General features: G+C 42.6%; 60 protein-coding genes and 1 other annotated feature (1 of these 61 running past the window's edge). Of the genes, 53 read left to right on the top strand and 7 right to left on the bottom strand.

The window, feature by feature from the left end; all coding sequences use genetic code 11:
* Positions 1 to 164: 164 nt before the first annotated feature.
* A complete protein-coding gene (locus AC0VX1_RS17825; protein ID WP_475468153.1) occupies positions 165 to 1916 on the top strand; it encodes a peptidoglycan D,D-transpeptidase FtsI family protein in 1752 nt (583 codons plus the stop codon).
* An 88-nt stretch (positions 1917 to 2004) separates the two neighbouring features.
* Positions 2005 to 2712, top strand: a complete 708-nt coding sequence (locus AC0VX1_RS17820; RefSeq protein ID WP_475468152.1) for a YrrS family protein — start codon at positions 2005 to 2007, stop codon at positions 2710 to 2712.
* A gap of 70 nt (positions 2713 to 2782) precedes the next feature.
* Here AC0VX1_RS17820 and AC0VX1_RS17815 read toward each other — a convergent pair whose 3' ends face one another.
* Entirely contained in the window at positions 2783 to 2995 is a 213-nt protein-coding gene (locus AC0VX1_RS17815) for a DUF2536 family protein (protein WP_048682770.1), read from the bottom strand.
* A gap of 154 nt (positions 2996 to 3149) precedes the next feature.
* Here AC0VX1_RS17815 and AC0VX1_RS17810 point away from each other — a divergent pair, with 154 nt between their 5' ends.
* The 8 genes from AC0VX1_RS17810 to AC0VX1_RS17775 all read left to right on the top strand — a co-directional run bounded on the left by AC0VX1_RS17810 (position 3150) and on the right by AC0VX1_RS17775 (position 11540).
* Positions 3150 to 3788, top strand: a complete 639-nt coding sequence (locus tag AC0VX1_RS17810) for a class I SAM-dependent DNA methyltransferase (protein ID WP_413009799.1) — start codon at positions 3150 to 3152, stop codon at positions 3786 to 3788.
* A 16-nt stretch (positions 3789 to 3804) separates the two neighbouring features.
* Complete coding sequence (mtnN, locus tag AC0VX1_RS17805; protein WP_034308609.1) at positions 3805 to 4500, top strand: 5'-methylthioadenosine/S-adenosylhomocysteine nucleosidase; 696 nt, start codon at positions 3805 to 3807, stop codon at positions 4498 to 4500.
* Positions 4501 to 4594: 94 nt separating this feature from the next.
* Positions 4595 to 5518, top strand: a complete 924-nt coding sequence (locus tag AC0VX1_RS17800; protein WP_413021972.1) for a PLP-dependent cysteine synthase family protein — start codon at positions 4595 to 4597, stop codon at positions 5516 to 5518.
* A gap of 1 nt (position 5519) precedes the next feature.
* The gene (locus tag AC0VX1_RS17795; RefSeq protein WP_475468149.1) at positions 5520 to 6656 is read left to right on the top strand and encodes a bifunctional cystathionine gamma-lyase/homocysteine desulfhydrase; all 1137 of its coding nucleotides are present in this window, start codon (positions 5520 to 5522) and stop codon (positions 6654 to 6656) included.
* A gap of 116 nt (positions 6657 to 6772) precedes the next feature.
* On the top strand, positions 6773 to 7039 hold the full coding sequence (locus tag AC0VX1_RS17790) for a YrhC family protein (RefSeq protein ID WP_475468147.1): 267 nt from the start codon (positions 6773 to 6775) through the stop codon (positions 7037 to 7039).
* A 486-nt stretch (positions 7040 to 7525) separates the two neighbouring features.
* Positions 7526 to 7666, top strand: coding sequence for a YrzI family small protein (locus tag AC0VX1_RS17785; RefSeq protein WP_076365157.1), 141 nt, complete (start codon positions 7526 to 7528; stop codon positions 7664 to 7666).
* Positions 7667 to 8374: 708 nt separating this feature from the next.
* Entirely contained in the window at positions 8375 to 9097 is a 723-nt protein-coding gene (gene sigK, locus AC0VX1_RS17780; protein ID WP_034308596.1) for an RNA polymerase sporulation sigma factor SigK, read from the top strand.
* Positions 9098 to 9749: 652 nt separating this feature from the next.
* On the top strand, positions 9750 to 11540 hold the full coding sequence (locus AC0VX1_RS17775) for a M3 family oligoendopeptidase (protein ID WP_475468144.1): 1791 nt from the start codon (positions 9750 to 9752) through the stop codon (positions 11538 to 11540).
* A gap of 66 nt (positions 11541 to 11606) precedes the next feature.
* Here AC0VX1_RS17775 and pssA read toward each other — a convergent pair whose 3' ends face one another.
* A complete protein-coding gene (gene pssA / locus AC0VX1_RS17770) occupies positions 11607 to 12146 on the bottom strand; it encodes a CDP-diacylglycerol--serine O-phosphatidyltransferase (RefSeq protein WP_034308587.1) in 540 nt (179 codons plus the stop codon).
* Between the two features lie 145 nt (positions 12147 to 12291).
* Here pssA and AC0VX1_RS17765 point away from each other — a divergent pair, with 145 nt between their 5' ends.
* Positions 12292 to 13077 (top strand): phosphatidylserine decarboxylase, encoded by a 786-nt coding sequence (locus AC0VX1_RS17765; RefSeq protein ID WP_475468142.1) that lies wholly within the window; start codon positions 12292 to 12294, stop codon positions 13075 to 13077.
* 53 nt (positions 13078 to 13130) lie between these two features.
* Here the strand turns inward: AC0VX1_RS17765 and AC0VX1_RS17760 are convergent, their stop codons facing one another.
* On the bottom strand, positions 13131 to 13271 hold the full coding sequence (locus AC0VX1_RS17760) for a sporulation histidine kinase inhibitor Sda (RefSeq protein WP_034311351.1): 141 nt from the start codon (positions 13269 to 13271) through the stop codon (positions 13131 to 13133).
* Between the two features lie 465 nt (positions 13272 to 13736).
* Here AC0VX1_RS17760 and AC0VX1_RS17755 point away from each other — a divergent pair, with 465 nt between their 5' ends.
* Genes AC0VX1_RS17755 through AC0VX1_RS17720 form a run of 8 tightly spaced genes read left to right on the top strand, consistent with a single transcriptional unit; the run spans position 13737 to position 18750 of the window.
* The gene (locus AC0VX1_RS17755) at positions 13737 to 14258 is read left to right on the top strand and encodes a YqeG family HAD IIIA-type phosphatase (RefSeq protein ID WP_034308582.1); all 522 of its coding nucleotides are present in this window, start codon (positions 13737 to 13739) and stop codon (positions 14256 to 14258) included.
* Positions 14255 to 15364 (top strand): ribosome biogenesis GTPase YqeH, encoded by a 1110-nt coding sequence (yqeH, locus tag AC0VX1_RS17750; RefSeq protein WP_222619913.1) that lies wholly within the window; start codon positions 14255 to 14257, stop codon positions 15362 to 15364. Before AC0VX1_RS17755 ends, yqeH begins: the two co-directional genes overlap by 4 nt.
* A gap of 20 nt (positions 15365 to 15384) precedes the next feature.
* Entirely contained in the window at positions 15385 to 16227 is an 843-nt protein-coding gene (gene aroE / locus AC0VX1_RS17745; protein ID WP_475468139.1) for a shikimate dehydrogenase, read from the top strand.
* Positions 16221 to 16511, top strand: coding sequence for a ribosome assembly RNA-binding protein YhbY (gene yhbY / locus AC0VX1_RS17740; protein WP_034308574.1), 291 nt, complete (start codon positions 16221 to 16223; stop codon positions 16509 to 16511). The genes aroE and yhbY overlap by 7 nt, the downstream gene beginning before the upstream one ends.
* Before the next feature lie 11 nt (positions 16512 to 16522).
* Positions 16523 to 17092, top strand: coding sequence for a nicotinate-nucleotide adenylyltransferase (locus tag AC0VX1_RS17735; RefSeq protein ID WP_034308571.1), 570 nt, complete (start codon positions 16523 to 16525; stop codon positions 17090 to 17092).
* A complete protein-coding gene (yqeK, locus tag AC0VX1_RS17730) occupies positions 17082 to 17654 on the top strand; it encodes a bis(5'-nucleosyl)-tetraphosphatase (symmetrical) YqeK (protein WP_034308570.1) in 573 nt (190 codons plus the stop codon). Before AC0VX1_RS17735 ends, yqeK begins: the two co-directional genes overlap by 11 nt.
* Complete coding sequence (gene rsfS, locus AC0VX1_RS17725; RefSeq protein ID WP_413001079.1) at positions 17654 to 18010, top strand: ribosome silencing factor; 357 nt, start codon at positions 17654 to 17656, stop codon at positions 18008 to 18010. Before yqeK ends, rsfS begins: the two co-directional genes overlap by 1 nt.
* Positions 18007 to 18750, top strand: a complete 744-nt coding sequence (locus tag AC0VX1_RS17720) for a class I SAM-dependent DNA methyltransferase (protein ID WP_475468135.1) — start codon at positions 18007 to 18009, stop codon at positions 18748 to 18750. Before rsfS ends, AC0VX1_RS17720 begins: the two co-directional genes overlap by 4 nt.
* A gap of 97 nt (positions 18751 to 18847) precedes the next feature.
* Here AC0VX1_RS17720 and comER read toward each other — a convergent pair whose 3' ends face one another.
* On the bottom strand, positions 18848 to 19678 hold the full coding sequence (gene comER / locus AC0VX1_RS17715; RefSeq protein ID WP_475468133.1) for a late competence protein ComER: 831 nt from the start codon (positions 19676 to 19678) through the stop codon (positions 18848 to 18850).
* A gap of 110 nt (positions 19679 to 19788) precedes the next feature.
* Here comER and AC0VX1_RS17710 point away from each other — a divergent pair, with 110 nt between their 5' ends.
* The 3 genes from AC0VX1_RS17710 to AC0VX1_RS17700 all read left to right on the top strand — a co-directional run bounded on the left by AC0VX1_RS17710 (position 19789) and on the right by AC0VX1_RS17700 (position 23378).
* Complete coding sequence (locus AC0VX1_RS17710; protein ID WP_475468131.1) at positions 19789 to 20424, top strand: helix-hairpin-helix domain-containing protein; 636 nt, start codon at positions 19789 to 19791, stop codon at positions 20422 to 20424.
* 68 nt (positions 20425 to 20492) lie between these two features.
* Positions 20493 to 21053 (top strand): ComE operon protein 2, encoded by a 561-nt coding sequence (locus AC0VX1_RS17705; protein ID WP_095678550.1) that lies wholly within the window; start codon positions 20493 to 20495, stop codon positions 21051 to 21053.
* An 18-nt stretch (positions 21054 to 21071) separates the two neighbouring features.
* Positions 21072 to 23378, top strand: a complete 2307-nt coding sequence (locus AC0VX1_RS17700; protein WP_475468129.1) for a DNA internalization-related competence protein ComEC/Rec2 — start codon at positions 21072 to 21074, stop codon at positions 23376 to 23378.
* A 76-nt stretch (positions 23379 to 23454) separates the two neighbouring features.
* Here the strand turns inward: AC0VX1_RS17700 and AC0VX1_RS17695 are convergent, their stop codons facing one another.
* Positions 23455 to 23589, bottom strand: coding sequence for a YqzM family protein (locus tag AC0VX1_RS17695; RefSeq protein WP_034308559.1), 135 nt, complete (start codon positions 23587 to 23589; stop codon positions 23455 to 23457).
* Positions 23590 to 23928: 339 nt separating this feature from the next.
* On the opposite strand from AC0VX1_RS17695, the gene holA reads away from it, so the two are divergent.
* Positions 23929 to 24942: a DNA polymerase III subunit delta gene (gene holA / locus AC0VX1_RS17690; protein ID WP_034308556.1), complete on the top strand. Its 1014-nt coding sequence runs from the start codon at positions 23929 to 23931 to the stop codon at positions 24940 to 24942.
* A 91-nt stretch (positions 24943 to 25033) separates the two neighbouring features.
* Here the strand turns inward: holA and rpsT are convergent, their stop codons facing one another.
* Complete coding sequence (gene rpsT / locus AC0VX1_RS17685) at positions 25034 to 25300, bottom strand: 30S ribosomal protein S20 (RefSeq protein WP_034308554.1); 267 nt, start codon at positions 25298 to 25300, stop codon at positions 25034 to 25036.
* A 274-nt stretch (positions 25301 to 25574) separates the two neighbouring features.
* On the opposite strand from rpsT, the gene gpr reads away from it, so the two are divergent.
* From gpr to deoC, 13 genes are all read left to right on the top strand, one after another.
* On the top strand, positions 25575 to 26693 hold the full coding sequence (gene gpr, locus AC0VX1_RS17680; RefSeq protein WP_413009786.1) for a GPR endopeptidase: 1119 nt from the start codon (positions 25575 to 25577) through the stop codon (positions 26691 to 26693).
* Between the two features lie 86 nt (positions 26694 to 26779).
* Positions 26780 to 27979: a stage II sporulation protein P gene (spoIIP, locus tag AC0VX1_RS17675; RefSeq protein WP_413009785.1), complete on the top strand. Its 1200-nt coding sequence runs from the start codon at positions 26780 to 26782 to the stop codon at positions 27977 to 27979.
* Between the two features lie 21 nt (positions 27980 to 28000).
* Entirely contained in the window at positions 28001 to 28324 is a 324-nt protein-coding gene (locus tag AC0VX1_RS17670) for a YqxA family protein (protein ID WP_053535740.1), read from the top strand.
* 176 nt (positions 28325 to 28500) lie between these two features.
* A complete protein-coding gene (gene lepA, locus AC0VX1_RS17665; protein WP_413009784.1) occupies positions 28501 to 30336 on the top strand; it encodes a translation elongation factor 4 in 1836 nt (611 codons plus the stop codon).
* An 89-nt stretch (positions 30337 to 30425) separates the two neighbouring features.
* Positions 30426 to 31577, top strand: coding sequence for a radical SAM family heme chaperone HemW (hemW, locus tag AC0VX1_RS17660; protein WP_475468123.1), 1152 nt, complete (start codon positions 30426 to 30428; stop codon positions 31575 to 31577).
* Positions 31578 to 31701: 124 nt separating this feature from the next.
* Complete coding sequence (hrcA, locus tag AC0VX1_RS17655) at positions 31702 to 32730, top strand: heat-inducible transcriptional repressor HrcA (RefSeq protein ID WP_048682856.1); 1029 nt, start codon at positions 31702 to 31704, stop codon at positions 32728 to 32730.
* Positions 32731 to 32829: 99 nt separating this feature from the next.
* The gene (gene grpE / locus AC0VX1_RS17650; RefSeq protein ID WP_063575648.1) at positions 32830 to 33423 is read left to right on the top strand and encodes a nucleotide exchange factor GrpE; all 594 of its coding nucleotides are present in this window, start codon (positions 32830 to 32832) and stop codon (positions 33421 to 33423) included.
* Between the two features lie 37 nt (positions 33424 to 33460).
* Entirely contained in the window at positions 33461 to 35293 is a 1833-nt protein-coding gene (gene dnaK, locus AC0VX1_RS17645; RefSeq protein WP_475468120.1) for a molecular chaperone DnaK, read from the top strand.
* A 287-nt stretch (positions 35294 to 35580) separates the two neighbouring features.
* Positions 35581 to 36696: a molecular chaperone DnaJ gene (gene dnaJ, locus AC0VX1_RS17640; RefSeq protein ID WP_057278850.1), complete on the top strand. Its 1116-nt coding sequence runs from the start codon at positions 35581 to 35583 to the stop codon at positions 36694 to 36696.
* Positions 36697 to 36733: 37 nt separating this feature from the next.
* Entirely contained in the window at positions 36734 to 37675 is a 942-nt protein-coding gene (prmA, locus tag AC0VX1_RS17635; RefSeq protein ID WP_098185694.1) for a 50S ribosomal protein L11 methyltransferase, read from the top strand.
* Between the two features lie 138 nt (positions 37676 to 37813).
* Complete coding sequence (locus tag AC0VX1_RS17630; RefSeq protein ID WP_475468117.1) at positions 37814 to 38566, top strand: 16S rRNA (uracil(1498)-N(3))-methyltransferase; 753 nt, start codon at positions 37814 to 37816, stop codon at positions 38564 to 38566.
* A 6-nt stretch (positions 38567 to 38572) separates the two neighbouring features.
* Complete coding sequence (gene mtaB, locus AC0VX1_RS17625) at positions 38573 to 39910, top strand: tRNA (N(6)-L-threonylcarbamoyladenosine(37)-C(2))-methylthiotransferase MtaB (protein ID WP_034308527.1); 1338 nt, start codon at positions 38573 to 38575, stop codon at positions 39908 to 39910.
* 428 nt (positions 39911 to 40338) lie between these two features.
* Entirely contained in the window at positions 40339 to 41010 is a 672-nt protein-coding gene (deoC, locus tag AC0VX1_RS17620) for a deoxyribose-phosphate aldolase (RefSeq protein WP_034308525.1), read from the top strand.
* A 542-nt stretch (positions 41011 to 41552) separates the two neighbouring features.
* Here the strand turns inward: deoC and AC0VX1_RS17615 are convergent.
* A complete protein-coding gene (locus tag AC0VX1_RS17615) occupies positions 41553 to 42485 on the bottom strand; it encodes a Na/Pi symporter (RefSeq protein ID WP_413009778.1) in 933 nt (310 codons plus the stop codon).
* A gap of 236 nt (positions 42486 to 42721) precedes the next feature.
* Here AC0VX1_RS17615 and rpsU point away from each other — a divergent pair, with 236 nt between their 5' ends.
* The 17 genes from rpsU to glyS all read left to right on the top strand — a co-directional run.
* The gene (gene rpsU / locus AC0VX1_RS17610; protein ID WP_028391853.1) at positions 42722 to 42895 is read left to right on the top strand and encodes a 30S ribosomal protein S21; all 174 of its coding nucleotides are present in this window, start codon (positions 42722 to 42724) and stop codon (positions 42893 to 42895) included.
* Positions 42896 to 42909: 14 nt separating this feature from the next.
* Complete coding sequence (locus AC0VX1_RS17605) at positions 42910 to 43353, top strand: GatB/YqeY domain-containing protein (protein WP_034308521.1); 444 nt, start codon at positions 42910 to 42912, stop codon at positions 43351 to 43353.
* A 345-nt stretch (positions 43354 to 43698) separates the two neighbouring features.
* A complete protein-coding gene (locus AC0VX1_RS17600) occupies positions 43699 to 44973 on the top strand; it encodes an NfeD family protein (RefSeq protein ID WP_475471819.1) in 1275 nt (424 codons plus the stop codon).
* A 56-nt stretch (positions 44974 to 45029) separates the two neighbouring features.
* The gene (gene floA / locus AC0VX1_RS17595) at positions 45030 to 46013 is read left to right on the top strand and encodes a flotillin-like protein FloA (protein ID WP_370023731.1); all 984 of its coding nucleotides are present in this window, start codon (positions 45030 to 45032) and stop codon (positions 46011 to 46013) included.
* Positions 46014 to 46034: 21 nt separating this feature from the next.
* Positions 46035 to 46529, top strand: coding sequence for a hypothetical protein (locus tag AC0VX1_RS17590; RefSeq protein WP_057278841.1), 495 nt, complete (start codon positions 46035 to 46037; stop codon positions 46527 to 46529).
* Positions 46530 to 46657: 128 nt separating this feature from the next.
* Entirely contained in the window at positions 46658 to 46942 is a 285-nt protein-coding gene (gene yqfC / locus AC0VX1_RS17585; protein ID WP_034308511.1) for a sporulation protein YqfC, read from the top strand.
* A 15-nt stretch (positions 46943 to 46957) separates the two neighbouring features.
* The gene (gene yqfD, locus AC0VX1_RS17580; protein ID WP_034308509.1) at positions 46958 to 48145 is read left to right on the top strand and encodes a sporulation protein YqfD; all 1188 of its coding nucleotides are present in this window, start codon (positions 46958 to 46960) and stop codon (positions 48143 to 48145) included.
* A 3-nt stretch (positions 48146 to 48148) separates the two neighbouring features.
* Positions 48149 to 49111, top strand: coding sequence for a PhoH family protein (locus AC0VX1_RS17575; protein ID WP_413001057.1), 963 nt, complete (start codon positions 48149 to 48151; stop codon positions 49109 to 49111).
* A gap of 189 nt (positions 49112 to 49300) precedes the next feature.
* The gene (locus AC0VX1_RS17570; RefSeq protein ID WP_475468113.1) at positions 49301 to 51466 is read left to right on the top strand and encodes an HD family phosphohydrolase; all 2166 of its coding nucleotides are present in this window, start codon (positions 49301 to 49303) and stop codon (positions 51464 to 51466) included.
* On the top strand, positions 51463 to 51939 hold the full coding sequence (gene ybeY / locus AC0VX1_RS17565; protein WP_034308501.1) for an rRNA maturation RNase YbeY: 477 nt from the start codon (positions 51463 to 51465) through the stop codon (positions 51937 to 51939). Before AC0VX1_RS17570 ends, ybeY begins: the two co-directional genes overlap by 4 nt.
* Positions 51917 to 52294 carry a diacylglycerol kinase family protein gene (locus AC0VX1_RS17560; protein WP_252277993.1) on the top strand — a complete coding sequence of 126 codons (378 nt, stop codon included), beginning with the start codon at positions 51917 to 51919 and terminating at the stop codon, positions 52292 to 52294. The genes ybeY and AC0VX1_RS17560 overlap by 23 nt, the downstream gene beginning before the upstream one ends.
* Positions 52295 to 52333: 39 nt before the next feature.
* A complete protein-coding gene (locus tag AC0VX1_RS17555) occupies positions 52334 to 52732 on the top strand; it encodes a cytidine deaminase (protein WP_048685709.1) in 399 nt (132 codons plus the stop codon).
* Entirely contained in the window at positions 52725 to 53654 is a 930-nt protein-coding gene (era, locus tag AC0VX1_RS17550; RefSeq protein WP_034308493.1) for a GTPase Era, read from the top strand. Before AC0VX1_RS17555 ends, era begins: the two co-directional genes overlap by 8 nt.
* A gap of 99 nt (positions 53655 to 53753) precedes the next feature.
* The gene (locus AC0VX1_RS17545; RefSeq protein ID WP_065310843.1) at positions 53754 to 53897 is read left to right on the top strand and encodes a YqzL family protein; all 144 of its coding nucleotides are present in this window, start codon (positions 53754 to 53756) and stop codon (positions 53895 to 53897) included.
* Between the two features lie 33 nt (positions 53898 to 53930).
* A complete protein-coding gene (recO, locus tag AC0VX1_RS17540) occupies positions 53931 to 54683 on the top strand; it encodes a DNA repair protein RecO (protein ID WP_475468108.1) in 753 nt (250 codons plus the stop codon).
* Positions 54684 to 54741: 58 nt separating this feature from the next.
* Positions 54742 to 54918 (top strand) — a binding site (T-box leader).
* A 95-nt stretch (positions 54919 to 55013) separates the two neighbouring features.
* Complete coding sequence (gene glyQ, locus AC0VX1_RS17535) at positions 55014 to 55910, top strand: glycine--tRNA ligase subunit alpha (protein WP_034308488.1); 897 nt, start codon at positions 55014 to 55016, stop codon at positions 55908 to 55910.
* Positions 55897 to 57671, top strand: partial view of a glycine--tRNA ligase subunit beta gene (glyS, locus tag AC0VX1_RS17530; RefSeq protein ID WP_475468106.1) — the 5' portion only. Its footprint extends 295 nt past the window's final position; 1775 of the gene's 2070 nt are visible here — the first part of the coding sequence; its start codon is at positions 55897 to 55899; its stop codon lies off the right edge, out of view. Before glyQ ends, glyS begins: the two co-directional genes overlap by 14 nt.

Raw genomic sequence — 57671 nt, 5'->3', positions numbered from 1 at the left:
CTCCCGCAGGAGTCTCGCACTTCCGCTCCAATCAACCTTAAATAGTTTCGTTTAAAAACAACAATCTTTACGAAAAGAGCCTTATGGAAAAGTGCCGCGTTAAATTTGTTCATAATTGTTTAAAAATTCGCACCTCGTCAACAATGGTTATCGAGGTGTATTTTATGAAAAAGAAACGAATGAGGTTGCTGGCACTTTTTTTGACCACTTTCATGCTGATGCTCATAGGCAGGCTTGCCTACATCCAACTTGTATCGACAGAATCTTTTTCAAAGCATGATGTGAACCTGTTGGAAGCAAGCGTGAATCAGCGTTCACAAATATTAAAGATTGATGATGGACGCGGAAAGTTCTATGACAGAAATGGAGAACCGCTGGCACATGAAGAAATCCCGACGCTCGTCCTTTTTCCCTTTCTAAAAAAAATGACATGGCCCATAGATGAAGTGGCCTCGATAATAGGGAAATCGGAAGCGGAGTTAAAACGGGCTATAGAAGAAGCAGATGAACCATTCGTATTTGGCGGGGATGAACCGATAGAGTTGACGTCCAGCCAGTCGAAGGCAATCAATGAATTGAAGATTCCCGGGGTCTTTGCCGTGAATGAGAAATTATATCATGATCAAACGCCTGCAGCACAATTGATCGGAACGACGAATATATCTGATGCGGAAAAGAAAAAACGTTATCCGGACATGAATTTATCTCCTGAAACGAAAATAGGCAATACGGGACTGCAAAGGACCTTCGATGAGTTCTTGCTTTCCGCTGGGGAATCGAAGCTCATTTTTCACGTGGACGCCAGCGGAGGACCGATGTTCGGTGTCGATGTTAAATATGTGGAACCAGCAAATCCGCTTTACCCGGTGAAGGTCATGACGACGATCGATAAAGAAATTCAGGAGAAAGCGGAGAAGCTCGTCGATGAACGCGGGATAAAAAAAGGCGGTCTCGTCCTGATCGATATCGAAAAAAGTGAAATCGTCGCCATGGTATCACGTCCGGCGCTTAATATAAAAGATCCAAATGGCGAAGGGGCCGTCAATATGATGCTGACTCAAAAAACGCCGGGTTCCGTCTTTAAAACGGTCACGGCAGCAGCGGCCATCGATTATGAAGCGGCCAGTCCCACCAGGACATTTAATTGTAATTTGACGATAGACGGCAAAACGGATAAACAGAGGGAACTGGGCGTACTTAATTTTGAAAATAGCTTTGCCCAAAGCTGTAATAGGACGTTTGCCGAATTGTCCCAGGAAATAGCGGAGAAGGATCCGGACTTTTTGGACAAATATGCAAAAATGTTAGGGCTGGTTGGTGAAACGGGCTGGCAAGGGGACGTATATCACACGGAAGTCACTCAGCTGCATCATGAACAAACAGGAAAGGTCTGGCATGATGACGATTTAAAAAAAGATCCCAAAATGGTTGCCAAAACGGCAATTGGCCAGCAGGATGTCCAAACGACGCCGCTCGCGATCGCGAATATGATGGCAACGATTGCCCGCGGCGGCAAGAAGGAACAGGTCAAAGCCGTTTCCAAGGTCGAATTTAACAATAGTACGACCGTAGTCGACTTTCCCAATCAAAGCATTGGCGGCGAGAAACTGTCACCCTATACAGCGATGAAGATGCAGCATCTTCTTAGGAAGGTCGTGACGGAAGAGAAAGGGACGGGCGCCTTCTTGAGAGATTTGCCTGTGGAGGTCGCCGGCAAGTCCGGGACAGCTCAGACCAATATCGAAAAAGGGGAGCTCAATAAATGGTTTGCAGGCTACTTTCCATATAAAGATCCCAAATATGCTCTTGTTACCGTAAGTTTTGAAACGAAGGAAAACAGTTCCAGCATGACGCCTCTTTTTTCAGATATTGTAAAAGTCCTGTACTCGAAGGACCAGGACAATAGCGAGAATTGACGAAAAGTGTAGGAAACCCTTCCCTTCTATCTCTGGCTAAATCATGTTAAAATGAGGCAGTAAGAAATGGTAAGGGGAGGAATGGACCTTGGGCTCACGTTTCAATCAGAGAGATCAAAAAAGAAAAGTAAATAAAATATATAATATTGCAATCACCATCGTTTCCATTTTAATCGTCATTGTCGCAATCTCGATTTTCTTAAGTGATGATGGCACCGAAACAAAAAAAGCCACGACTGAACCAAAGCAAGTCGCCGAGACAGAAAAAGGGAAAGTAGTGGACAAACCTTCTGGCAAAGAGGAAGAAACGGATTCAGAGAAGGAAGACCCAGTAGGTGATAGTGAAGCAACAGAAGAGGATGCGGAAAAAGAAGATAGTAAAGCAACAGAGGAAGATGCAGAAGAGAAGGCTGAAGATGATGCAGATCCAGAAAAAGCAGGAGATGCCGAACTTGTGGAAGTGGAAGGCAGCGGCGATGGCAATGTTGCGTCTACATATACAAGTGAGAGTTGGAAACCAGTAGGAACGGAGCAATCCGGGGAGCACACTACCAGCTTCGAAAAGAGCTCGGTCGATTGGAATGAAATGAGTAAAGCGATAGCAAGCGGAGCTGGAATCGATGAAGGCAACATGAAGCTATGGTGGCTGCAAAACGGCGGTTCGTCGACCACGGCAATCGGTACGGTTTCTGAAGGGGACAACCCTAAAACCTTCCGGGTTTATATTGAATGGGTGGACGGATCAGGTTGGAAACCTGTAAAAGTCGAAGAGCTGAAGACAAACGATAAAAGATAATGTTCAGAAAAAATGTATATACGAAAAACCCCCGAAAGGTATTCCGCTTTTCGGGGGTTTTTCATGGTGATCATTTTTTAGCTTTAAAGTGGACGACTGCACTATAAAAACGTCTGCCTTCTTCACTTACATACATTTGGTGTGACACGGATTCCACCTGAAGCATGATCGCTTTATTGATTTCAATTTGTGATTGGATTTTTTCTTCAAGATTCTTGATGCTTTCTGCCTCGAAAAATTCTATTTTATCTTCGAATAAGTTTAAGTCGAGTTGAAAACTCATGACTATTCCCCTCCAACATTCAGATACTGTTAGTTTAACACCATTTTGTCCGAATCTGAACCTAATGAATTTGCCTAAAAACAAGAACGGTTTCTCTGTTTATTTCATAGTATGCTTATAGGTTTTATTATCTTATTATAAAAGGTGATTAAAAATGGGCAGAGAATTTATCGATTTATTTGAAGAATGGTCGAAATCGTATGATGATACGGTTGGTGGACACGATATTGAGTATCAAGAGGTTTTTAAACATTATGATGGCATATTGGACAGCGTCACCAATCGGGCTTTTGGTCATGTGCTGGAGTTCGGGGTGGGTACCGGGAATTTGACGGAAAGACTTTTGAAGAAGGGCCTAAAGGTATCGGGAATAGAACCTTCTCCTGCGATGAGGGAAATAGCGGTAAGCAAGCTGAGCGGAAAAACAGAAATTGTAGATGGTGATTTTATCGATTTTCCGAAGCCGGAACAGGTTGATTCGATCGTGAGTACGTACGCGTTTCATCATTTAACCGATGAAGAAAAAGAAAAAGCGATAGCCAACTATGGAAAGTTACTGAATACTGGTGGTAAAATAGTGTTTGCTGATACAATGTATCAATCAAAGGAAGCTCATGAACGAGCGATTCAAAATGCAAGGCAGGCAGGCTTTCATAATTTGGCGAACGATTTGCAAACGGAATATTATACTACGATTCCTTTTTTGGAAAAAGTGCTTGAAGCAAATGGATATAAAGTGAACTTCGAGCGCTGCAATCAATTCGTCTGGATCATGGAGGCGGAAAAATTATAGGAAGAGGTTTTTACTAATGAAGGTAGCCATAATCGGAGCAATGGAAGAAGAAGTTACGATTTTACGTGATAAATTGGAAGGGTTGGAGCAGGTGACCATTGCCGGTTCCGAGTTCAATACAGGCACACTGAATGGTATCGAGGTCATTTTACTTAAATCGGGTATCGGTAAAGTGAATGCGGCAATGTCCACTGCAATCCTGTTAGAAAAATTCAAACCGGATGCGGTCATCAATACTGGCTCTGCCGGCGGTTATCATCCAGATCTGAATGTAGGGGATGTGGTCATATCCACGGAAGTGCGGCACCATGATGTCGATGTGACGATTTTTGGATATGAATACGGTCAAGTACCTCAGCTGCCTGCAGCTTTTACACCGGATGAAAAGCTTTTTGCAATCGCAGAAGAAGCAGCAAAAGAAATCGAGGATATACAAGTGGCGAAAGGGTTGATCGTGACGGGGGATTCTTTCATGAATGATCCTGACAGGGTTGAATTCGTCAGAGGGAAATTCTCTGATTTATACGCGGTGGAAATGGAAGCGGCAGCCATTGCACAGGTAGCCTTCCAATTCAAAACACCGTTTGTCATCATTCGTTCCCTTTCGGATATCGCAGGTAAGGAGTCCAATATTTCCTTTGATAAATTCCTGGAAACTGCGGCTCTTCATTCAGCGGCACTGATTTTGAAAATGGTTGAAAAAATGAAATGAATGGTAAGTGATCAGCGGAAGCTTTTCTGCTGATCATTCTTTATTGCATAATCCTTATTAAATTGGTAGGATAACTATGAAAGGATGTCCGGATATGAAAGTCTTTAAAAATATTCATGAGCTGATAGGGGAAACGCCGATGATGGAAATCACCCATTTCCCGCTTCCGGATGAAGTCCGTATCTTTGCCAAACTGGAATACTTCAATCCGGGAGGCAGTGTGAAGGATCGGCTTGGTCAAGAACTGTTAGCCAAAGCGCTGCAGACAGGGAAGGTGAAAAAGGGCGGGACGATCATCGAACCGACTGCCGGGAATACCGGGATTGGCTTGGCGTTGGCTGCGATAAACAGTGGGGTGGACGTTATCTTTTGCGTTCCGGAGAAATTCAGTACCGAGAAACAGGAATTGATGCGTGCCCTTGGAGCGAATGTGATCCAAACCCCGACAGAGGAAGGGATGACAGGAGCAATCGCCAAGGCTGAGGCGCTGCTGGCTGAAATTCCGGGATCATATTGTCCCCAGCAGTTCGCCAACCCTTCCAATCCTGATGCCTATTATAAAACGCTGGGACCTGAAATATGGGAACAGATGAAAGGCGATGTGGATGTGTTTGTTGCCGGTGCCGGGACGGGCGGGACATTCATGGGAACATCGCGATATTTGAAAGAAAAGAACGCTGCTGTCAAAACGGTCATTGTCGAACCAGAAGGATCGATTTTAAACGGCGGAAAAGCCGGACCCCATAAAACAGAGGGGATCGGGATGGAATTTCTACCGGCCTATATGGATGAAACGTATTTTGACGCAATCCATACGATAAGCGATCGTGACGCTTTCGATATGGTGAAGGAATTGGCGATTAAAGAAGGCCTTCTTGTCGGCAGTTCTTCCGGTGCGGCATTTGCAGCGGCCATGAAAGAAGCGGCCAAGGCTTCCCGGGGGGCGAATATCGTCGTCATATTTCCGGATTCAAGTGAACGATACTTAAGCAAAAAAATTTATCAGGGAGGAATGTAAAATGAGAAAAAAAACACAATTGATCCACGGCGGCATTTTTGGTGATGAACAAACAGGAGCGGTTTCGGTGCCGATTTATCAAGTGAGCACCTATAAACAGGATGGTCCGGGGAATCATCGGGGCTATGAATACTCCCGTACAGGCAACCCGACCCGCCATGCCCTCGAAGAATTGATCAAGGATCTTGAGGAAGGAAAAAGAGGTTTCGCCTTCGGATCAGGAATGGCAGCGATGACTGCGGTTATGATGATGTTCAGTCATGGTGATCATGTATTGATGACAGATGATGTTTATGGAGGTTCTTTCCGGGTCATCACTAAAGTGCTTAATCGCTTTGGGGTGGAAGCTACGTTCATCAATACGAGTGACATACACTCGATCGAAAAAGAGATAAAGGACAATACGAAAGCACTGTTCATTGAAACTCCGACGAATCCATTATTGAAGATCACCGATTTGGAAGAAGTATCAAAAATAGCAAAAGAAAACGGCATCCTCACCATTGTGGACAATACCTTCAGTACGCCTTACTGGCAAAATCCGCTTTCACTTGGAGCCGATATCGTGCTTCATAGTGCAACGAAGTATCTGGGGGGACACAGCGATGTTGTAGCGGGTCTTGTCGTGGTGAATGATGAAAAGATTGGCAATGACCTTCATTTCATCCAAAACTCCACAGGAGGCGTGCTAGGGCCCCAAGATTCATGGTTGCTGATGCGAGGCATTAAAACGCTGGGAATCAGGATGGAAGAACATGAAAAAAACACATCTCAAATCGTTCGTTTCCTATCCGGGCATGAAGGCGTTTCGAAAATCTATTACCCAGGTCTTGAAAACCACCCAAATCATGATATTGCCAAAAAACAATCGCGTGGATTCGGCGGTATGGTTTCATTTGATGTCGGCAGTGCGGAAAAGGCCGAGTCCGTTTTGAACAAAGTGAGATACTTTACACTTGCGGAAAGTCTAGGGGCAGTGGAGAGCTTGATTTCCATTCCGGCTTTGATGACGCATGCTTCCATTCCGGCTGAGCGTCGTGCAGAACTTGGGATAACGGATGGGTTGATTCGTATTTCGGTAGGTCTGGAAGATGTTGAAGACTTATTGGAAGACTTGGAACAAGCGCTGCAAGGATAATCGTTTAGGGACCCGAAATTCATAGCTGACTGCCATTATTTACACCCTGTCATTTGGAATAAATATGGTAGAATGAGATATCGATATCTTATTAGCTTGAAAGAAGGTGGAATGGCATGAAAAACCGCAAAAAACAAACGACGGCAATGCTGCGTTCGAAAATGGTCGATTTTAAACAATTTGCGATCACTTTGTTATGTGTGGGTTCGTTCTTCTATATAGGAACCATCCTTCCCACTGGCGACAAAGCGATGATTGACACATATGTCTATATGGGAGCGACAATCATGTTCCTGGGCATATCCATAGTATTTTTCTCATTATCAAAAAAATATAAGAAGATCTTGGCCGAAATGGATGACCAGGACACTTTACAACAATAGAAGCAAACCTGATTCTTTAAAGAATCAGGTTTTTTTATTTTTCAATTGTTGTAGCCCATTAAGGGGCAGATTTATCATACGACTTACCTCCTTAAGGCAATAATGACTATTGAAAATGGGTAAAAAGATCGAAATTTTCAAATAAATAGGCAAAAGCCGTTTACAATTTTCGAATTTGTGGATATACTTACCAAGTAATAAAAAATATTCCAAAGGAGGTCGAAGAAAATGACATTGTATCTACATGGAGTCGTCGCAATCAGCCGGTCCGTTTCAAATGACAATCACATAACATTCGACCTGTGCCAAGCGGAATATTTCTAAAGCAATTTGGCTTTATTAATCATTCAGACATAGCGGCCGCAGGGAGAAGTGTTTTATCCTGCGGTCTTTTTATATTCTCTAAAAAAGCCCGCAGGAGGACGTAACTTTCTGCGGCCTTTTTATGCCTTTTTGTTGGGCCGCTCCCCTAAAGGAGGTGATATTATGACACTGAATATGCTTTTTTTCACAATCACGATTAAAATGAAAAAAATGACTGCCGAGGAATGTTTGCAACAGGAGAGAATTCACAAGATTCGAGAAGAACATCTAGATAAAGCGTTGAAGCATCGTCCTTTTTTCTAAAAACATATGAGGTAGGTATTCCGTTCATAAAAAAATTAAAGAAAGGTGGAGGTTAATATGTTGAACTTGTTTTACGTAAAAGGAGAGAAGCGTTGCTATTGGCAGGAGAAGGATACCGGCTAACGTATTTGCCGGTGCATGGCCAGCATTGTCATGGTTTGTATGTATAGGAACAGCGGAAAATGGCATTGGAAACGTGATGAATTGAAGAGATGTTGATCAAGATGGTCATGACGCTGATCAACTGGGAACGCCAACGTTAGATATGAATAGGTAAAATGGGAAAACTCGGCCTTAGGGCCGAGTTTTTTTCTTTGCCTGAATCAGCAGCACGGACCTGACCCACCATAACCAAATCCACATCCCGGCAACCACCAAAACCCGAAAATGAGCAATAAAATCAGGAGGACAATAAACAGGCCATAACCAAAGCCGTAACCGGACCCGGACCCTGAATAACAAGGCGCAGGAGCCGGATAACCATAGCTGCATCCGTATGGTCCATAGTTATATCCCATCGCAAAAACCCCCTTTCCCTAAAAAATTCCCTATCATTATATGAACATTTGCCTTCGTTCGTTTGGGAATTCATCCAGGCTGGTTTGAACATTTAACACTTTCACGATTTCTTTTAGCGGGACAGGCACGAACAAGCCCACTGTTGCATAGGTATGAATAGGGAAGCCAAAGAAACGGGGGATGAAGCCAATGCCCGGAATACTTACAGTTGTCGGTTATATTATCAAAGAATTTTACTTATTCGTTTCCTATGTGAAAAACAATGCTTTTCCCCAGCCCTTGTCATCTCAGGATGAAAAGAAATATCTGAAGCTTATGAGTGAGGGGGACGGTGATGCCCGTAATATCCTGATCGAGCATAATCTCAGGCTTGTTGCCCATATCGTCAAGAAATTCGAGAATACGGGCGAAGATACAGAGGATTTGATTTCGATTGGGACCATTGGTTTGATAAAGGCCATTGAGAGTTATTCGGATGGGAAGGGTACGAAGCTGGCCACATATGCGGCGCGATGCATTGAGAATGAGATCTTGATGCATTTACGAGCGACAAAGAAAACAAAGAAAGATATTTCCCTGCATGATCCGATCGGTCAGGATAAAGAAGGAAATGAAATCAGTTTAATCGATGTACTGAAATCGGAATCGGAAGATGTCATCGATACGATTCAGCTCAATATGGAAATTGAAAAAGTGAAAAAGTATATTGATATTTTGGATGAACGCGAAAAGGAAGTCATTGTAGGCAGGTTTGGACTGGATTTGAAAAAGGAGAAAACCCAGAGGGAAATCGCTAAAGAGCTTGGCATTTCCCGCAGTTATGTATCAAGGATCGAAAAACGTGCTTTGATGAAGATGTTCCATGAATTTTACAGGGCAGAAAAAGAGAAGGAAAAGAAAGCTAAAGGATAGGAATGGTAAACAAAGAGAGTGCGGGGAAATTCCCCGCACTCTTTTTTTAATATTTATTTCTGATCAAATCTGTAAATGCATGATAAATCTCGATTCCCTGAAAAAGGAACAGACGTGAAGCGGTTAAAGAAAAGACCCCTACCATTATTAGTCGAAACCACATATGAATCACTCCTCCATTTTATTTTTTATAAAATGTCAGAGCGTGAGGCTACGTAATTCGCCTGATAAAAAACGGGACTGAGATATCGCCGTCGAAGATTCGAGGGAAAATAAAGAAAGCCCAAAATGGTGAATTCGAAAATGAGTATTACAATAAGTGACTGCCATGAACTAAAGGACGGCACGAAAGGCTGTTTCTTGTCGGCCTTATCCCAATGGTGAACATCGGTATGTTCTTCAATGGTTAGCTGCTGTGCATGATGGTGGAACTGTATGGGCAGTGTCCAAAGGAGCAGGATGATGGCAGACATGTGAATAAAGAATTTCATATGAATCAACCACCCCTTTCCCAAGATTATATTCATCATAACATGCTTTTAATCTGGGATATAGAAAAATGTTCTGAAAAATACTGAAAATTCCTTTTAATTAGAAAAATATTGAATGAACCTCTATAATGGGGTTAGTGATAAAAAGGGGGCAATTTAGTATGGGATATTCTATGACATGGGATTTGGATATCTTTTTTAAAGGGGGAAGCTCTTCTAAGGAGTTCCTGATTTTTTTAGATGAATTCAACGAAGAGGTAAAAGAATTAGACAGGCTTGTAAGCAATATCAATCCGGTAGGAAATGATGAATTCAGTTTAATCCAGGCATTTGATCTTTTTAAAAATACAAATATGAAATCTTCGCAGGCAGGTGCTTTCATTGGATGCCTGGAAGCTCAAAATGCGCAGGATAAGAAGGCTGGTCAGCTGCGGATCAAACAAATGAAGATAGTCGCTTCACTAAAAATGGTGTTAAGCAAGCTGGATGAAAAGTTGATGCAGCTTGATGATGCATTTTTCATGAAAATCCTCGAAAAAGAACCATTGAATGAATTGAAATTCGTATTGAATGAACGTCGGGAAAAGGCAAAGGAAAAGCTTTCCGTGAAGGAAGAATCATTAATCACCCAATTGGCCATGGACGGTTTTGAAGGTTGGAGCCAAATGTATGATACGATCGTCGGTTCAATGACCATCCCTTACAAGGGTGAAAAGCTTTCTGTAGGCCAAGCGGCGAATAAATTTTCTGATCCTGATGAAAGGACCCGGAAAGAATTATTTACAGCGTGGGAACAGGCTTGGGAGGAAAAAAGTGACCTGTTTGCCCGGACTTTGAACCACTTGGCTGGCTTCCGTCTCAGTGTGAATGAAAAAAGGGGCTGGGATGATATTTTGAAAGAGCCTCTTGAAATAGGAAGGATGAAAAAAGAAACCCTCGAAAGCATGTGGAATGTAATTGCAGATCATAAAGAGCCGCTTGTGAGATTTTTAAAAAGGAAAGCGGAGTTACTGGATTTGGATAAATTAAGTTGGGCGGATTTGGATGCACCGCTCGCTGTTACGGCAGAATCCAAAGTAATGGATTATCAAGAAGGTACAGACTTCATCATCCAGCAATTCGCTAAATTCGGCTCTCAATTAGCGAACTTCACCCAAAAAGCTTTTGAAGACAGCTGGATTGAAGCTGAGGACAGACCAGGTAAGAGACCAGGCGGTTTTTGCACCGGCTTTCCATTGAATAAGCAGTCAAGAATTTTCATGACGTATTCGGGCACACCGTCCAATGTATCGACATTGGCTCATGAATTGGGACATGCATTCCATTCTTATGCGATGAGGGATATCCATCCATTGAATCGGTCATATGCAATGAATGTGGCGGAAACCGCTTCCACTTTTGCTGAAATGGTCGTAGCGGATGCAGCTGTTAAGGAAGCAGACAGTGAGGAAGAAAAGCTGGTGCTTTTAGAAGATAAAATTCAGCGTTCCGTGGCATTATTGATGAATATCCACGCGCGTTACTTATTCGAAACTAGGTTTTATGACGAGAGGAAGCAAGGATATGTCAGTGCCGAACGGTTGAATGAACTGATGGTCGATGCACAAAAAGAAGCTTATGGCGATGCTTTAAGTGATTATAATCCAACTTTCTGGGCTTCAAAGCTCCATTTTTATATTACAGGTGTACCATTTTATAATTTTCCGTACACATTCGGTTACTTATTCTCATTAGGCATATACGCGAATGCTCTGAAAGAACCTGAAGGATTCGAAGAAAAATATATCGCTCTATTAAAGGATACCGGTTCCATGAAGGTCGAGGATTTGGCGGAGAAACATTTAGGCGTCGATTTAAAGACCCGGGATTTTTGGGAGGAAGCAGTCAATGCCTGTATGGAGGATGTAGAAGAATTCATGCGTTTGACCGACCCATTAGTCCGAAAAGCATAAGATGGGTTTAGGTGGAATAGGAACAAAAGAAAGCGGATGTCCGGTTTAGGACATCCGCTTTTCTTATTAAACTTTCTTCAGTTTAAATGGACTGACCATGAGTAATGATAATATAATCATGAGGGATAAGAAAAAGACCGGATGGAAATACGGAATGGCTAAATAACTTAAAGTGGCGATGCAGCCCGCAACCGTAATGGGCACTCCTGTAAAATAGCCATTGCTTTCACTTATATTGAAGCGGGCGAGACGAAACGCGCCACAGCCAATATAGAAAACCGTGAAGAGTGTGCCAGGTGCTCCGAATTCTATCAATATTCCTTGGTATAATAATAGAGCCGGTGCGACGCCAAAGGATATGATGTCACACATGGAATCAAGTTGCTTACCCAATTCCGATTCAATGTTGAATTTCCGTGCAACCATACCGTCAAAGCGATCTGCAAGGGCAGCCAGGAAGATTAAAAGCAAGCTTAAATTCAATTGACCGTGCATCACGGCAATTATCGCAAATCCACCAAGGGATAAATTAATTAAGGTAAGTATATTTGCTGTTTGTGCTTTCACTTTTTTAATGGTTTGATCTAGGGCGTGTAATAAAAACATCTTTTCACTCCTTTCAAGTGAAACAAATTAAAACAAAATATAGTAAACATAAGTATTTATTATATAATAATATTTTATTTAATACAATTTATGCAAGAGGATTTTAGAATAATTTTACAATTTTACAATTTGGAGTGGTTATATTTTGTTTCAGTCTTTGTATCGCGTTCTTATTGAACTGACGAATGGTCAGTTTTCATCAGGTTTATTAAAACACTTTAGCCAATCTCGTTGGAGCAGGCCCTTAATTTTACTTTATGTAAAAACATTCAAGCTTAATACACAGGAATTTGGTAAGGAGTTAAAAGCATATACCAATTTGCACGAGCTATTTACAAGGCAGTTAAAGGCTGACGTGAGGCCAATTACGGCAGTTCCATCTGCTGTAGCTTGTCCCGTGGACGGTGTACTTGAGGACTCAGGGGAGATACACGCTGATAAAAAGATCGTCGTTAAGGGAAAGGTATATTCAATGGAGGAAATGCTCGGGGATGAGCTTTTATTGGAAAAGTACTTAGGCGGCAAATATCTCGTGTTATACTTAAGCCCGAGTCATTACCATAGGATCCATGCGCCTATCAAGGGTTCCGTGGTCAAGCGATGGACGCTTGGAAGGAAATCATACCCCGTTAATAAATGGGGGATGAAATATGGAAAAGAGCCTTTATCAAAAAATTACCGGACAATAACTGAACTACAAAATGAGGCGGGAAATCTGGCAATGGTGAAAGTCGGGGCCATGTTCATAAATTCGATCGTCATTACTGATGATTCGGATCAATTGGAAAAAGGGCAGGAGTTTTCTTATTTCAGCTTTGGGTCCACAGTTGTGCTTCTTTTTGAAAAAGAAAGTTTTGAACTTGAAGGAAACATATCCATTCCCGCAGATGTCCGTGTAGGTGAAACAATCGGATTCATGAGAGCGGTCTAACTTCAAATATAAAATAAGAGGCTGACATTTGATGTCAGCCTATGTATTTCATATTAAAATATGGATCGGATTTTATGTGTTAGGGACCTTCGATGAATTTCCGTTTCTATGAGGCGGATGAAATCGGTACTCAACTTTAAATTCTGTGCTTTAAAATAGGATTCAAGCAACAGGTCATCAGATAGTTTTTGCATCAGAACGCCACTTAAGGGCTGCTCACCTCCAGTAGGAATTGCGAGGAATAATTTGGTGTTTACTTGCATATATTGATAAGTCATCCTTGATGTACCCCTACTGTATCAGAAATAAACGTGGAGAACAATCGTTCTGTTATCCACAGATGAAAGTGGATAACCTGTGGTTAAGTTGTTTGCAAAGTGAACGAAATGGTGCCCATCAGTATGGAAAATGTTAGTAAAGTTATCCACAGGTTGAATAAATGAATTTTTTGTCGAAATCTTTTATGAATAATTAGTTCTTTGGTTCTGGTCTGCCTGCAAATTTCCCATTATTTAATGAAAAATGCCTTTCCATATCAGAAAACATACATTATGATGTTTCTTTACCGTCAGCCATTCTTTCCTAATTTTTTTTGAAAGTGGGCTGAAAATTCGATATGATGGAAACGGTAAATTTTAATAAAATATAGAGGTGCCAATATGCTTAAATTATTTTTGCCGAGTGAACATGTTAAAAGCATTTTTAATATAGATCCTCAAGAATTGAAAAAAAGAGGGATTAAGGGCGTCATTACCGATTTGGATAATACTCTCGTTGAATGGGACAGGCCGACTGCCACCCCCGATTTAATCAAATGGTTCGACAATATGCGGGATCATGGGATTTTAGTGACGATTGTGTCCAATAATAATGAAAATCGGGTTCGGGCTTTTTCCGATCCGCTTCACATTCCGTTTATCTTCCAGGCCAGAAAACCGATGGCAAGGGCTTTCCATAAAGCCCGTAAGACAATGGGGTTGAAATTAGAAGAAACGGTGGTAATCGGCGATCAGTTATTGACGGATGTATTGGGAGGGAACAGAGGCGGGTTTCATACGATCTTAGTGGTCCCTGTCGCACAAACCGACGAATTCAGAACAAGGATCAATCGTTATTTTGAAAGAAAGATCATGGCGTTTTTTAAACGAAAAGGAATGATAGAATGGGAGGATCACAATTGAACAATCATCAAGAATTAGTGTGCATCGGCTGCGGTGTGAAGGTCCAGACTGAAGATCCGAAGGAGTTGGGCTTTGCCCCTAAATCGGCTCTGGAAAAAGAGAGCATCGTTTGTCAGCGCTGCTTTAAATTGAAACATTATAACGAAGTTCAGGATGTATCCTTAACAGACGATGACTTCTTGAAAATCTTGAATAAAGTAGGCGAAACCGACTCTTTAATCGTCAAAATCGTCGATATTTTTGATTTCAATGGAAGCTGGCTGCCTGGCCTTCATCGATTTGTAGGAAGAAATGATGTTCTTCTGATCGGAAATAAGGTCGATTTATTGCCTAAATCGGTAAAACCGAACAAGTTGATCAATTGGATGAAGCAATCGTCCAAGGAATTGGGTCTTAACCCGATCGATGTCCTGCTTGTCAGTGCGGAAAAGGGAAAGCACATACTTGAAGCGGCGGATGCGATCGAGCGGTATCGCAGAGGAAAAGATGTCTATGTGGTGGGCTGTACGAATGTAGGAAAATCGACTTTCATCAACCGTCTTATAAAAGAAGTGAGCGGTGAAAGTGATATCATCACGACTTCCCACTTCCCTGGGACTACCTTGGATATGATTGAAATTCCTTTGGATGATGAACAGGCATTGATCGATACACCTGGAATCATTAATCATCATCAAATGGCTCACTATGTGGACAAACGGGACTTCAAGGTGATTATGCCGAAAAAGGAAATCAAGCCGAGAGTGTACCAACTGAATGAGGGGCAGACGCTATTTTTCGGAGGGTTGGCTAGGTTGGACTATGTTTCAGGCGGAAGGCGTTCATTGACTTGCTACCTTTCGAACGAATTGAATATTCACCGTACGAAACTGGAAAATGCCGATGAATTGTATAAAAACCATGCCGGGGAATTACTGACTCCCCCACGCCCGGAACAAATCGAGGAATTTCCGAAGCTGATTCCACATGAATTTTCCTTGAAAGATGGTAAAATGGATATTGTGTTTTCTGGTCTTGGCTGGGTGACGGTCAATGAGCCAGGGGCGAAAATCGTTGCACATGTTCCAAAGGGCGTCAATGTGATCGTTCGCAAATCATTAATCTAAATATAGGGGTCGTCTAGTCTATGAAAAAGATATATGGGGTAATGGGAGATCCAATTGCACATTCGATGTCACCGGACATTCATAATGATGCATTTGAAAAAGAAAATATAGAAGCGGTTTATCACCATTTTCATGTGACGAAAGAAGGTTTGAACGATGCCGTGAAAGGCATGAAAGCCCTTGGTATAGAAGGGTTTAACATCACGATACCTCATAAGACTTCAATCATCCCTTTCCTTGATGAAGTGGATGAACTGGCCCAGGCAATCGGGGCTGTAAATACGGTTGTTAACAAAAATGGTCGGTTTATAGGGTATAATACAGACGGAAAAGGATTTTTTAAATCTTTATGCGATGAAATATCAGGTGACATCAAGGCTAAAAAAACGTTAGTGATCGGAGCGGGCGGTGCTGCGCGTGCGATTTATTTTACCCTCGTGAAAGAAGGGGTAAAGCAAGTTGATATTGCAAATCGGACAAAGGAAAGAGCGGCCCAGCTTGTTTCTGATTGCCCTTATGATAAAGTATCGAAGGCACTCTCGATTATCGAAGCGGAAGAAAGCTTATCACAATATGATTTAATCATCCAAACGACTTCTTCTGGAATGAGTCCTGAACTGGATCATTCTCCGTTAAAGGTCGACCAGCTTAAAACCGGTGCAATTGTCAGTGATATCATCTATAACCCTCTGCAAACCAAGCTGCTGCGTGAAGCTGCGGAAAAAGGGGCGGAAACGCAAAATGGTCTGGGAATGTTCATCAACCAGGCTGCGCTTGCCTTTGAGATATGGACAGGCATTATGCCGGATACAGCAAGAATGACAGATATTGTCTTGAACAAACTAGGAGGTAACACATGTTAACAGGAAAACAAAAAAGATTTTTACGATCAAAGGCCCATCACCTCAATCCAATTTTTCAAGTTGGTAAAGGCGGAGTCAATGATAATCTCATCAAGCAAATTGGTGAGGCGCTTGAAGTACGTGAATTGATCAAGGTCAGCATCCTGCAAAACTGTGAAGAGGACCGCAATGATGTGGGGCTTACTTTATCAAAAGGTGCACGGGCTGAATTGGTTCAGATTATCGGCAACACAATTGTGCTATATAAAGAATCAAAAGAAAACAAACAACTCAAATTACCTTAAGGAACCTATCTATGAAAAAAATTGGAATTCTTGGCGGTACATTCAATCCTCCGCATATCGGGCATTTAATTATAGCCAATGAAGTGCTGGATGCCCTTGAGCTAGATGAAATCAGGTTCATGCCAAATCACGTACCTCCACATAAGGAAAAATCGGAGGAAGTAACCGATATGGACAGGCTGGCCATGTTGGAAAACGCGATAGCCGGAAACCCATCTTTTTATATTGAGGGTATTGAAATAGAAAGAAAAGGCACATCTTATACGTATGACACGATAAAATTGCTTAAAGAACTTGAGCCAGCCAATGAGTTCTATTTCATAATTGGCGCAGATATGATTGAGTACTTACCGAATTGGCATCGTATCGATGAGCTGGTGCATATGGTCAATTTCGTCGGGGTGAAGCGCCCTGGATATAATGAGAATACCTTATACCCGATCACGATGGTGAAAGTCCCGCAGATGTTCATTTCTTCTTCCATGATACGAAGGAAGTTAAGAACAGGGAAAACCGTGAAATATTTAATAGCAGATCCAGTGGTGAAGTATATTAAAGGGAATGGTTTATATGAATCGTGAGAAAGCATTGGCGCTGGTCAAAGAACAAATCACCGAGCGCAGGTACATTCATACCTTGGGTGTGGTCGAGTCAGCGATTGAACTTGCTGAACGATATGGTGCCGACGTCAAAAAAGCGGAACTTGCAGCCATTTTCCATGATTATGCAAAATTTCGTCCTAAAGAAGAAATGGAGCAAATAATAATCGCTGAAAAAATGGACCCGGCGTTACTTGAATATAATATGGAGCTGTGGCACGCTCCTGTCGGGGCTTATCTGGTGAATAAGGAAGCAGGCATTCAGGACGATGAAATCTTGGATGCGATTGCCTATCACACGTCTGGCAGGGTTGGCATGAGCCTCTTGGATAAAGTCGTATACCTTGCCGATTATATCGAGCCGGGACGTTCTTTTCCCGGTGTCGACGAAGTCAGGCAGACAGCAAAGCAAAATTTGGATCATGCTGTCATCCAGGCTTTAAGGAATACAGTTGTTTTTTTAATGAAAAGAAATCAGGCAATTTACCCTGACACATTTAAGACATATAATGATTTGATCATGAATTTGAAGGAGAAGATGTAATGACTGAACGTGAACTTCTTGTAATTGCAGCAAAAGCGGCGGATGATAAAAGAGCGGAGGATATCGTGGCATTGAACATGCAAGGTATTTCCCTTGTAGCGGATTACTTTTTGATCTGCCACGGTAATTCTGAAAAACAAGTACAAGCAATAGCTCGTGAAATGAAGAACAAAGCTGATGAATCAGGAATCAATGTAAAGCGTCTTGAAGGTTTTGACGAGGCGAAATGGGTGCTTGTGGATCTTGGCGATGTAGTGGCCCACATTTTCCATAAAGATGAAAGAAACTACTATAACCTTGAACGTCTATGGGGAGATGCACCTTTTGAAGATCTAGAGAGTGAACTGACTTCATGACTTACGAACGCTTTGCCTATGTATACGATGAATTGATGAAGGACGCACCTTATGAAAAATGGCTGATGATCCTTACGGCGAAGCTGGAACAGTATGGAATTGATGGAAGGAAAGTCCTGGATTTGGCATGTGGAACCGGGGAGATTACCGTTGAATTGGCGCAGCACGGCTTCGAAGTCACCGGCGTGGATTTATCTGATGAAATGCTTCTTGTTGCTAATGAAAAAGCGGTTAAGCTTGGATTATCGATTCCGCTTTTCCAGCAGAATATGGCAGAACTCGAAGGACTTTGCCAATTTGATTGTGTCACGATTTTTTGTGATTCGCTGAACTACCTTCGCGACGAAGAGGATATCGTCAAGACGTTCAGCCGGGTTCATGAGCATTTGAAGGATGGCGGATTATTCATGTTTGATATCCATTCCCTTTATAAAATGGAAGAAGTCTTTAGTGATCATACGTTTGCTGTCAATGGTGAAGAAGTATCCTATATATGGGATTGCTTCCCGGGTGAAGAACCTTACAGTGTGGAACATGATTTAAGTTTTTTCGTAAGGGATGAAGAAAGCGGTCTTTATGACCGTTTTGATGAGTTGCATTATCAACGGACCTATCCGGTTGAACAATATAAAAAATGGCTGGAGCAAGCAGGTTTCACGGTTTCTGAAATTCTGGCGGATCTTGAAGAAGCACCGCTTGTAACGAAAACCGAAAGAATCTTGTTTGTAGCCAGTAAATGATAAAGAGGTCAAGATCCCCGTTCGTACAAGGACGAGTGGAGGTCTGACCTCTTCTTTTTTTTACTTTTAGAAGGAATTGAGATCTTGATTACGAATATTAATAAGGATGGCCGAACTGTTTTTCAACTTCGTGAAGATCCTCTGCAAACTTTTCATGTGTCGCTTGAAAAAGATGATGGAACATTTCCCCGGTTTCAGCTTCTAAAACCTTGATTCCCTCACCTGTTATTCCACCTTTTACACAAACCTTTTCCTGTAAGGTCGGCAATGTATAAACCCCTTTACCGAGCAATTCCCCTAAGCCGACCAGCATATTCTCAGTCAAAGTCGTAGCCGTTTCTTTATCTATCTTCGTCGTTTGGCAAGCCGCGTCAATGAAAGCTTGAGCTAAATAGCTGAAGAAGGCAGGGCCGCAGCTGACAATATCGGAAGCTACCCGGGTGATATCATTTTCAATGATGACCGGTGCCGATATGGCGGAGGCCAAATCAAATAAAGCTGACACTTTCTCCTTACTGCAGCTCTCGCTGAAACTCAGTAACGATACGCCTGAACTCACACGGTTCGTTATACTCGGGATAAAACGGGCACAGGGTGCATTCACTGCCGATTCGAGCTGGGAGACGGAAAGCGGGCTTGTGATGGAAATAACCAGCTGATCCCTTTTTATATGCTGTTTGATGCCTTGTAATAGGCTGTTAATTTGCAATGGTTTTACACAGAGAAAGATAAAGTCCGCTTGTTCGACGATTTCGGCTGCGCTTTCCGCAACCTTGATACCCGGATGTTTCTCTTTCAGCACCAATGCTTTGGAAAGTGTGCGATTTGTAATGATTAGATCTGCCGGATTCAATATTTTTGCCTCCAGCCATGCCTCGATTAAAATGGTACCCATATTTCCGGTTCCGATAACACCGATTTTCTTCAATTCCGATCAACTCCTCTCACTTAAAGCGATTGATTCTCCTAAAAACACTATGTATTTTTAATCTGTCCTATGACAATGTATCGTGCGAAATCCAATAAGGAGGTAAAGAAATGGAAGGGATTTTAAAAAGGAAAATGACGATGATTACCGTTGCCGTGGCATTTGTGGCAGGGGGCATTTACTTTTTTTCTCAACAAGGGGAGGATCCGGCTGATACGGAAGATATATTTTCCGTTACTGCAAAAGAAGCTGAAATGGAACAAAGTGTAAATGAATCGTCTGCCGAGCCTGAGATCATTAAAGTGGATGTTAAAGGAGCGGTCAAGTCCCCGGGCATCTTTACTGCACAGGCAGGTGACCGGGTGATTGATTTGATTTCGGCTGCGGGCAGTTTTACGGAAAAGGCTGACACGGATAAAGTGAATTTTGCCCAAATCATCGAAGATCAAATGGTCATTTATGTTCCGGAAATAGGTGAAGAAGACAAAGGGGACTTGGAGAATATACAAGTCGGGACTTCTGGTGATGCCATCACTAAGGGTACGTCAGGAGGGCTGGTGAACTTGAATACTGCTACACAGGAAGATTTGCAAACCTTGACGGGAATTGGACCATCCAAAGCGAATGCGATCCTGGAATACAGGGAGACGGCAGGGAAATTCAAGGAGGTCGATGAATTGAAGCAGGTTACGGGAATCGGCGATAAAACGTTTGAAAGGTTACGGGATTCCATCTCGGTGAAATGAATGCTACACAAATGGACAGGAAGAGGGTAAAATTGAAGAAAATCATTCTAGGGGTAAGGGGATACAACATGAACAGAATTAGTTGGGATCAATATTTCATGGCACAAAGCCATTTATTAGCTTTAAGAAGCACATGTACACGCCTCACTGTAGGGGCGACCATCGTCAGGGACAATCGAATCATTGCTGGGGGATATAATGGGTCCATTGCGGGAGGGACGCATTGTATTGATGACGGCTGTTATGTAATTGATAACCATTGTGTCAGAACGATACATGCAGAAATGAATGCACTTTTACAATGTGCGAAATTTGGGGTGCCGACTGATCAGGCGGAAATATATGTGACGCATTTTCCGTGTCTTCAGTGCTGTAAATCACTCATCCAAGCTGGCATAAAGGCCGTTTATTATGCCGAGGATTACAAAAATCATCCATATGCCCTCGAATTATTCAAACAGGCGGGTGTCAAGACCGAGAAGGTTGAAGCAAAAGGGGCCATCGATGTTAATGGAAAACAAAAAAAGGACTTTGTATTCTCATTGCTAGCTCAACTTGAACAAAACGGTCTGGGAAAAGAAGATTTATTGGCACTGGAAAAGCAGGCCAATCAGATATTCGAAAATTAAATAGGACGGGGGGCAGGCATGGCCAGACATCTTATCTTACTGGCCGTTTCAGCCACATTTGGTGTTACGGCCCATTCTCTTTTAAATGTAAGGCTGCTGATCATTATCCTAATTTTTCTCTGTTTCCTTTATTTTTCGGTGGGCTTAAGTGTGAAGGCCCTTAGTTTTCATTTGGTGATCATTGGGATATTTTTAGGGGCCGCCTCCTTCTCCGATCACCGAAACAAAACTGCCTATCATGGAACGGAAAGCCAATTTATCATCACATTTACCGACCAACCGAATATAGATGGAAATTCATTAAAAGGATTCATTGGCAGTGAGAAAGGCGAACGGCTATTGCTTCGTTATAAAATCACGACCGAATTGGAACAGGAAAAGCTGAGTCAGTTTCTGCGAATCGGTTTATCATGTCCGGCTGAAGGGACATTGCAAGTTCCCGAGAAAAACAGGAATGAAAACAGTTTCGATTACCAGCGTTATCTTTTCCGCCAAGGCACCCATTGGATATTCAAAGCGGATTCCATTTCATTTCAAGAATGCAAAGAAGGTGGAAACTCGATTCTGGTTTCGATTCGTAATTTGCGCCTGAAGGGGATTGCATATATTAGAGAACACTTTCCTGAAGAGTCGAGCGGTTTTGTCACAGCGCTCATATTCGGTGACCAGAGATATATAGATGAAGGGGACCTTACTAATTATCAGCGGTTGGGGTTGGTTCATTTACTGGCGATTTCCGGCCTTCATGTCAGTTTTTTAACGGGGGTGTTATTTTACATCGGCATCAGGGTTGGGATTACACGGGAAAGAATGATGATGGCCATCTTACTCTTCCTTCCGGTTTACATGTTACTTTCAGGTGCCAGTCCATCAGTGGTGCGATCCTGTTCAATGGCTATGCTTTTCTTTCTACTCCTGCTATTCAAGAAGCGGATTTCGGCGGGTGCCGCAATCGGATCGACTTATATGGCACTTTTGTTTTTTCGGCCTAATATGCTCTATGATATAGGTTTTCAGCTTTCATTTGCGGTCACATTCTCCATTATCATGTCTTCAAGCATCTTCTTGCAATACCCGAAGAAATCGATGCAGCTATTCATCCTCAGTTCCATCTGCCAACTGGCAGCCCTTCCGATTTTGCTTTTTCACTTTTTTGAAGTATCTTTACTTGGCGTGTTTCTGAACGTATTGTATGTTCCGATTTATTCCATCATATTGCTGCCATTTTCACTGATTTCCCTCCTCATTCATTTATTACTGCCTTCCTTTGGTCAACCTCTCATATCATTATTGAATTTCACCTTCGTACTCTGCAATAAAGCCGCAGATGCAGCATCAGGATTGCCGCTCGCATCCATACCGTTTGGAAAGCCGCCTTTCCTCATGATGTTACTACTTGTTATTTCCCTTATAGGGTTATGCCTGACTTGGGAAGTATCCTTTGAAAAAAGTAAAATCTGGTGCGGAATGATAATCGTCCTTTTACTTTTGCAATATAACTTACAAAGGTTCTCGCCTTTCGGTGAAGTGCAAATCATCGACGTAGGACAAGGTGACTCCATTTTCATTTCCCTGCCTTTCAATCGAGGTAATTATTTAATTGATACGGGCGGGCAAATTACATTTCCAATCGATACGTGGGCGATAAAGCGAAAGAAGTTCAACACGGCGGATGATATCATTATTCCATTATTGAAAAGTAAAGGAATCCACCAATTGGACAAATTGATTTTAACCCATCCGGATGCAGATCATATGGGAAGTGCAAAAGAATTAATAGATCATTTTAAAGTTGCGGAGATCATCATTGGAGGCTGGAGTGAAGAGCAATATAGGGATATGGATCTTGTAACCGTGGCGAAAGAGAAAAAAGTGAAAATGACCGTCCTGAAAAGGGGGGACCAATGGGTGGCGGGCGGAGTGCGGTTTGCTGTGCTAAGTCCATTTAAGCAAGAGGAAGATAAGAATGATTCATCCATCGTTCTATTCACGGAGCTTGGGGGAGTGTCATGGTTATTGACCGGCGATATGGGAGAAGAAGGGGAAAGGGAACTTTTGAGAACATTTCCGCAGTTGAAGGCGGATATCTTGAAGGTCGGTCACCATGGCAGTAAAACGTCTTCTTCCGCGCCCTTCCTTGAACAGCTGCAGCCGAAAGCGGCGCTTATTTCAGTTGGAAAAGATAACCGCTACGGGCACCCTCATGGAGACGTAATTGGGAATTTGGAGGGGAATGGCATAAAAGTGTTCAGGACGGACGAGGATGGTTCCATTATTTACAAGTATTACAAAAGCAGTGGAACCTTTCTGAAGACTCTCCCATAGTATATAGAAAATCAAAAAGAAAGAGACTGCAGCAGCAGCCCCCATCAGGAAAAATAAGTGCATGTAATGAATGAAATCAGGATCCGACAGCTTTAATGACGACAGCTATGGTGAACATGGCAGCGAAAAATACAAAAGAACCGATGAATCCTATAGCGGAATCAGCGACGTCATCTGTCTTTGATTGAACATTCTTTTCGAATTCGTTCATTATTTACCCCTCCTATTTCTGCTAATAGTATAAAACATTACCAAAAAAAAATCTACAGGCTTCATTCCTTCATTTCCTTTACTGACAAGAGTTGTCACAAATAGTTTGGGATTTTGAGGTCAAAATAAAAGTACAAACAAAGCAAGCGAAAACGAAAAGCTCATTTGTTCTACATGAATACTCTACCCGCTTTCAAGGGAGATTACCCGGGCCTTTCTTGAAAGTGTTCATATAGATCCGGAATTAGCCCTTTTAAGGGCTAGTTCCCTTTATAGCTTGTCAAATGGTCCATCCACCTATACCATTAGAGAAGAATACATAGTAAAGAGGCGGATTCTATTGGTATTAGACGTTTGGAAAAGTATAAAAAAAGGGCAATTCGCGCCAGTATACTTGTTATATGGGACGGAAGCCTATCTAATTAATGAAACGAAGCAGCTATTGATCGAGAATGTCCTTCATGAAGATGAGATGGATTTTAACTTTTCTCAATTTGATTTAGAAGAGACGCCTGTTGAAACTGCACTTGAAGATGTCGAAACCCTCCCGTTTATCGGGGAAAGGCGCCTTGTCTTCATGCAAAACCCATTTTTTTTGACAGCTGAAAAAACGAAGTCAAGAGTTGAGCATAATGTGAAAAGACTGGAAGCGTATTTGGCTGACCCGGTTCCATATTCTATTGTCGTATTGACCGCACCTTATGAGAAACTGGATGAACGGAAAAAAATCACCAAGGAACTGAAGCGTAAGGCGGTTCTCGTTGAAGCGAAGAAGCTTGGTGATCATGAGTTAAAGGGGTGGGTGAAGGAGAGGGTCGAAGCTTCTTCAGTCCGAATAGATGAGCAGGCTACAGAGCTTTTACTTGAACTTGCAGGAACGAATCTGATGATGCTGACGAATGAACTGGATAAAATGGTGCTTTATACGGAAGCTGAGAAGCACATTACAGTCGAGGTAGTGGAAAAGCTGGTCGCAAAATCCCTTGAACAGAATATCTTCACACTTGTTGATCATGTGTTACAGAGAAAAATGGAGAGTGCCATGACGATACTGCACGATCTTCTCAGGCAGAATGAAGAGCCGATCAAGATCTTGAGTGTCATGGCTGGTCAGGTCAGGCTCATGTATCAAGTGAAGGAGCTTTCCCGTCAGGGCTATAGCCAGCAAAAAATTGCGGGTCAACTGAAGGTGCACCCTTACAGGGTAAAGCTGGCACTTGAAAAGACGGGGAAATTCCAGGAACGCGAGTTGTTGAGCATCATGAACGACTTAGCGGAAGCGGATTATAAAATGAAGACCGGCCAAGCAGATAAGGCAATCACGCTTGAACTGCTGCTTTTAAAAATTAGATGATAAAAAGGTGGCAGATATCCTGTCACCTTTTTTTATATGCAAAAAACGGCACAAAAAAAACGATCCGATTGGATCGTTTAATTTTTTGTCATTATGCGTTAAGAGCGTTAAGTCTTTTCGCTAAACGAGATTTTTTACGGGCTGCCGCATTTTTATGGATTAATCCCTTAGATGCAGCTTTGTCTAATTTCACAGCAGCTGTTAAAAGAGCTTCTTTAGCAGCTTCAACGTTTTCACCAGCTAATGCAACTTCAGCGTTTTTCACTGTAGTACGCATAGTTGATCTAACAGTAATGTTATGAACGCGTTTTTTGTCGTTGATTTTTACACGTTTAATAGCAGATTTAATGTTTGGCATTCCGTTCACCTCCTACAAAGAAATCGAGATTATATGAACTCGACTTTTCAAATCCATATCAAATAGCACAAGTGATATTCTATCAGACTGCTCATAAATATGCAATACTTCAGATTGAGAATCGAAAAGGAATTATAATTTCAGTAATAAATTCATCTCGTCATCATTCATTGTACCAAAAAAATGAATAATAAAAAAGCAAAAACGACAGAATGTTTAAGAGAGACTATTGAAAATACTAGATTAGATACAATTCAAACATCAGGAGGCCGTTATGGAAAATAAATTGGACCTTAGTGAATACGGAATTCGGACAGATTTGGCGATTGAAGCAAAGGAAATTGCCCTTGAACATAAAGGTGTAGTAGAGGAAGTGGATGTTTCTCGCATCGAAGGGGTCATTATTAAGGAAAAAGATGTGGATGATCTGAAGGTATCCTTAGTCGAGGTCACGGCTGAGGGGGAAAAAGAAATCGGAAAAAAACAGGGCAGCTATTTGACCATCGAGGTCCAGGGAATCCGCCAGCAGGATACGGAAACGCAGCAACGGGTGGAAAAGGTGTTCGCCAACGAACTGGCTTACTTCTTGAAACGGAATAAAATCACCAAGGAAAGCAGTTGTCTAGTTGTCGGCCTTGGTAATTGGAATGTTACCCCCGATGCTCTGGGACCTGCAGTCGTTGAGAACCTTGTAGTTACAAGACATTTGTTCGAATTGCAGCCAGAGTCCGTCAAGGAAGGCTATCGGCCGGTCAGTGCCATTTCCCCAGGGGTGATGGGGATTACCGGAATCGAGACGAGTGACATCATAAAAGGCGTCATCGAAAAAAGTAATCCTGATTTCCTGATCGTCGTTGACGCATTGGCTGCCCGTTCGATCGATCGTGTGAATTCTACGATTCAAATTACGGATACAGGTATCCATCCAGGGTCTGGTGTAGGAAATAAACGTAAAGAATTGAGTCAGGCTACACTGGGAGTTCCAGTTATCGCAATTGGAATACCTACCGTCGTGGATGCCGTATCGATTGCCAGCGATACGATTGATTATATTTTAAAGCACTTTGGCAAGGAAATGAATGAAGGGGACAGACCATCACGTTCATTGGCACCTGCTGGATTCAGTTTTGGGAAGCGGACAAAGCTGACCGAAGAGGATATGCCGGGTGAAAAGGAACGCCAAACCTTCTTGGGAATGATAGGTGTCCTCCCTGATGAAGAGAAACGGAAATTGATTTATGAGGTGCTTTCGCCACTTGGTCATAATTTAATGGTTACACCAAAAGAAGTAGATGTTTTCATCGAGGATATGGCCAATTTGATAGCCAATGGTTTAAATGCAGCCTTGCATCATTCAATAAATCAAGATAATGCCGGCTATTACACCCGTTAAATCACTTTCAGTGCCCAAAAATGGTGTTCTACCCTTTCTAGCAAAGTCATAGGTATTAATAGACAAGCTATAGAGAGGGTGGAAAGATGAAAAGAAGAAATTCCCCAGGAATCATAACAGCCATTCACGGATCAACAATAATAAAAACTTTTCTAGGTATTCTCGCCTTGCTTCTTTTTGTTTTTTCAGTCAGTGGGGTCATGACTTCCCTAAGACCGGAGTATCGGATATCTTCTAACTCCGTACATACTGTAGCCAATCAATTCTCGGGGAAAATGCTGTTTTCGATGCTGGCCAACGAAAATCATTATCTTTTTAATGCCCTGCCGGAAGGTAAGCAGGAATCGATCATCACGAATCAATTGATAAAAGTCTCGACCAACATTTCACTTGAGGACCCGCGAAGTTTACTGGGAAGGGAGCTTCCTGGCTTTTCGATTTTTGATAATGAGATCCTCGTTGCTGGGGAAGGAACGAATTATACGAATATGCCGTATGAATCTTCACCGCCAGTGGATGTCCTGAATGAAGAAAGGGATGCATCCCTGCAAAACCTGGATGAGATTAAAGAACCGGATAAAGGAGTGACCAATCAGCCGAATCAAACGACCAATGGCCGGAAAGTGGTCGAGATATACCATAGCCATAACCGGGAGTCATATCTTCCATATTTAAAAGGGGTGACAGACCCCGATCTAGCCTACCATTCTAAAATCAATATTACGAAACTCGGGGAACGGATGGTTGAAGATTTGGCTGATAAGGGGATCGGCTCCTCGCTCGATAAAACGGATATCATGGGAAATCTGAATAATAAAGGATTGAATTATGCCAAATCGTATCAAGAATCACGGAAATCGGTCCAGACGGCATTGGCCAATAACAAAGATTTAGAATACCTGATTGATATCCACCGCGATTCAAAGCGGAAGAAACATACGACAATTACAATCAGAGGTAAAGAGTATGCCAAGATCGCATTCGTGATCGGGGGGAATAACCCGAACTATGAAAAAAATGCCGCGCTTGCCAATAAGCTTCATAAAGCATTGGAGAAAAAATACCCAGGTATTTCCCGAGGGGTTATGAAACAGGGCGGATCTAGCCATAATGGTATATATAATCAGGATTTATCAGGCAATTCCATGCTAATTGAAGTTGGCGGTGTTGATAATACTTTCGAGGAAATGTACTTGACTGTTGATGCCTTTACCGAGGTTTTCAGTGAATTTTACTGGGATGCCAAAGCAGTGGATAACCCGACCGGGGATTCGGAAGCGAGGTAATTTGAAAGGAGTTCTCTTATCATGGTTCGATTTTGGTTGAAATGTACAGGGATTGTGCTCGTATTATTTTTAGGTGTTCTAATCGGGATGCAGCAAGCGAACGACGGGATGAAAAAAATGAAGGGGTATGAAGATCCCTCTTTGAATAGTGCATTCATCATTAACCAATCGGACCAAGGGGAGATGGAAGCGGATATCCTTGGCGAAAAAGTGACGAGTCATGATTTGGAGACGAAAAAAGAAAAGCTTGAAGAAATGAAAGCTTTCAACTTTTTCTCATCGATCGGAAAAACGCTTGGAGAGACCATATCAGGTGCCTTTCAGGCCCTTATTGATATGATTTAGGTAGGAAATAAGTTGAGTGTGTTCTGCCAAAAGGCTGCATCCGAATCCGGGATGCAGCCTTTTTTTATGCTTTGTCCTGCAATGATGCTTCTTTTGTAACTATTCTGTTGAATCTTGCATTTTCTATTGATATAATAAAAAATAGTGTATTGTGTCGACTAGTGGGAGTGAACGTCATGAATAGAGAAGAAAAATTAAAAAGACAATCAAAAATTCGTAACTTTTCCATCATCGCTCATATCGATCATGGTAAATCTACATTGGCGGATCGTATCATTGAAAAAACGAACGCCATGACTCAGCGTGAAATGAAGAGTCAGCTGTTGGATTCCATGGATTTAGAGCGTGAGCGTGGAATTACGATTAAATTGAATGCGATTCAATTGAAATATAACGCGAAAGATGGAGAAGAATACATCTTCCATCTTATTGATACACCGGGACATGTCGATTTTACGTATGAAGTGTCACGAAGCCTTGCAGCTTGTGAAGGCGCTGTCCTTGTTGTCGATGCGGCACAGGGAATTGAGGCCCAAACGCTTGCAAATGTGTATTTAGCTTTGGACAACAACCTTGAAATCATTCCGGTCATCAATAAAATTGATTTGCCGAGTGCAGATCCGGAACGGGTGCGCGGAGAAATCGAGGAAGTGATCGGATTGGATGCTTCCGATGCAGTTTTGGCTTCGGCTAAAGCCGGAATCGGAATCGAGGAGATTTTGGAACAGGTCGTTGAATTGGTTCCAGCTCCGCAAGGTGATCCGGATGCTCCTTTCAAGGCGCTTATTTTCGATTCACTGTTTGATGCGTACCGCGGTGTAGTTGCCTATATCCGTGTTGTTGAGGGTTCCATTAAAGTGGGCGACAAAATCAAAATGATGTCCACTGGCAAGGAATTCGATGTTACCGAATTGGGTGTTTTCAACCCTAAAACACAGCTTTTGGATGAACTGAACGTCGGTGATGTAGGTTTCCTAACGGCATCCATTAAAAACGTTGGTGATACGACTGTCGGTGATACGATCACGAGTGCCGTGAATAGTGCGACAGAAGCATTGCCGGGTTACAGGAAGATGAATCCGATGGTATATTGCGGTTTATACCCAATTGACGCATCGAAATTCAATGATTTACGGGATGCATTGGAGAAATTGGAATTGAACGATTCAGCGCTGCAGTTTGAAGCGGAATCATCGCAAGCATTGGGCTTCGGTTTCCGTTGCGGATTCCTTGGACTCCTTCATATGGAGATCATCCAGGAACGGATTGAACGTGAATTCAAAATCGATCTGATCACCACTGCACCGAGTGTTATTTATGATGTGGTGCAAACAGACGGAACGGTCCTGAAAGTGGATAACCCGTCCAATATGCCTGATGCTCAAAAGATCGAACGTGTCGAGGAGCCATATGTCAAAGCAACAATGATGGCACCGACGGAGTTTGTCGGGGCAATCATGGAAATCTGTCAAAATAAACGCGGTAACTTCATTGATATGGAATATATCGATGAGACTCGTGTGAGCATTCATTATGAAATTCCATTATCGGAAATCGTGTATGATTTCTTCGATCAATTGAAATCCAATACAAGAGGCTATGCTTCCTTCGATTATGAGCTGATCGGCTACCAACCGTCCAAGCTTGTGAAGATGGATATCTTACTGAATGCTGAAACTGTCGATGCTTTAAGTTTCATCGTTCATAAGGACTTTGCTTATGAACGCGGTAAAGTCATTGTTGAAAAATTGAAGAAATTGATTCCAAGGCAACAATTCGAAGTGCCGATCCAAGCGGCGATCGGGCAAAAAATCATCGCCCGTTCTTCGATTAGTGCAATGCGCAAAAACGTATTGGCTAAATGTTACGGCGGCGATATTTCCCGTAAACGTAAGTTGCTCGAAAAACAGAAAGAAGGTAAAAAGCGGATGAAACAAGTAGGTTCCGTTGAAGTTCCGCAAGAAGCTTTCATGGCTGTTTTGAAAATGGATGATACGACACCCAAAAAATAAATAAAATAAACGATAGTTAGAAAAAAGAGGGTAGAGGAAATCTAGCCTCTTTTTCTATCGACTCATTCGATTAAAAGGTTGTGAACACAATGATCAAAAGCGCCTACCTCCATATACCATTTTGTGAACATATTTGTCACTATTGTGATTTCAATAAAGTATTTTTGCAGGGACAGCCGGTCGACGAATATTTACAGATGATGAAAAGGGAAATGGTGATGCAGCTTTCCAAATACCCGACTGCAGGTTTGGATACGGTTTTCGTCGGTGGAGGGACACCGACCTCACTGGATGAAAAGCAGCTTGCATTCTTATGTGAAGCAATCAATGAAACCATGCCCTTTGATCCTATGAAGGCTGAATATACCTTTGAAGCCAATCCCGGGGATCTTTCAAGGGAAAAACTCAAGATACTTTATGATTCAGGGGTCAATAGACTTAGCTTTGGAGTGCAAAGCTTCAATGATGAATTATTAAAACGAATTGGCCGGACTCACCGGGCTTCAGAAGTATATGAAACGATCCATTTGGCTCAAGAAGTTGGCTTTATGAATATAAGCATCGACTTGATTTATGGATTGCCGGGCCAAACGATGGAAGATTTCAAGGATACGCTGGATAAAGCGATCGCGCTTCAATTGCCGCACTACTCAAGCTACTCATTGATCGTTGAACCGAAGACGGTTTTTTATAATCAGATGCGAAGAGGTAAATTAAACCTGCCGCCGCAGGAGCTCGAGGCTTCGATGTATGAGAGGCTGATGGAAGAGATGGAGAAGCATGGTAACCACCAATATGAAATCAGTAATTTTGCCCGGGCTGGGTTTGAAAGCAGGCACAACCTGACATATTGGGATAATGTGGAGTATTATGGGATTGGTGCTGGTGCACATGGCTATACTGGAGGTAAAAGGGTGGCCAATCATGGGCCTGTGAAGAAATATATCACTCCATTGCTTTCGAACGAGCTGCCTGTGTTGGAGGAACATCCAGTACCGCTTCATGAACGGATGGAAGAGGAGATGTTTTTGGGTCTCCGGAAAACGCAAGGGGTTTCATTGGAAATCTTCAAGAATAAATTTTTTGTAGAAATGACGGAGATTTTCAGGAAACCGCTCGAAGAAGGATCGGCAAAGGGTTTGCTTAAGGTGGAAGGCGGGTTCGTGCGCTTGACTGAGCGGGGCAAACTGCTTGGAAATGAAGTGTTCCAAACATTTTTAGGCGTTATTGATTCCGACTGAAGGAAATCCATGTTATTTTAACGATGAATTAGCGGTTTTCATTGTTGACATCATAAGCTGCATTTGATAATTTATTAGTATATTAGCACTCGATGAGACAGAGTGCTAACAGAGGTGATCATACATGCTAACTGATCGTCAATTATTGATTCTACAAGTGATAATCGAGGATTTCATCCATTCTGCCCAGCCAGTCGGGTCACGAAGCTTGTCGAAGAAAGATGAAATCACGTTCAGCTCTGCCACAATTCGCAACGAAATGTCTGACCTTGAAGAAATGGGGTTTTTAGAAAAAACCCATACTTCTTCCGGTAGGATCCCTTCTGAAAAAGGGTATAGATATTATGTGGATCATTTACTTTCTCCTCAAGCTCCGAAAAAGAATGAAGTGAAGATTTTAAAATCCGTTTTTGTAGAACGAATTTATGAATTGGAAAAGATCGTTCAGAAGTCAGCGAAAATACTTTCGGAACTGACGAATTATACGGCGATTGTACTGGGACCAAAAGTGAATGAGCATAAGCTGAAAAAAATCCAGATCATTCCCTTAAGTCCTGAAACGGCAATAGCCATCATTATTACGGATACAGGTCATGTGGAAAATCGAATGATTTCCTTACCGCCTTCTTTTGATATAAACGAAATTGAAAAGATGGTGAATATATTGAATTCCCGTTTGGTCGATGTTCCGCTAGTTGATCTAAAGGATAAGATCTATAAGGAAGTTGCCGTTCTATTGAGCCGCCACATTCATAACTATGGATCGATGGTCTCGGTCCTTGCGGAGACCCTGACGGACACAAAGCCCGAAAAAATATTTTTCGGCGGGAAAACGAATATGCTGAGGCAGCCGGAGTTCCATGATATTGCGAAAGTAAGCACGCTTTTATCGATGATTGAGCAGGAACAGGGATTTTATGAACTAATTACTCAAAATCCATCGGGCATCCACGTCAAGATCGGCCGTGAAAATCAAAACACAGTGCTCGATGACTGCAGTTTGATTACGGCAACCTACTCAATCGGGCAGGAGCAAGTTGGCACATTGGCCATATTGGGTCCAACGAGAATGGAATATTCGAGAGTGATCAGTTTGCTTTCGTTTTTCTCGAAAGATTTAACGGCCCTGATGACAAAACTGTATCAAAAATAGTAGCAAAGGTAATATTGTTAAGGTGGCGGAGGAGTGTATTCCGCGGCCTGGCATATTACTTTAGCATAAATTGTATAACCCTTTTAGGGAGGTGAGATTGTGACAGAAAATAAAAACGAAGAACAAACATTGGAAAATGAAACAATCGAGGAAAGCGCTGCAGAAGCAGTTTTCGCTGAAGGAGAAATTCCAGCAGCGGAAGAAAACGATGGTCCTGTTGAAAAAGATGAACTTCAATTGGCTCAAGAAAAAATTGCCGAACTTGAGGCGAAAATCGAAGAAATGGATAACCGTTATCTTCGTCTGCAGGCCGATTTTGATAATTCTAGACGCCGTGCCAAGCTTGATATGGAGGCGGCTCAAAAATATAGAGTTCAAAGTATTGCTAGTGATTTAGTGGAGGCTCTTGATAATTTTGAAAGAGCAACAAAAATCGAAGCGGAAAATGAACAGACGAAATCCTTGCTATCCGGCATGGAAATGGTCTATAAAGCGATTACTGGTGCATTGGCTAAAGAAGGCATCGAACCGATCAGTTCGGTTGGCGAAGAGTTCGATCCGCGTTTGCATCAAGCGGTCATGCAAGTTCAAGATGAAAACTTCGGTTCGAACATCGTCGTCGAGGAATTCCAAAAAGGATACCTTCTTAAAGACCGTGTGATTCGACCTGCAATGGTAAAAGTGAACGAATAGGATTCTTACATATAAATAATTGGGAGGTAGTGAAACTATGAGCAAGATTATTGGTATTGACTTAGGTACAACAAACTCTTGTGTATCTGTACTTGAAGGCGGGGAACCAAAAGTAATCCCGAATCCGGAAGGAAACCGTACAACACCATCCGTAGTGGCATTCAAAAATGGAGAAAGGCAAGTTGGGGAAGTGGCAAAACGCCAAGCGATTACAAACCCTAACACGATCATTTCCATTAAACGCCATATGGGTACCAACCATAAAGAAGTAATTGAAGGAAAAGAATACTCACCTCAAGAAGTTTCTGCAATCATCCTTCAATACTTGAAATCATACGCTGAAGAGTATCTTGGCGAAAAAGTCACTAAAGCGGTTATCACTGTACCTGCTTACTTCAATGATGCAGAACGTCAAGCAACCAAGGATGCTGGTCAAATTGCCGGCCTTGAAGTGGAACGTATCATCAACGAACCGACAGCTGCAGCACTTGCATACGGTTTGGATAAAACGGAAGAAGATCAAACGATCCTTGTATTCGACCTTGGCGGCGGTACATTTGACGTATCGATCATGGAACTTGGAGACGGCGTTTTCGAAGTTAAGTCCACAGCAGGCGACAACCGTCTAGGTGGGGATGATTTCGACCAAGTCATCATCGATTACCTGGTTGAAGCATTCAAGAAAGAAAACGGAATCGACCTTTCAAAAGATAAAATGGCGGTTCAACGTTTGAAAGATGCAGCTGAAAAAGCGAAGAAAGATCTTTCCGGCGTAACGTCAACTCAAATTTCTTTACCGTTCATCACTGCTGGAGAAGCTGGCCCGCTTCACTTGGATGTAACGATGACTAGAGCTAAATTCGATGAGCTTTCCACAGGTCTTGTGGAACGTACGATGGGACCTACTCGTCAAGCATTGAAAGATGCCGGCCTTTCAGCATCTGAAATCGACAAAGTAATCCTTGTTGGTGGATCTACACGTATTCCTGCTGTCGTTGAAGCGATCAAAAAGGAAATCGGTCAAGAACCAAGCAAAGGTGTAAACCCTGATGAAGTGGTGGCTATGGGTGCTGCAATTCAAGGTGGCGTATTGACAGGTGATGTTAAAGATGTTGTCCTTCTTGATGTAACTCCACTTTCACTTGGAATTGAAACGATGGGCGGAGTATTCACGAAACTGATCGACCGTAATACTACGATTCCGACAAGTAAATCACAAGTATTCTCGACAGCGGCTGATAATCAAACGGCAGTTGATATCCATGTCCTTCAAGGGGAGCGTCCAATGTCAGCGGATAACAAAACTCTTGGTCGTTTCCAATTGAGTGACATTCCACCGGCACCGCGTGGAGTTCCGCAAGTTGAAGTGACATTCGATATCGATAAAAACGGTATCGTGAACGTTCGTGCGAAAGATCTTGGCACGAACAAAGAACAAGCAATCACCATCAAATCATCTTCAGGCCTTTCTGATGAAGAGATCGAACGCATGGTACGTGAAGCGGAAGAAAATGCCGATAGCGATAAACAACGTAAAGAAGAAGTTGAACTTCGTAACGAAGCAGATCAATTAGTTTTCCAAACGGAAAAAACGCTTAAAGATCTAGAAGGTAAAGTGGACGAAGCGGAAGTGACAAAAGCGAATGAAGCGAAGGATGAACTGAAAGCTGCAATCGAGAAAAATGAGCTTGAAGAAATCCGCGTGAAAAAAGATGCACTTAACGAAATCGTTCAAGCTTTGACAATGAAGCTTTATGAAGAAGCGGCAAAAGCTCAGCAAGCTGGCGAAGCGGGTGCTGGCGAGTTTGCTCAAGACGATAATGTCGTTGATGCTGAATACACTGAAGTAAACGAAGAAGAGAAAAAATAAAAAGTGCCCCAATCGGGACACTGATATATCGGGCAGTATTCTGCCCCATTGTAAAAAAGTCAAAGTCAGGTTATCTTGACTTTGGCTTTTTTTACAGTGAATGGAAACATTGTTGCAATCACTGATGGGGAATCGTGGGATTTTAGAGAAAAATGTGTGCAAATTGGGGCTGGCAATGCCATTTGCAAAAATGTGTTAAAGCCGTTTGTACTTTTCTAGTTGATTATTATCTTCGTTCAGTGATAATATTACCTTTATGTGAATCGAATCGGGAGTGGATTTTAGATATGAGTAAACGCGATTATTATGAGGTGTTAGGCCTTTCGAAAAGTGCTTCGAAGGATGAAATCAAAAAAGCGTATCGAAAGCTCTCCAAACAATATCACCCTGATATTAATAAAGCGGACGATGCTGCGGATAAATTCAAGGAAATCAAGGAAGCTTACGAAGTATTGAGTGACGAACAGAAAAAAGCCCATTATGACCAATTCGGACATACCGATCCCAATCAAGGCTTTGGCGGTCAGGACTTCGGCGGTTTCGGCGGTTTTGAAGATATTTTCAGTAGCTTCTTTGGTGGCGGCGGACGCAGGAGAGATCCTAATGCACCGCGTCAAGGAGCGGATTTGCAGTATACGATGACGCTTTCGTTTGAAGAGGCTGCATTCGGAAAAGATACTGAGATCGAAATTCCGCGTGAAGAGGATTGCGGTACATGTAAAGGATCCGGTGCCAAACCAGGTACAAAGGTGGAAAACTGTTCACATTGTCATGGAACCGGTCAATTGAATGTTGAACAAAACACAGCTTTCGGAAGGATTGTGAACCGGAGAGCATGTCACCATTGTCAAGGAACAGGAAAAATCATTCCTAATAAATGTTCAACATGCGGCGGCGACGGAAAAGTCCAAAAACGTAAAAAAATCCAAGTCAAGGTGCCAGCAGGAATTGATGATGGCCAGCAGTTGCGCGTAACAGGCCAAGGCGAGCCTGGAATCAATGGCGGCCCCGCAGGAGACCTGTATGTAGTCTTCCATGTGCGCAGCCATGAATTCTTTGAACGGGATGGCGATGATATTTATTGTGAAATGCCGGTTACTTTTGCCCAGGCAGCATTAGGCGATGAAATAGAAGTTCCGACGCTGCATGGAAAAGTGAAGCTGAAGATTCCAGCAGGTACACAAACTAGCACTCGTTTCCGTTTAAAGGGCAAAGGAGTTCCGAATGTCAGAGGATATGGCCAAGGAGATCAGCATGTGGTCGTATTGGTTGTCACGCCTAAGAAATTAACGGAAAAACAAAAGGAATTGCTTCGTGAGTTCAGTGATATCAGCGGACAAGGTGTAGATGAACAAGATGATGGCTTTTTCTCAAAAGTGAAGCGGGCTTTCAAAGATAGGTGAATAAAAGTAAAAAGAACAAATTGGGAGTTGGTAGATTATGAAGTGGTCTGAATTTGCAATCCAAACAACGAATGAAGCGGTTGAACCTGTTTCGAATATTCTTCATGAGGCAGGTGCGAGCGGTGTTGTCATTGAGGATCCTCTAGAATTAGTCAAGGAACGTGAAAATGTTTTTGGCGAAATCTACCACTTAAACCCCGATGATTATCCGGATGAAGGTGTAGTCATTAAGGCTTATCTGCCCGTAAACAGCTTCCTTGGCGATACCATTGATGCTATTAAGGAATCAATCAATAATCTCCAACTTTTTGATATTGACCTTGGGAAAAATGTTGTTTCAATTAGTGAAGTGAATGAAGAAGAGTGGGCGACGGCTTGGAAAAAATATTATAACCCCGTCAAGATATCCGAACGTTTTACCATCGTGCCAACGTGGGAAGACTATACTCCGGTAAGCAGTGACGAATTGATCATTGAACTTGATCCAGGCATGGCCTTCGGAACGGGAACACACCCGACGACGGTCATGTGCATCCAAGCGCTGGAACGAACAGTAACGCCTGGGGATTTAGTCGTTGATGTAGGAACTGGTTCTGGTGTTCTAAGCATTGCAGCTGCATTATTGGATGCAAAGCGAATCCAGTCACTTGATTTGGATGAAGTGGCAGTACAGTCAGCCAAGCAAAACGTTGAACTAAATAACGTGCAGGATAAAGTGTCCGTGTCACAAGGCAACTTATTGGATGGTGTAAATGAACAAGCGGATATTGTCGTGGCTAATATTCTTGCCGAAGTGATCATGCGTTTTACGGATGATGTAGCGAAAGTCGTTAAACCTGGCGGATTTTTCATCGCTTCCGGAATCATTCAAACTAAGAAACAAGATGTGAAGGAAGCGATTATAGCATCTGGTTTCACCGTTGAGGAAACGATCTTGATGGAAGATTGGGTGGCAATAATCGCAAAAAGAAATGCTTAATTGGAAAAGTTACTCTGATTATCGGTTTTTTTGATAGTCAGAGTACCTTTTTTTAGCTTGAATCTTTGCACGGCTTGCATTCTGGATTCCCGACTGTTAGCCTGTGAGTTATTTAGACTAGACGAAGTAGGTGGCAGTGTGCAACGGTATTTTCTTAACGAAGCAGATATCAATGGAAACATGGTGACGATATCAGGTGATGATTTTCACCATATCGCCAGAGTGATGAGAATGGGACCAGGTGAGCGGATCATCACGGTGAAAGGTAATGGCATGACAGCAATCGCGGAAATTTCGGAAATTACTGATGATGCTGTAATAGGTACGGTAACTGAATGGAAGAATGAAGAAAAGGAACTTCCTGTAAAGGTAGTGATTGCGAGCGGTCTGCCTAAAGGGGATAAATTGGAATATATCGTTCAAAAGGGCACTGAACTGGGGGCCGTTGAATTTATCCCTTTTATTGCTGCTCGTTCGGTGGTAAAATGGGACCACAAAAAGGTAGGCAAGAAATTGGAGAGGCTCCAGAAGATTTCAAAAGAGGCGGCTGAGCAATCTCACCGCACGGTTATCCCTGCCATCAAGGAACCGATGACGGCAGATCAGCTAGCTGGGTATGCAACTGGTTTCGATCATAAATTAATCGCTTTTGAAGAAGAGGCAAAACAGGGGGAAACTTCTGTACTCGCTTCTGTCTTGAAAGATATTACTGCTGGGCAATCCATCCTATTCGTTTTTGGGCCTGAAGGTGGTTTAGCAGATAAGGAAATTGAAAAACTGACTGATGCCGGTTTTATGGCTTGCGGTCTTGGACCAAGAATATTAAGAACTGAAACAGCACCTTTATATGCACTTTCCGCTGTTTCTTATCATGTAGAACTTTTGAGGTGATGAAAAATGGCAACGGTCGCTTTCCATACATTAGGCTGTAAAGTGAATCATTATGAAACAGAGGCTATATGGCAATTATTCAAAACTGGGGGATATGATCGTGTTGAGTTTGAAAATACATCAGATGTATATGTCATCAACACATGCACGGTGACAAACACTGGCGATAAGAAAAGCCGTCAGGTCATCCGTCGTGCCATTCGTAAGAATCCGAATGCCGTCATAGCGGTAACGGGATGTTACGCACAGACATCGCCGGCAGAAATCATGGCCATACCAGGTGTGGATATTGTTGTAGGAACACAAGACAGGGTTAAACTGCTTGATTACATTGAGCAATTCAAGGTTGAGCGTGAACCAATCAATGCCGTAGGTAATATCATGAAAAACCGTGTCTACGAAGAGTTGGATGTACCTGCTTTTACAGACCGTACACGCGCTTCACTGAAGATTCAGGAAGGCTGCAATAATTTCTGCACTTTCTGCATCATTCCTTGGGCACGTGGCTTGATGCGTTCCCGCGATCCAAAAGAAGTCGTTCACCAGGCTGAACAGCTTGTTGAGGCAGGCTATAAGGAGCTAGTCCTTACCGGAATCCATACGGGCGGCTACGGAGACGATTTGAAAGACTATAATTTGGCGATGCTGCTGCGTGACTTGGAAAAAGTCGATGGGCTGAAGCGTATCCGTATTTCATCCATTGAAGCCAGCCAAATTACAGATGAGATCATTGAAGTGCTGACGAATTCGAAAAAAGTGGTACGTCATTTGCATATACCAATCCAATCGGGTTCCGATACCGTTCTAAAACGGATGAGACGTAAATATACGATGGATTTCTTCGGTGATCGAATCGAAAAGCTGAAAATTGCACTTCCGGGCCTTGCTGTTACCTCTGATGTCATCGTAGGTTTCCCAGGTGAAACTGAAGAAGAATTCATGGAGACATATAACTTTATAGAAAAATATAAATTCTCCGAACTTCATGTTTTCCCTTATTCAAAACGGACAGGGACTCCGGCTGCCCGTATGGGAGATCAAGTGGATGAAGATATCAAAAATGAACGAGTCCACCGCCTTATTACGTTGTCGGATCAGTTGGCAAAAGAGTATGCCTCCCGATTCGAGGGGGAAGTTCTGGAAGTCATTCCTGAAACGAAGTTGGAAAATGGCCTTTATGAGGGCTACTCAGATAATTACATGAAAGTCGTCTTCCCGGCATCGGAAGAAATGGTCGGTGAAATCGTCAAAGTTAAAATCACAAAATCTGGCTATCCATTTAGTGAAGGTCAGTTCGTGACGGTAGTGAAGGATTTTCCTTTGCAACAAGCATCCAATATCTAATCAAAGACAGCGGTAAATCGCTGTCTTTGAGTTTGTAGACAAAAGGGAGTTCTATCTAGATTGTTAAACTAAGTTGATTGGAACGTAGGGTACGAGACTCCTGCGGGAAAAGCGCGTCCTAGGGAGACCCCACAGGCGCCAAGAGCGCCGAGGAGGCTCCCGGACCGCCCGCGGAAAGCGAGTGCCTGGAGTGGAAATCAACGTTCATATTTTACACTCCCTCAAAGTAGGCAATCTTAATTAATATCGAGTTTGTTCACAGTCTGTAAGGCAGCGGTTAACCGCTGTCTTTTTTTATTATCCTTTTTTAGATGTGTTTTCTTGGCGCTTTCGGGTAAAGACTATATATATCGTCAAAATGGATAAACTATGGTATCATGAGAGGTACGTACAACTAGGTATAGATTGTTTTTGAGGAGGATTTATTAATGTCACAAAATGTAGCAGGTTTAATTGACCACACGTTATTAAAAGCAGATGCAACCAAAGAGCAAATAAAGGTATTATGCGAAGAAGCGAGAGAGTATAACTTTGCTTCCGTATGCGTAAACCCAACTTGGGTGAAATATGCAAGTGAACTTTTGGAAGGTTCAGAAGTGAAAGTTTGTACGGTAATCGGCTTCCCTCTAGGTGCAACCACACCGGAAACCAAAGCTTTTGAAACGAAAGATGCCATCGCCAATGGTGCTCACGAAGTCGATATGGTGATCAATATCGGCGCATTGAAGGACAAGGATGATGAGTTGGTAGAGCGGGATATTCGTGCTGTGGTAGCGGCATCCACTGGTAAGGCTCTTTCAAAAGTGATCATTGAAACTTCTTTATTGACCGATGAAGAAAAAGTCCGTGCATGTGAATTGGCCGTAAAAGCCGGAACGGATTATGTGAAAACATCAACTGGTTTTTCGACCGGCGGAGCGACAGTTGAAGATATCGCGCTTATGAGAAAAACGGTTGGCCCGGATATCGGTGTCAAAGCTTCAGGCGGGGTCCGCAACACGAGCGATGCCCAGAATGTGATAGAAGCTGGTGCAACAAGAATTGGAGCGAGTGCAGGTGTCTCCATCGTGAAGGGCTTAACGGCTGATTCCGATTATTGATTTTGAAGGACCGTATAATTCCCTAAAATAAAGCAGGCGGAGAAAAATGAATTATTTTTTCTCCGCCTGTTTTTTATTGATTCCAAAAATAATTCAATTGGCAATTTCCCTTGCCCGTATATTGGCCTATTTCTTCCATAAAAAAAGAGGACCTGTATCATTTATGGAACCCATACATTCAAAAATAAGTTTATTGTGGATTTAATAGATATAAGGAGGTATCAATTAGGGAGTAAACATGCTTATATTAAATTGGTTTTTCATTTTGAATGGTAAAATGCATGGTGAAATTTTACCATTCAATAACCGTTTTATTTATAATGGCAGTAACTGCTTTTATCTAACATCATTCTCTAATGAAAGTTTGCTGATTTTGATAGTAGCTGTTGTATTATTGAGTGGTTTGAGCTTATTGAACCATAAAACTAATTATAAAAGGTTAGCTGAAATCGTTTACCGCCCTTTTTATCTTTGCGTTTAGGTTATGACTATCTTATTTATGGCTGTCCCATAGTCAGTTGCCAATGACTTTTGGACAGCTCTTATTTTTTTAAGTGTGGCCGATGCACCCAAAGAATGAGGTTGGAGAATCGCCGTGCGAATGGCAAGACGGCCAAAGAAGTCAAGATATTGAAAATGACACTGGCATGCGCGAGCTGTGTCCCTTTGTTTTCGGTGAAATAGGCAGCCGTACTTTCCAGGATGTCCACAAAAGGCAGGAATGCGGCAACCCCGATGATGTTCAGCCAAATATGTGCATAAGCTGTGAAGGCAGCTTGTCTGCCAGAACCGATGCTGGCCATGTATCCGGTGATGCAAGTGCCGATATTCGAACCGAGCATGATGATGATTGCCGAGGACACGGATAACTCCCCATTCATCAAAAAACTCATGGCTATCCCGATGGTTGCAGAACTGGAGTGAATGAGTGCCGTCAATAATAACCCGGCAATCAGGGCATAACTCATATGGCTCTCTATGTACTGGATAAGCGTTTGTATGGATGGATAGGCTGCAATCGGTGTCGAAAGCGTTTTAAAACCGCTCATCGCCGCGAAGATGGCCGAGATTCCGATCAGGGACATTCCTAGGCTTCTCGGTAACGCTTTTGGCATGAAGCAAAGGAAAGCGCCGCTTACGACACCGGGAATGATCCAGCTATCCAAAGAGAAAGTCATGAACTCTGCTGTAAAGGTGGATCCGATATTCGTTCCAAGAATGATCCCGATTGTTTGCGGGAATGTTAAGCTTCCTGCGGAAACGAGGCCGACCGTCATGACCATGACCGCCGAGCTGCTCTGCAGGATCCCAGTAAAGATGGTTCCGGCCAAGAAGCCTTTCCATGGCTTATCCGTCACCTTTGAGAGAAATGTTTTTAATGCTGCACCGGACATATTGAACAGTCCGATTCGTAAAACTGACATACCTGCCAGAAATATCGCTATGAATAAAATGAATAAAAATAGCTCATGCATGACTGTCACCTCATAGTAAGCTTATGGCCCATTAACGGGGGACATGCTATAAATTGGAATTTCATGCAAGTTGAATCATCGCTTAGTGAAAAATTATGATAATAACATGATTATATTCAAAATAAGTTTGATTTTATTGGTTGACCTGCTAAAGATGATATATTATAATTGTTTAGTACATGTATAACATGTTGACAACTTGAGTTAGTGTGTTGTTTTCGGAGGGAGGGAAAGAGATGTCTAAAACCGTCGTTCGTAAAAACGAATCGCTTGAAGATGCTCTTCGTCGTTTCAAACGTACTGTATCTAAAGCAGGATCGCTTCAGGAAGCTAGGAAGCGTGAATTTTATGAAAAACCAAGCGTAAAACGTAAGAAAAAGTCTGAAGCTGCAAGAAAACGTAAATTCTAAGAGAGGGTGGAAAGATGAGTCTTCTCGAGCGTTTAAATAATGATATGAAACAAGCGATGAAGAACAAGGAAAAGGACAAACTATCTGTTATTCGGATGCTGAAAGCTTCTATTCAAAACGAAGCCTTGAAGCAGAGACAAGATTTAACAGATGATGAAGAATTGACAGTGCTCTCTCGCGAATTAAAACAACGCAAAGACTCCCTCCAGGAGTTTGAAAACGCAGGTCGTTCAGATCTCGTGGATAAAGTCCGCACCGAACTAGTATACGTAGAGGCATATATGCCTCAGCAACTTTCAGAAGAAGACATTTCTAAAATCGTTAACGAAACGATTTTAGAAGTCAATGCAACATCCAAAGCAGATATGGGCCGAGTTATGGGAGCTTTAATGCCTAAAGTTAAAGGTAAAGCGGATGGTTCTCTAGTTAACAAATTAGTACAACAACATCTATCTTAAACTCTAAACTTAAAACTCGAAACCTAACCGCAGGCAAATTGCCTGTGGTTTTTGTGTATTTCATGAATTTTATGCGTATATTATTGAAACGAAGCCCAAGATAATTGTGGCACTTTTAATTTTATTTGCTTTTTTTTGAAACCTTTTTCATATACATACGTAATAACTAAAGAACAGGGTAAAGGGTTGCTTCAATTGCTCCTTATTCGAATTTTAGTTGCGGGCTGAATTTACTGGTAAGTTCCTGGATAATGGGACACTTACCGCGTTTAATACGGGAAAGGGGGCGTTCCGTTGAAAATTTGGCGTTATTTTTCTGTTCTCCTATTTGGATTGCTGTTCACCATGTCTTCCTTTGGTGGAGCGACGGTATCTGCAAACGAGAAGATCGTTTACCATGTACCCATTGAAGAAACGGTGGAAAAGGGACTCTCGGCCTTTTTGGAACGAGCACTGACCACTGCTGAAGCAGCAGATGCAGATCTTGTCGTTTTCGAGGTGAATACCCCTGGAGGTGCTGTGGATGCAGCGGGGGAAATTGCAAAGTTACTGGCGGATTCACCAATAAAGACAGTTGCCTATGTCAATAACAGGGCTTTATCTGCAGGGGCATACATTTCTTTAAGTGCGGATGAGATCTATATGGTTCCGAGTGCCACCATGGGATCTGCAGCTGTGATTGATTCAACAGGGAACGCTGCAAGTAAGAAAGCGCAATCTTATTGGTTGGCTGCCATGAAGACCGCTGCTGAACAAAATGGACGTGATCCCATATACGCCCAGGCGATGGCGGATGTTGACATCGATTTACCCGAATATGGAGCGGAAAAAGGGAAGCTGCTGACATTTACAGCCGAACAGGCAAAAAAGGCTGGGTATAGCGAAGGCACCGTCTCTGGAAAAGCGGAGCTGTATAGTATACTTGGAGTTGAAGATGCTGATATTCGGACAATCGAAGAAAGCTTTCCTGAGAAACTAGCCCGCTTTTTGACCAACCCGATCGTCGTTCCCATTTTATTAACGATAGCGGGAATCGGGATTGTGATGGAATTGTTTTCACCCGGTTTTGGAATTCCGGGCGTAATTGGAATCACCAGTCTTGTCTTATTCTTCTATGGTCATCTTGTCGCCGGTATCACCGGATACGAATCGTTAGCGATGTTCATCATTGGGGTCATTCTCGTACTAATTGAATTTTTTATCCCAGGGGGGATTATCGGGCTGCTCGGGTTTACAGCGGTAGTGGGGAGTCTATTCCTTGCGACAGGTGATCCGGTCCATATGACGATCTCCTTGCTAATTGCGGTCACCGTATCCATTTTGGTATTCATCCTACTTGTAAAGGTGTTTGGAAAACAGATGAAATTTTTCAGGAAAATGATATTAACCGATGCAACAAAAACGGAACAAGGATATGTCAGCAATCCGAATCGTTTGGATTTATTAGGTGCAGAAGGGAAGGCCCTAACAGATTTGAGGCCTTCAGGAACAGCTTTGGTCAAAGAAGAAAGAGTGGATGTCGTGACCGAAGGGAGCTTTATTTCCAAAGGTTCGGCAATCATTATCGTTAAAGTTGAAGGGTCAAGGGTAGTCGTCCGGGAAATTCCGGATTCAAATTAAAATTAAAGGATACAGGAAGGATGAATCATTAAGTGATAACTTCAGGAACGGTATTTATTGTACTGGCAGTGATTGCTGCTATCATCGTATTGGCAGTGTTTTTCACATTCGTACCAGTCATGTTATGGATTTCCGCTTTAGCGGCAGGAGTCAAAATCAGTATATTTACATTAGTTGGGATGAGGCTTCGCCGTGTTATACCAAGCAGGGTCGTCAATCCCCTTATCAAGGCCCATAAGGCTGGAATCAATGTTTCGACGAATCAATTGGAGAGCCATTACCTTGCAGGCGGTAATGTCGATCGAGTGGTGAATGCATTAATTGCTGCAGAACGCGCCAATATCACGTTACCTTTCGAACGGGGTGCAGCCATTGACCTTGCAGGTCGTGATGTACTGCAAGCCGTTCAAATGAGCGTTAACCCGAAAGTGATCGAAACTCCATTCATCTCAGGTGTGGCGATGAATGGTATTGAAGTGAAAGCGAAGGCAAGGATCACGGTCCGGGCCAATATTGAACGCCTGGTCGGTGGTGCCGGTGAAGAGACGATCATTGCCCGTGTAGGGGAAGGGATCGTATCGACGATCGGTGCTTCGCAAATGCATACGGATGTACTGGAACATCCCGATTTGATTTCAAGAACGGTTTTATCGAAAGGGTTGGATTCAGGGACGGCATTCGAAATTCTTTCCATTGATATTGCTGAAGTGGATATCGGTAAAAATATCGGGGCCATATTACAGACGGACCAAGCCGAAGCCGATAAGAAAATAGCCCAGGCAAAGGCCGAAGAACGACGTGCGATGGCTGTTGCACTTGAACAGGAAATGGTTGCCCGTGTTCAGGAAATGAGAGCGAAGGTTGTTCAATCCGAAGCGGAAGTTCCGCTGGCCATGGCCGATGCACTGAAAAGCGGAAACCTTGGAGTGATGGATTATATGAATATCCAAAATATCACGGCCGATACGGATATGCGCGGTTCCATCAGTAAAATATCCGAAAATCCAAAAGATAACAACAATAACCATAATAATAATTAGGTAGGGAAGGAAGGTCTTTAAATGGGAGATTTTATTGATTTCTTTCTCAAGAACCCATTCCTTATCATTGTCTTGATCGGTATTTTAACGTCCATGTTAGGAAAGAAAAAACAGCCTCAAGATCCTAACACCCCTCCGAAAAAGAAATGGCAGGAGGTCATGCAGGAGCTTCAAGGTGAAATGCAGCAAGGGAATCAGCAGCAAAGACCTGCACCTGCTCCCGTAAGGAAAGTCGAACAGCAGGCAGCACAGGCTGCAGAAGTGATCGATGAGACGACGAACGAAGCGAACAAAAGGATTGCGGAGCTTAGACGGCTACAGCAGAAGTACGATCAAGAGCGTTTGTATCAAAAAGCGAAGGCGGATCAACTTACTTCAACGATTGCAGATAATAACAGTCCGGTCTATCGCAAAGGACCGTCTTTTGGCAAAAAGCAGCTGATTGATGGCATCATCATGTCAGAAGTGCTGGGACCGCCAAGGGCGAAGAGAAGTCTTCAAAGGTCCAGAAGGTGATTCGGAAGCCTTGGGCTTTTTTAGACCTTCATTAAATAAGCATGAAAAAATAGACTTTCATTCACTTATAATTTTGTGCTAGAACCCTCTTTCATTTCATACATTGAGATGAAAGGGGGTTCTTTTTTATGGCACGCAATTGGGGAAAAAAAGTGAAACAGCTTATGACCAAAACAATGGACCTTCCGCAAGATGTCATGATGGACCTGCCGCGAATTACAATGATCGGACAATTACATATTTATATTGAAAACCATCGTGGCTTATTGGCTTTTACAGACAGCGAAGTACGATTGATGCTGAAAAATGGGCAGTTGCTGATAAAGGGAAATGCCTTTGTCATAAAGACGATTTTGCCGGAAGAAATCATGCTCGAAGGCAAAATTGACAAGGTTTATTTTATCAATGAATGATCCCGGGAGGTCTCCATGAAAAACCAATGGACAAACTATTATACAGGCTATGTAAAGGTGAAGGCTTATGGAAAAGGTGCAGAACGGTTAATTAATATGCTGACGAGAAGGGGGCTTCATATCTGGGATGTGAAGCGTGTCGGAAGTGAAGCCCTGATTTTCCATATGGATATCAGGGATATCCCCAAACTACGTCAGGTCATGCGTAAGAGTGATTGTAAAGTAAAGTTCATGCAGGGAAAGGGTTTCCCTTTCCTGATGAAGAGAGTCATGAAAAACAGCGGGTTTTTAGCGGGGATGATCGCTTTCCTGCTATGTATATTTGTACTTTCCAATATGGTATGGGGCATCGAGGTTCAAGATGCCAAACCGGCAACCGAGCATGCCATCCGGAAAGAATTGGACAAGATGGGCGTGAAGATCGGTAAAGTGCAATTCTTTGTTGATGATGTGGATACGATTCAGCGTAAGCTGTCGGACCGGATCGGTGCATTGACATGGGTGGGGGTCGAGCTAAAGGGAACGACATATCATTTTCGGGTTGTGGAAAAACGGCAGCCTAAAGAGGTCGAGAAAACATCTCCACAGAATTTGGTAGCATCAAAAAAAGCGATCATCGCTGATATGTTCGTTGAAAAAGGACAATCTATTGTTAATGTGAATGATTATGTAGGAAAAGGACAACTTCTTGTTTCAGGATTGATTGGTAAAGAGGATAAACAGGAAATTGTATCCGCAAAGGGAGTAATAAAAGGGAAAACGTGGTATAAAGCGAAAGTGGAAGTTCCGTTAAAAACCAAGTTTTCTGTTTTTAACGGAGATGAAACGAGCAAGCACTTTTTGAAAATGGGGGGCTTTTCCCTTCCGGTATGGGGCTTCAAAGATCCGGGATATGAAAAACAGGAAAAGGAAACGACAGTGAGGCCTTTTCACTTTCTTCAATGGGAGCTGCCGATTTCTTATAAACAAGTGACCTTAAGGAGCAAGGAAGATATTGTGCGAAGCTATACGGAGAAAGAAGCGGTGGAGGAAGGCCGGAAAATGGCCAAAGCGGAATTAAAAAAACATTTAGACGAAGAAGATGAAATCGTCGAAGAAAAAATTTTGCACGAAAGCATGGAGAATGGTAAAGTTAAATTGTCTATACATTACCAAGTTATTGAAGATATAGCGATTGGACAGCCAATCATTCAAGGAGACTAACGAATGGCAGATGATGTGAAAGTAATTAAGCTCGAAATCGAATCACCCAATGAAGCGATCGCGTTATTGGGCAATGGAGATTCAAATGTAAAAGTGCTCGAAGAGGAACTTGGCATTTCCGTCATAACCCGAGGTGAAGCGGTGAGTGTTGCCGGGGATATCGAGCGGGTAACGATGGGGGAGGAAATCCTCAAGGCATTATTGACTGTAGTCAGAAAAGGAATTGCAATCAGTTCCAGAGATGTGCTTTATGCAATTGAATTGGCAAGAAAAGGCACATTGGAGTATTTCGGTGAATTATATAATGAGGAAATCGCTAAAACGGCTAAGGGGAAATCCATTAAAGTCAAAACAATCGGGCAGAGATACTATATCCAGGCAATAAAGAAACAGGATCTTGTCTTTGGAATTGGGCCTGCCGGAACCGGGAAGACCTATCTTGCTGTAGTGATGGCCATCAATGCTTTGAAAAATGGACATGTTAAACGGATCATCCTGACACGGCCTGCCGTCGAAGCAGGGGAGAGCCTAGGTTTCCTGCCTGGTGATCTGAAGGAAAAGGTAGATCCTTATCTAAGACCGCTGTATGACGCTCTCCATGACCTCCTGGGGATGGAACAGACGCAAAGGATGATAGAGCGCGGAACGATCGAAATAGCTCCCCTGGCTTATATGAGGGGTCGTACGCTTGAAGATGCCTTTGTCATATTGGATGAAGCCCAGAATACGACGGAAGCCCAAATGAAGATGTTCTTGACCAGGCTTGGTTTCGGATCGAAAATGGTCATTACGGGAGACCGGACCCAGATTGACCTTCCAAAAGGCATGAAGTCAGGTCTTGTCCGGGTAGAAGAGATATTGAAGAATGTTAAAGGCCTTTCCTTTGTTTATTTTGAACAAAGTGATGTAGTAAGGCATCCGCTTGTCGCTAAAATCATTACTGCTTACGAGCAGGCGAAGTCATAAGAAAAAATCCGCCATTTCAATCGGCGGATTTTTCGTGATGTGTCTAAATGACGAACTTTATGGTGGAAAAGTGGATATGAAATGACAGAACCTTTACATTTATCAATACGAAGGTGAAAATTCATATGAAAACTGTTATGATTTTACATATCTAGAATAATAAACATCATTTTTTTAGGAGGACCTTCCTTGAATCGTATCCAGAAATTTTTCACTCAAATAAAAGGGCTGTTGGTCCATCGTTTTTTTCAAGTGCTTTTGTTCATCATACTTGGTTTGTTTGCGTATGGTTTAATGTTCTCCAATGTGAAGCCGGAAAGGGTTCAGGTAGAGCTTTTTAAGCCTGCGGAACAAACGATCCGATCAACCAAGACTGTGGAAGATACCTATAAGACGGAACAGGAAAAAGAAGAGATTTCAAAACAGGTGGCGGATGTTTATTCTTTAAAAAAAGAATATGCCAAAAATAAAGTCGATCTGATTTCATCCATTTTCGATTCAGCGATTGAGGTGAATAAAGAAACGGACCCCGATGAAGATCATAAAGAAGATGAGGATAAAAAAGAGACCGTAAAGACGGATGCTCAAAAAGTTTCGATATTAAAAGAAAAATTGACTGATGAAGTGAATAAAAATATCGAGGAATCCGTTTTCCTGGCATTGGTGCAGGCGGATGAAGATGAGTTGAAAATAGCGAAGGATTCGACCATTACGGCAGTGAATAATGTGATGAGCTCCCGAATCGCTGCAAGTGACGTCGAAAATGCCAAGAAAAAGGTTGTAGAGGAATTGGGTTATATGAGCATTAGTGGCGATATGAAAAAAGCCTCCACTTCCCTTGCGCGTACGGCAATCATTCAGAATGTATTTTTCGATAAGGACAAAACCGAGGAACAGCGAAGGAAAGCGGTTGAAAGCGTGGAGCCGATCAGGATCCTTCAAGGCCAGATCATCGTTGAAGAAAATCAGTTAGTGGACAGGGATGTATATAGGCAGCTTGAACTGGCAGGCTTCTTAAATACGGAGTCCACCATTTACCCGTATATCGGCCTGCTGTTATTCATATTCCTGACTTTTGCGGCTTTTTATTATTATTTCTACTATTCCGTTTCCAAAAAGGATAACAAGTACAATCAGTTATTGATCTTCAGTCTTGTCTTTGTCCTTTCAATGGCTACCATGAAGACGGTCAGCATTCTGGCAGACCTGAAAAACTCGAACTTGGAATACATTTTTCCGGGTGCCATGGCGGCGATGCTCATCAAGATATTATTGAATGATAGGTTAGCGGTAGCAATGATCATTTTGTTAGGTTCGTATGGTACGATTATATTTAATGGTGATACACCTGGAAATCTGGATTTCTCGATGGGGCTTTATATCATTTTCGGGGGATTGACGGCAATCATCATCCTATCCAGGCCCAATTTCAAATCAAAGGTGCTGGTAGCGGGGCTGCTGTTGTCTTTAATCAATATGGCATTTGTTTTTTCGCTCATCTTTATTATGGACAGCCATTATACTAGAATGGAGTACTTATATTATGCTTTAGCTGCCATAGGTTCTGGAGTGGGTGCAGCCGTTTTGACAATGGGCCTGTTACCGTTTTTCGAGGCTGGTTTCGGGATTTTATCATCGATTAAGCTTATCGAGCTCGCGAATCCCAATCATCCGTTATTGCGGAAGATCTTGATTGAGGCTCCGGGGACATATCATCATAGTGTAATGGTCGCCAATTTGGCGGAATCGGCTTGTGAAGCCATCGGCTCGAATGGCTTGCTGGCAAGGGTCGGCAGTTATTATCATGATATCGGTAAAACGAAGCGGCCGCACTTCTTCATCGAAAATCAGATGAGCGAAGAGAACCCGCATGATCGGCTGCAGCCGGAAACGAGCAGGGATATCATCATTGCCCATGCCGTAGATGGCGGGGAGATGCTGCGCAGTCACAAATTCCCGAAAGAGATTGTGGATATTGCAGAGCAGCATCATGGGACCACATTATTGAAATTTTTCTACCATAAGGCAAAAAAACAGGATGAGTCCACACTCGAGGCGGCCTACCGATATCCCGGGCCGAGGGCGATAATGAAGGAAGTGGCCGTCATCGGCATAGCCGATAGTGTGGAAGCTGCAGTGAGGTCGATGAAGCACCCAACTCCGGAGAAGATTGAAGAGCTGGTTAGTTTCATCATTCAGGACAGGATTTCTGATGGACAATTTGATGAATGTGACATTACTATGAGAGAATTAAGTATCGTGAAGCATTCCTTATGTGAATCGCTGAATGGTATCTTCCACTCCAGGATTGAATATCCGGAGCCGGATAAATTAGGACAGAAGGTGAAAGAATGATTTTAGCTATCGATTTAATGGATGAAACGAATGAAGTAACGGAGGAAGCTCAGCAGCTTGTTGAAAGCATTCTTCAATTTGCGGCAAGAAAAGAAAACATTGAAAAAGACACCGAGCTGTCTGTTACATTTGTAGACAATGATAGGATTCGGGAAATCAATAAAGAATATCGTCATAAAGATTCAGCTACAGATGTCATTTCTTTTGCGCTTGAAGAAATGGGGGAAGATGAAGTGGAAATTGTCGGAGCGGAAATGCCCCGCATGTTAGGTGATATCATCATTTCCATTGAACGCACGAAAGAACAAGCTGAAGAATATGGTCATTCATTTGACCGGGAACTTGGATTTTTAGCACTGCATGGTTTTCTTCATTTATTGGGATTCGACCATATGAATGAAGAAGATGAAAAAGTGATGTTCACTAAACAAAAGGAGATCTTGGAAGAATATGGACTTTCAAGAGAAGGGTAAAAAAAAGTATCCTTTATTAAAAAGTTTCTCTTTCGCCTGTCAGGGAATTTTGGAGGCTGTTCGGACTGAACGCAATATCAAGATCCATTTCGCGTTAACGGCAATCGTCGTATTCTTTGGTTGGCACTTCTCATTGAATGGGATGGAGTGGCTTTTCATTTTGGCGGCCATAGCCGGTACGATTACGTTGGAGCTCGTTAATTCCGCGATTGAAAGGGTAGTGGACCTGGTAACGGACCAAATCCATCCGCTTGCCAAGCAGGCAAAAGATATTGCAGCCGGAGCTGTATTCATATATGCTATATTTTCTATTATAGTTGGATTGATTATCTTTTTGCCTAAGGTTGGCCTGTAGGTTGCCGAAATGGTACTCAATTTGAAAGGAAGATGTGAATTGAATACAAAAGAATTGATTGAGGAAGCTAAAAAAGCAAGGGATAAAGCTTATGTGCCTTACTCCAAGTTTAAGGTGGGGGCAGCCCTTTTAACCGCTGATGGAAAGGTCTATCATGGTTGTAATATAGAAAATGCTGCATACAGCATGTGTAATTGCGCCGAAAGGACAGCTTTATTCAGCGCTTATGCCCATGACGATAAAAAATTCACCAAACTTGCAGTCGTGGCTGATACCGATGGTCCCGTCGCTCCATGCGGGGCATGCAGGCAGGTTATTTCAGAACTGTGCGAAAAGGATATGCCAGTCGTTTTGACCAACTTACATGGGGATATAAAAGAACTAACAGTACAGGAATTGCTTCCAGGAGCTTTTTCACCGGAGGATTTAAATGGATAAACTATTTGACGATACACAAGTAAAAGGTTACAAATCAGGTTTCATTTCAATAATTGGACGACCTAATGTTGGAAAAAGTACATTTCTGAATCGGGTCATCGGCCAGAAAATCGCCATTATGAGTGATAAACCGCAAACTACAAGAAATAAGGTCCAGGGTGTACTTACGCAAAACGATTCACAAATGATATTCATCGATACACCCGGCATCCATAAACCAAAGCATAAGCTTGGCGACTTCATGATGAAAGTGGCAACGAATACATTGAAGGAAGTCGATTTGATTCTCTTCATGATCAATGCGACTGAAGGATACGGACGCGGTGACGAGTTTATCATCGAAAAACTTCAATCCGTAAAAACGCCTGTTTTCCTCGTCGTAAACAAAATCGATGCGATGCATCCAGATGATTTGCTTCCGATCATTGAAAAATATCAACAGCTTTACCCTTTTGCGGCAGTCGTTCCGATTTCTGCGCTTGAAGGAAATAATGTGGATACCCTGCTTGAACAAATCAAAGAGCATCTGCCTGAAGGTCCCCAGTTCTATCCAGCTGACCAAGTGACCGACCACCCGGAACGTTTTATCATTTCCGAATTGGTCCGCGAGAAGGTACTGCACCTGACACGGGAAGAAATTCCACATTCAGTGGCTGTTGTCATCGATTCAATTAAAAAGATGGACAATAGCGACACCATCAATGTCATGGCGACTATCGTTGTCGAACGGGATTCACAAAAAGGCATTGTCATTGGAAAGCAAGGGAAAATGCTTAAAGAAGTCGGCAGCCGTGCCAGGGTGGATATCGAAAACCTATTGGGCTCTAAAGTTTTCTTGGAACTATGGGTGAAGGTACAGAAGGATTGGCGTAACAAAGCAAGCCAGCTTCGTGATTACGGCTTCAATGAAAGCGAGTATTAATTAACAAAATTTACGCATCATGAAAGTTAGGAAAACGGTCAAGCTAATCATATGGTCGGATATTCATATTGCTAGTTAAAAATGAAAGGTGGGCTTTATATGTTGGATTTTACCTGGGAATTATTCACTGAAACAGGTAATGTGGACACCTATTTGCTGTTTAAGGAGATAGAAGTCGAAAGACAGGAAAGACACTTGGGATTGAATGATGAGCTAGCAGAAATTGATTTTCCTGTTTCATAGGTTAGCCTTGGCGAGCATGGGTGGTGTCTTGGTATGCTCCAAAAATGTGAGGGCATTGTCATAAGGCGAACTGCATATGGAGAAAACAACAAAATCATTACTATATATACCCGTGAGCTAGGGAAAATTGGCGTCATGGCGAGAGGGGCCAGTAAACCTAACAGCAGGCTTTCCGCCGTCACACAGCTTTTTTGCTCCGGGTATTTTCTTGTAACCACATCAACCGGACTCGGCAGTCTTCAGCAAGGCGAAATGGTCGATTCACTCCGTTTCATAAGGGAGGATCTTTTTGCCACCGCTTATGCTTCATATATTATTGAATTGCTTGATAAAAGCGTCGAGGATAAGAAACCGAATCCATATTTGTATGAATTGCTTTCGCAAACCTTGCATTACATAAACGAGGAATATGACGCGGAGGTTTTGACATTCATTTTTGAAATGAAGATGCTGCCCGTCAATGGGATTAACCCAGTGCTGAATCAGTGTGCTGTATGTGGTGAAACGGAAGGGGAATTCTCCTTCTCGCTTCGGGAAGCGGGCTTTATTTGTCACCGCTGTCTGGGGAAAGACCCTTATCATTTTAAAATTTCACCTGCAGCCGTCAAATTGCTTCGGATTTTTTATTATTTAGATTTATCAAGGCTCGGAAACATTTCGGTCAAGCCTGAAACGAAAAAAGAACTGCGGAAGATCATCGATGCATATTATGAGGAATATTCCGGTCTGCTTTTGAAATCAAAAAAGTTCCTGAAACAGATTGATACGATGAAAGATATGTTTTAGGTTCTGACCTATTGACATTCCATGCTAGTTTGTATAAAATTCTAATCATCAAAATAAGAAGATTGCGTTGATGGAAAAGAGTATCTGTCATTCTCCATAAAAAGCGAACCCGGGACGGTGGAAGCCGGGATATGGATTTACAGGGAAGGGCGTTTCCGGAGCATGTTGCTTTGAAAAGAGGCCGTTTTGTAAACGGCAATTAGGGTGGAACCGCGGGTAAACTCTCGTCCCTATGCATTTCGCATAGGGACGGGAGTTTTTTGTTTGCCAAAATGTAATGGGTTTCCGACCTATAATCTAAAAGCCGTTTAAATAACCTGGAGGTGTACGATGAATATTCAAAATATGATTTTAACGTTACAAAAGCATTGGTCTGAGCAAGGCTGCATATTGATGAATGCTTATGATGTCGAGAAAGGGGCAGGTACGATGAGCCCATACACGTTCCTGAGAGCCATTGGACCGGAGCCTTGGAGCGTGGCTTACGTAGAGCCTTCCCGCCGTCCTGCTGACGGTCGTTATGGTGAGAACCCTAATCGACTGTATCAGCATCATCAGTTCCAAGTGATCATGAAGCCGTCTCCTGACAATATCCAAGAGTTGTATTTGGATTCATTACGTGCTTTAGGGATAAATCCGCTCGAGCATGATATTCGCTTTGTGGAGGACAATTGGGAAAATCCATCCCTAGGGTGTGCCGGACTCGGTTGGGAAGTGTGGCTTGATGGAATGGAAATCACGCAATTTACATATTTCCAACAGGTGGGCGGCCTTGAGTGTAAACCGGTTTCCGTGGAAATTACATACGGGATCGAACGTCTCGCCTCTTACATTCAAGATAAGGAGAACGTATTTGACCTAGAATGGACAGATGGATTCACTGTTCGCGATATATTTGGTCAGCCGGAATACGAACATTCGAAATATACGTTCGAAACCTCCGACCTTGACATGCTGTTTCAGCTTTTCACGATGTATGAAAAGGAAGCGCATCGACAAATGGAAGAAGGACTTGTACATCCTGCATATGATTATGTTTTGAAATGTTCCCATACATTTAACCTTTTGGATGCCAAAGGCGCCATCTCGGTGACGGAAAGAACGGGTTATATTGCCCGGTGCCGTAACTTAGCGCGTAAGGTTGCAAAAACCTTCTATGAAGAGCGGGAAAAATTAGGCTTCCCGATCCTGAAAGTGAAAGGGGAGAATACAAATGAGCAAGCGTGATTTGTTATTGGAGATTGGATTGGAAGAACTGCCTGCCCGTTTTGTGACAACATCAATGAAACAGTTGTCAGATAAAGTGCAGCGATGGCTTACGGAAAAAGCGATAGAATTCGGGACGGTTGAAGCTTTTTCCACACCAAGACGTTTGGCCGTATTGGTGAAGGACGTGGAAGAATCACAAAAGGATATCGAAGAAGAGGCAAAAGGTCCGGCCAAAAAAATCGCGTTGGACAGCGAAGGCAACTGGTCTAAAGCAGCATTGGGATTCGTCAGGGGTCAAGGCATGACTTCAGAGGACATATATTTTAAAGAACTCAAGGGTGTTGAATATGTCCATGTGAATAAATTCATAAAAGGACAGCAAACCGTTCAGCTTTTATCTGAGCTTGCTGAAATCATCAGCGGCATGACGTTCCCGAAAAATATGCGCTGGGCCAATCAGGAGCTCCGCTTCGTCCGTCCGATTAAATGGCTGATTGCCTTATTTGGCAATGAAATAGTGCCATTCAGCATTGCTGATGTGGAAACGGGCCGTGAAACAAAAGGACATCGTTTCTTAGGTAATAGCGCCATCATCGAGCAGCCGGAACAGTACGAAGATACGCTGACAGAACAATTTGTAATGGCAGATCCAGATAAACGCCGGCAAGTTATATTGGATCAGATTAAAGAGCTTGAGCAGGAGAAAGGCTGGATCATCCCTGTCGATGAAGATCTGCTTGAAGAGGTAAATAATTTGGTAGAGTATCCAACGGTGTTATTTGGACATTTTGAAGAAGAATTCCTTGAGCTTCCTGCTGAGGTACTTATCACATCAATGAAGGAACACCAACGTTATTTCCCTGTTAAAGATCAAGAAGGGAACCTGCTTGCTTACTTTGTAACCGTGCGCAACGGCGATGACCGCCATTTGGATAAGGTTTCTAAAGGTAATGAAAAAGTATTGCGTGCCCGCTTATCGGATGCAGCATTTTTCTATAAAGAAGATCAGAAAAAAGAGATTTCGGATGCTTTGAAAAAGCTTGACAGCATCGTTTATCATGAAGAAATCGGTACATTGGCCGAGAAAACTGCCCGGGTAACTGAAGTGACCGGTGCTCTTGCGGATGCTTTGAATTTAAAGGCGGAAAAAGAAATGGCGCTTCGTACAGCGGCAATTGCCAAGTTCGATTTGGTAAGTAATATGGTTTATGAATTCCCTGAATTGCAAGGGTATATGGGTGAAAAATATGCTCTCTTAAAAGGGGAAGCCAAAGAAGTGGCCGCGGCTATCAATGAACATTATATGCCAAGGCATGCGGATGATGCTGTACCGCCTTCAGTCATTGGAGCGGTTGTGAGTTTGGCTGAAAAAATTGATACATTGTCTTCGTTCTTCGCTATTGGCGTCATCCCGACAGGTTCCCAGGATCCTTACGCATTAAGAAGGCAGGCGAGCGGTGTCGTCCAAATTCTAGCTGAGAAGAAATGGAATATTTCATTAGAGGAGCTTATTGTTTTAGGTCTTAAAGGACCGGAATCAAAAGGTATCTTAAAACGTGATCTTGAAGAAGTTAAAGCGGATATGTTCACATTCTTTAAAGCACGTGTCAAACACATGCTTCAAGAACAGCAAATCCGTTACGATTTGATTGACGCAGTTTTGTTTAATGAGATCGGTTATATCCACTCAATCGTGGAACGTGCACATGTATTGGATGCGAAAAAAGAAGAAGCAGGCTTTAAGGAAAGCCTGGAAGCTCTAAGCCGGGTCATGAACAT

It is taken from the genome of Peribacillus sp. QJM3NY_7 (assembly GCF_056173225.1).
The sequence above is the reverse complement of the archived record's forward strand: the minus strand, read 5'-3'. Positions and strand labels throughout refer to the sequence as shown.

What these genes read in the sequence shown, in the direction of transcription:
- AC0VX1_RS17825 (WP_475468153.1), top strand. Translation starts at nt 165, where the DNA reads ATGAAAAAGAAACGAATGAGGTTGCTGGCACTTTTTTTGACCACTTTC.
- AC0VX1_RS17815 (WP_048682770.1), bottom strand. Translation starts at nt 2,995, where the DNA reads ATGAGTTTTCAACTCGACTTAAACTTATTCGAAGATAAAATAGAATTT.
- AC0VX1_RS17810 (WP_413009799.1), top strand. Translation starts at nt 3,150, where the DNA reads ATGGGCAGAGAATTTATCGATTTATTTGAAGAATGGTCGAAATCGTAT.
- mtnN (WP_034308609.1), top strand. Translation starts at nt 3,805, where the DNA reads ATGAAGGTAGCCATAATCGGAGCAATGGAAGAAGAAGTTACGATTTTA.
- AC0VX1_RS17800 (WP_413021972.1), top strand. Translation starts at nt 4,595, where the DNA reads ATGAAAGTCTTTAAAAATATTCATGAGCTGATAGGGGAAACGCCGATG.
- AC0VX1_RS17795 (WP_475468149.1), top strand. Translation starts at nt 5,520, where the DNA reads ATGAGAAAAAAAACACAATTGATCCACGGCGGCATTTTTGGTGATGAA.
- AC0VX1_RS17790 (WP_475468147.1), top strand. Translation starts at nt 6,773, where the DNA reads ATGAAAAACCGCAAAAAACAAACGACGGCAATGCTGCGTTCGAAAATG.
- AC0VX1_RS17785 (WP_076365157.1), top strand. Translation starts at nt 7,526, where the DNA reads ATGACACTGAATATGCTTTTTTTCACAATCACGATTAAAATGAAAAAA.
- sigK (WP_034308596.1), top strand. Translation starts at nt 8,375, where the DNA reads ATGCCCGGAATACTTACAGTTGTCGGTTATATTATCAAAGAATTTTAC.
- AC0VX1_RS17775 (WP_475468144.1), top strand. Translation starts at nt 9,750, where the DNA reads ATGGGATATTCTATGACATGGGATTTGGATATCTTTTTTAAAGGGGGA.
- pssA (WP_034308587.1), bottom strand. Translation starts at nt 12,146, where the DNA reads ATGTTTTTATTACACGCCCTAGATCAAACCATTAAAAAAGTGAAAGCA.
- AC0VX1_RS17760 (WP_034311351.1), bottom strand. Translation starts at nt 13,271, where the DNA reads ATGCAAAAACTATCTGATGACCTGTTGCTTGAATCCTATTTTAAAGCA.
- AC0VX1_RS17755 (WP_034308582.1), top strand. Translation starts at nt 13,737, where the DNA reads ATGCTTAAATTATTTTTGCCGAGTGAACATGTTAAAAGCATTTTTAAT.
- aroE (WP_475468139.1), top strand. Translation starts at nt 15,385, where the DNA reads ATGAAAAAGATATATGGGGTAATGGGAGATCCAATTGCACATTCGATG.
- yhbY (WP_034308574.1), top strand. Translation starts at nt 16,221, where the DNA reads ATGTTAACAGGAAAACAAAAAAGATTTTTACGATCAAAGGCCCATCAC.
- AC0VX1_RS17735 (WP_034308571.1), top strand. Translation starts at nt 16,523, where the DNA reads ATGAAAAAAATTGGAATTCTTGGCGGTACATTCAATCCTCCGCATATC.
- yqeK (WP_034308570.1), top strand. Translation starts at nt 17,082, where the DNA reads ATGAATCGTGAGAAAGCATTGGCGCTGGTCAAAGAACAAATCACCGAG.
- rsfS (WP_413001079.1), top strand. Translation starts at nt 17,654, where the DNA reads ATGACTGAACGTGAACTTCTTGTAATTGCAGCAAAAGCGGCGGATGAT.
- AC0VX1_RS17720 (WP_475468135.1), top strand. Translation starts at nt 18,007, where the DNA reads ATGACTTACGAACGCTTTGCCTATGTATACGATGAATTGATGAAGGAC.
- AC0VX1_RS17710 (WP_475468131.1), top strand. Translation starts at nt 19,789, where the DNA reads ATGGAAGGGATTTTAAAAAGGAAAATGACGATGATTACCGTTGCCGTG.
- AC0VX1_RS17705 (WP_095678550.1), top strand. Translation starts at nt 20,493, where the DNA reads ATGAACAGAATTAGTTGGGATCAATATTTCATGGCACAAAGCCATTTA.
- AC0VX1_RS17700 (WP_475468129.1), top strand. Translation starts at nt 21,072, where the DNA reads ATGGCCAGACATCTTATCTTACTGGCCGTTTCAGCCACATTTGGTGTT.
- AC0VX1_RS17695 (WP_034308559.1), bottom strand. Translation starts at nt 23,589, where the DNA reads ATGAACGAATTCGAAAAGAATGTTCAATCAAAGACAGATGACGTCGCT.
- rpsT (WP_034308554.1), bottom strand. Translation starts at nt 25,300, where the DNA reads ATGCCAAACATTAAATCTGCTATTAAACGTGTAAAAATCAACGACAAA.
- gpr (WP_413009786.1), top strand. Translation starts at nt 25,575, where the DNA reads ATGGAAAATAAATTGGACCTTAGTGAATACGGAATTCGGACAGATTTG.
- spoIIP (WP_413009785.1), top strand. Translation starts at nt 26,780, where the DNA reads ATGAAAAGAAGAAATTCCCCAGGAATCATAACAGCCATTCACGGATCA.
- AC0VX1_RS17670 (WP_053535740.1), top strand. Translation starts at nt 28,001, where the DNA reads ATGGTTCGATTTTGGTTGAAATGTACAGGGATTGTGCTCGTATTATTT.
- lepA (WP_413009784.1), top strand. Translation starts at nt 28,501, where the DNA reads ATGAATAGAGAAGAAAAATTAAAAAGACAATCAAAAATTCGTAACTTT.
- hemW (WP_475468123.1), top strand. Translation starts at nt 30,426, where the DNA reads ATGATCAAAAGCGCCTACCTCCATATACCATTTTGTGAACATATTTGT.
- hrcA (WP_048682856.1), top strand. Translation starts at nt 31,702, where the DNA reads ATGCTAACTGATCGTCAATTATTGATTCTACAAGTGATAATCGAGGAT.
- dnaK (WP_475468120.1), top strand. Translation starts at nt 33,461, where the DNA reads ATGAGCAAGATTATTGGTATTGACTTAGGTACAACAAACTCTTGTGTA.
- dnaJ (WP_057278850.1), top strand. Translation starts at nt 35,581, where the DNA reads ATGAGTAAACGCGATTATTATGAGGTGTTAGGCCTTTCGAAAAGTGCT.
- prmA (WP_098185694.1), top strand. Translation starts at nt 36,734, where the DNA reads ATGAAGTGGTCTGAATTTGCAATCCAAACAACGAATGAAGCGGTTGAA.
- mtaB (WP_034308527.1), top strand. Translation starts at nt 38,573, where the DNA reads ATGGCAACGGTCGCTTTCCATACATTAGGCTGTAAAGTGAATCATTAT.
- deoC (WP_034308525.1), top strand. Translation starts at nt 40,339, where the DNA reads ATGTCACAAAATGTAGCAGGTTTAATTGACCACACGTTATTAAAAGCA.
- AC0VX1_RS17615 (WP_413009778.1), bottom strand. Translation starts at nt 42,485, where the DNA reads ATGCATGAGCTATTTTTATTCATTTTATTCATAGCGATATTTCTGGCA.
- rpsU (WP_028391853.1), top strand. Translation starts at nt 42,722, where the DNA reads ATGTCTAAAACCGTCGTTCGTAAAAACGAATCGCTTGAAGATGCTCTT.
- AC0VX1_RS17605 (WP_034308521.1), top strand. Translation starts at nt 42,910, where the DNA reads ATGAGTCTTCTCGAGCGTTTAAATAATGATATGAAACAAGCGATGAAG.
- AC0VX1_RS17600 (WP_475471819.1), top strand. Translation starts at nt 43,699, where the DNA reads ATGTCTTCCTTTGGTGGAGCGACGGTATCTGCAAACGAGAAGATCGTT.
- AC0VX1_RS17590 (WP_057278841.1), top strand. Translation starts at nt 46,035, where the DNA reads ATGGGAGATTTTATTGATTTCTTTCTCAAGAACCCATTCCTTATCATT.
- yqfC (WP_034308511.1), top strand. Translation starts at nt 46,658, where the DNA reads ATGGCACGCAATTGGGGAAAAAAAGTGAAACAGCTTATGACCAAAACA.
- yqfD (WP_034308509.1), top strand. Translation starts at nt 46,958, where the DNA reads ATGAAAAACCAATGGACAAACTATTATACAGGCTATGTAAAGGTGAAG.
- AC0VX1_RS17575 (WP_413001057.1), top strand. Translation starts at nt 48,149, where the DNA reads ATGGCAGATGATGTGAAAGTAATTAAGCTCGAAATCGAATCACCCAAT.
- ybeY (WP_034308501.1), top strand. Translation starts at nt 51,463, where the DNA reads ATGATTTTAGCTATCGATTTAATGGATGAAACGAATGAAGTAACGGAG.
- AC0VX1_RS17560 (WP_252277993.1), top strand. Translation starts at nt 51,917, where the DNA reads ATGGACTTTCAAGAGAAGGGTAAAAAAAAGTATCCTTTATTAAAAAGT.
- era (WP_034308493.1), top strand. Translation starts at nt 52,725, where the DNA reads ATGGATAAACTATTTGACGATACACAAGTAAAAGGTTACAAATCAGGT.
- AC0VX1_RS17545 (WP_065310843.1), top strand. Translation starts at nt 53,754, where the DNA reads ATGTTGGATTTTACCTGGGAATTATTCACTGAAACAGGTAATGTGGAC.
- recO (WP_475468108.1), top strand. Translation starts at nt 53,931, where the DNA reads ATGCTCCAAAAATGTGAGGGCATTGTCATAAGGCGAACTGCATATGGA.
- glyQ (WP_034308488.1), top strand. Translation starts at nt 55,014, where the DNA reads ATGAATATTCAAAATATGATTTTAACGTTACAAAAGCATTGGTCTGAG.